The 55,837-nt window shown below is 61.1% G+C and carries 51 protein-coding genes, 1 pseudogene and 1 riboswitch (2 of these 53 running past the window's edge); of the genes and pseudogenes, 23 read left to right on the plus strand and 29 right to left on the minus strand.

The window, feature by feature from the left end; translation table 11 throughout:
- Together pbpG and nudI are read right to left on the minus strand one after the other, a co-directional pair.
- Positions 1-508, minus strand: the 5' portion of a protein-coding gene (gene pbpG, locus WCL58_RS02750) for a D-alanyl-D-alanine endopeptidase (protein WP_060439870.1). The gene continues 329 nt to the left of window position 1, outside the view; 508 of the gene's 837 nt are visible here — the first part of the coding sequence; it begins with the start codon at positions 506-508; its stop codon lies beyond the left edge, outside the window.
- Between the two features lie 93 nt (positions 509-601).
- The gene (nudI, locus tag WCL58_RS02755) at positions 602-1,027 is read right to left on the minus strand and encodes a nucleoside triphosphatase NudI (RefSeq protein WP_087762761.1); all 426 of its coding nucleotides are present in this window, start codon (positions 1,025-1,027) and stop codon (positions 602-604) included.
- A 229-nt stretch (positions 1,028-1,256) separates the two neighbouring features.
- Here nudI and WCL58_RS02760 point away from each other — a divergent pair, with 229 nt between their 5' ends.
- Positions 1,257-2,687, plus strand: coding sequence for an SH3 domain-containing protein (locus WCL58_RS02760; protein ID WP_336850435.1), 1,431 nt, complete (start codon positions 1,257-1,259; stop codon positions 2,685-2,687).
- Positions 2,688-2,752: 65 nt separating this feature from the next.
- Here the strand turns inward: WCL58_RS02760 and WCL58_RS02765 are convergent, their stop codons facing one another.
- Positions 2,753-3,505, minus strand: coding sequence for a hypothetical protein (locus WCL58_RS02765; protein ID WP_336850436.1), 753 nt, complete (start codon positions 3,503-3,505; stop codon positions 2,753-2,755).
- 257 nt (positions 3,506-3,762) lie between these two features.
- Here WCL58_RS02765 and WCL58_RS02770 point away from each other — a divergent pair, with 257 nt between their 5' ends.
- On the plus strand, positions 3,763-4,791 hold the full coding sequence (locus WCL58_RS02770; RefSeq protein ID WP_336850437.1) for a transporter: 1,029 nt from the start codon (positions 3,763-3,765) through the stop codon (positions 4,789-4,791).
- On the opposite strand, the gene WCL58_RS02775 is transcribed toward WCL58_RS02770, so the two are convergent.
- The 9 genes from WCL58_RS02775 to WCL58_RS02815 all read right to left on the minus strand — a co-directional run bounded on the left by WCL58_RS02775 (position 4,792) and on the right by WCL58_RS02815 (position 12,224).
- Complete coding sequence (locus tag WCL58_RS02775) at positions 4,792-5,325, minus strand: SRPBCC family protein (protein WP_336850438.1); 534 nt, start codon at positions 5,323-5,325, stop codon at positions 4,792-4,794.
- A 3-nt stretch (positions 5,326-5,328) separates the two neighbouring features.
- Positions 5,329-5,676 carry an ArsR/SmtB family transcription factor gene (locus WCL58_RS02780; RefSeq protein ID WP_004938187.1) on the minus strand — a complete coding sequence of 116 codons (348 nt, stop codon included), beginning with the start codon at positions 5,674-5,676 and terminating at the stop codon, positions 5,329-5,331.
- 82 nt (positions 5,677-5,758) lie between these two features.
- Positions 5,759-6,985, minus strand: coding sequence for a Zn-dependent hydrolase (locus tag WCL58_RS02785; RefSeq protein ID WP_180547266.1), 1,227 nt, complete (start codon positions 6,983-6,985; stop codon positions 5,759-5,761).
- Positions 6,982-7,473: an L-2-amino-thiazoline-4-carboxylic acid hydrolase gene (locus tag WCL58_RS02790; protein ID WP_060439876.1), complete on the minus strand. Its 492-nt coding sequence runs from the start codon at positions 7,471-7,473 to the stop codon at positions 6,982-6,984. Before WCL58_RS02790 ends, WCL58_RS02785 begins: the two co-directional genes overlap by 4 nt.
- A gap of 18 nt (positions 7,474-7,491) precedes the next feature.
- Positions 7,492-8,595, minus strand: coding sequence for a branched-chain amino acid ABC transporter substrate-binding protein (locus WCL58_RS02795; protein ID WP_369803927.1), 1,104 nt, complete (start codon positions 8,593-8,595; stop codon positions 7,492-7,494).
- Between the two features lie 82 nt (positions 8,596-8,677).
- Complete coding sequence (locus WCL58_RS02800) at positions 8,678-9,391, minus strand: ABC transporter ATP-binding protein (RefSeq protein WP_336850440.1); 714 nt, start codon at positions 9,389-9,391, stop codon at positions 8,678-8,680.
- Complete coding sequence (locus tag WCL58_RS02805; protein WP_060418738.1) at positions 9,384-10,154, minus strand: ABC transporter ATP-binding protein; 771 nt, start codon at positions 10,152-10,154, stop codon at positions 9,384-9,386. Before WCL58_RS02805 ends, WCL58_RS02800 begins: the two co-directional genes overlap by 8 nt.
- Positions 10,151-11,263: an ABC transporter permease subunit gene (locus WCL58_RS02810; RefSeq protein ID WP_060418741.1), complete on the minus strand. Its 1,113-nt coding sequence runs from the start codon at positions 11,261-11,263 to the stop codon at positions 10,151-10,153. The genes WCL58_RS02805 and WCL58_RS02810 overlap by 4 nt, the downstream gene beginning before the upstream one ends.
- A 10-nt stretch (positions 11,264-11,273) precedes the next feature.
- Positions 11,274-12,224 carry a branched-chain amino acid ABC transporter permease gene (locus WCL58_RS02815; RefSeq protein ID WP_159318064.1) on the minus strand — a complete coding sequence of 317 codons (951 nt, stop codon included), beginning with the start codon at positions 12,222-12,224 and terminating at the stop codon, positions 11,274-11,276.
- Positions 12,225-12,393: 169 nt separating this feature from the next.
- Between WCL58_RS02815 and WCL58_RS02820 the strand changes: the two genes are divergently transcribed.
- Positions 12,394-13,323 carry a LysR substrate-binding domain-containing protein gene (locus WCL58_RS02820; RefSeq protein WP_159318063.1) on the plus strand — a complete coding sequence of 310 codons (930 nt, stop codon included), beginning with the start codon at positions 12,394-12,396 and terminating at the stop codon, positions 13,321-13,323.
- On the opposite strand, the gene WCL58_RS02825 is transcribed toward WCL58_RS02820, so the two are convergent.
- Positions 13,320-14,639 (minus strand): ABC transporter ATP-binding protein, encoded by a 1,320-nt coding sequence (locus tag WCL58_RS02825; RefSeq protein WP_102984636.1) that lies wholly within the window; start codon positions 14,637-14,639, stop codon positions 13,320-13,322. The two genes, WCL58_RS02820 and WCL58_RS02825, sit on opposite strands and share 4 nt — an antisense overlap.
- 12 nt (positions 14,640-14,651) lie before the next feature.
- Complete coding sequence (locus tag WCL58_RS02830; RefSeq protein ID WP_336850443.1) at positions 14,652-16,391, minus strand: ABC transporter permease; 1,740 nt, start codon at positions 16,389-16,391, stop codon at positions 14,652-14,654.
- Positions 16,392-16,631: 240 nt separating this feature from the next.
- On the opposite strand from WCL58_RS02830, the gene WCL58_RS02835 reads away from it, so the two are divergent.
- Together WCL58_RS02835 and WCL58_RS02840 are read left to right on the plus strand one after the other, a co-directional pair.
- A complete protein-coding gene (locus tag WCL58_RS02835) occupies positions 16,632-18,512 on the plus strand; it encodes a potassium transporter Kup (protein WP_336850444.1) in 1,881 nt (626 codons plus the stop codon).
- A 94-nt stretch (positions 18,513-18,606) separates the two neighbouring features.
- Positions 18,607-18,909, plus strand: coding sequence for a cupin domain-containing protein (locus WCL58_RS02840; protein ID WP_047730662.1), 303 nt, complete (start codon positions 18,607-18,609; stop codon positions 18,907-18,909).
- On the opposite strand, the gene WCL58_RS02845 is transcribed toward WCL58_RS02840, so the two are convergent.
- A complete protein-coding gene (locus tag WCL58_RS02845) occupies positions 18,906-19,814 on the minus strand; it encodes an alpha/beta fold hydrolase (protein WP_336850446.1) in 909 nt (302 codons plus the stop codon). The genes WCL58_RS02840 and WCL58_RS02845 overlap by 4 nt on opposite strands.
- A 332-nt stretch (positions 19,815-20,146) precedes the next feature.
- On the opposite strand from WCL58_RS02845, the gene WCL58_RS02850 reads away from it, so the two are divergent.
- Entirely contained in the window at positions 20,147-21,052 is a 906-nt protein-coding gene (locus WCL58_RS02850; protein WP_336850447.1) for a LysR family transcriptional regulator, read from the plus strand.
- 69 nt (positions 21,053-21,121) lie between these two features.
- Here the strand turns inward: WCL58_RS02850 and WCL58_RS02855 are convergent, their stop codons facing one another.
- Positions 21,122-21,715 carry a TetR/AcrR family transcriptional regulator gene (locus WCL58_RS02855; protein ID WP_319857808.1) on the minus strand — a complete coding sequence of 198 codons (594 nt, stop codon included), beginning with the start codon at positions 21,713-21,715 and terminating at the stop codon, positions 21,122-21,124.
- A gap of 141 nt (positions 21,716-21,856) precedes the next feature.
- Here WCL58_RS02855 and WCL58_RS02860 point away from each other — a divergent pair, with 141 nt between their 5' ends.
- From WCL58_RS02860 to WCL58_RS02870, 3 genes are read left to right on the plus strand one after another with little or no spacing between them, the layout of a single operon-like run.
- Positions 21,857-22,912, plus strand: coding sequence for a sugar phosphate isomerase/epimerase family protein (locus WCL58_RS02860; protein WP_336850448.1), 1,056 nt, complete (start codon positions 21,857-21,859; stop codon positions 22,910-22,912).
- Between the two features lie 25 nt (positions 22,913-22,937).
- Positions 22,938-23,834 (plus strand): alpha/beta fold hydrolase, encoded by an 897-nt coding sequence (locus tag WCL58_RS02865; protein WP_193159121.1) that lies wholly within the window; start codon positions 22,938-22,940, stop codon positions 23,832-23,834.
- Positions 23,821-24,723, plus strand: coding sequence for an alpha/beta hydrolase (locus WCL58_RS02870; protein ID WP_060439885.1), 903 nt, complete (start codon positions 23,821-23,823; stop codon positions 24,721-24,723). Before WCL58_RS02865 ends, WCL58_RS02870 begins: the two co-directional genes overlap by 14 nt.
- A 48-nt stretch (positions 24,724-24,771) precedes the next feature.
- Here the strand turns inward: WCL58_RS02870 and WCL58_RS02875 are convergent, their stop codons facing one another.
- Positions 24,772-26,205, minus strand: coding sequence for an NAD-dependent succinate-semialdehyde dehydrogenase (locus WCL58_RS02875; RefSeq protein WP_060439886.1), 1,434 nt, complete (start codon positions 26,203-26,205; stop codon positions 24,772-24,774).
- A gap of 196 nt (positions 26,206-26,401) precedes the next feature.
- Between WCL58_RS02875 and WCL58_RS02880 the strand changes: the two genes are divergently transcribed.
- Complete coding sequence (locus WCL58_RS02880; RefSeq protein WP_100395754.1) at positions 26,402-27,229, plus strand: AraC family transcriptional regulator; 828 nt, start codon at positions 26,402-26,404, stop codon at positions 27,227-27,229.
- A gap of 98 nt (positions 27,230-27,327) precedes the next feature.
- Positions 27,328-28,296, plus strand: coding sequence for a DMT family transporter (locus WCL58_RS02885; RefSeq protein WP_060418765.1), 969 nt, complete (start codon positions 27,328-27,330; stop codon positions 28,294-28,296).
- 27 nt (positions 28,297-28,323) lie between these two features.
- Here the strand turns inward: WCL58_RS02885 and fusA are convergent, their stop codons facing one another.
- Positions 28,324-30,429, minus strand: a complete 2,106-nt coding sequence (gene fusA / locus WCL58_RS02890) for an elongation factor G (RefSeq protein WP_087762777.1) — start codon at positions 30,427-30,429, stop codon at positions 28,324-28,326.
- 239 nt (positions 30,430-30,668) lie between these two features.
- Positions 30,669-30,917: a glycine zipper domain-containing protein gene (locus WCL58_RS02895; protein ID WP_004938127.1), complete on the minus strand. Its 249-nt coding sequence runs from the start codon at positions 30,915-30,917 to the stop codon at positions 30,669-30,671.
- Positions 30,918-31,138: 221 nt separating this feature from the next.
- Here WCL58_RS02895 and WCL58_RS02900 point away from each other — a divergent pair, with 221 nt between their 5' ends.
- On the plus strand, positions 31,139-32,635 hold the full coding sequence (locus WCL58_RS02900; RefSeq protein WP_060439889.1) for an alpha/beta hydrolase: 1,497 nt from the start codon (positions 31,139-31,141) through the stop codon (positions 32,633-32,635).
- 45 nt (positions 32,636-32,680) lie between these two features.
- On the opposite strand, the pseudogene WCL58_RS02905 reads toward WCL58_RS02900, so the two are convergent.
- The 5 genes and pseudogenes from WCL58_RS02905 to WCL58_RS02925 all read right to left on the minus strand — a co-directional run bounded on the left by WCL58_RS02905 (position 32,681) and on the right by WCL58_RS02925 (position 37,956).
- Positions 32,681-33,226 (minus strand): annotated as a pseudogene (locus WCL58_RS02905) (cysteine hydrolase family protein).
- A 213-nt stretch (positions 33,227-33,439) separates the two neighbouring features.
- Entirely contained in the window at positions 33,440-34,477 is a 1,038-nt protein-coding gene (locus tag WCL58_RS02910) for an ABC transporter ATP-binding protein (RefSeq protein ID WP_060418771.1), read from the minus strand.
- Positions 34,474-36,057: an ABC transporter permease gene (locus WCL58_RS02915; RefSeq protein WP_336850450.1), complete on the minus strand. Its 1,584-nt coding sequence runs from the start codon at positions 36,055-36,057 to the stop codon at positions 34,474-34,476. The genes WCL58_RS02910 and WCL58_RS02915 overlap by 4 nt, the downstream gene beginning before the upstream one ends.
- A 33-nt stretch (positions 36,058-36,090) precedes the next feature.
- The gene (locus WCL58_RS02920; protein WP_060418774.1) at positions 36,091-37,107 is read right to left on the minus strand and encodes an iron ABC transporter substrate-binding protein; all 1,017 of its coding nucleotides are present in this window, start codon (positions 37,105-37,107) and stop codon (positions 36,091-36,093) included.
- Between the two features lie 273 nt (positions 37,108-37,380).
- A complete protein-coding gene (locus WCL58_RS02925; RefSeq protein ID WP_033643163.1) occupies positions 37,381-37,956 on the minus strand; it encodes a hypothetical protein in 576 nt (191 codons plus the stop codon).
- Between the two features lie 709 nt (positions 37,957-38,665).
- On the opposite strand from WCL58_RS02925, the gene WCL58_RS02930 reads away from it, so the two are divergent.
- From WCL58_RS02930 to WCL58_RS02955, 6 genes are all read left to right on the plus strand, one after another.
- Positions 38,666-38,935, plus strand: coding sequence for a hypothetical protein (locus WCL58_RS02930; RefSeq protein WP_033643162.1), 270 nt, complete (start codon positions 38,666-38,668; stop codon positions 38,933-38,935).
- 174 nt (positions 38,936-39,109) lie between these two features.
- Positions 39,110-40,729 (plus strand): ABC transporter substrate-binding protein, encoded by a 1,620-nt coding sequence (locus WCL58_RS02935; RefSeq protein WP_336850451.1) that lies wholly within the window; start codon positions 39,110-39,112, stop codon positions 40,727-40,729.
- A gap of 141 nt (positions 40,730-40,870) precedes the next feature.
- Positions 40,871-41,044: riboswitch (M-box (ykoK) riboswitch) on the plus strand.
- A 73-nt stretch (positions 41,045-41,117) separates the two neighbouring features.
- Positions 41,118-42,140, plus strand: a complete 1,023-nt coding sequence (locus tag WCL58_RS02940) for a magnesium transporter (RefSeq protein ID WP_049199101.1) — start codon at positions 41,118-41,120, stop codon at positions 42,138-42,140.
- Between the two features lie 144 nt (positions 42,141-42,284).
- Complete coding sequence (gene mgtS, locus WCL58_RS02945; protein ID WP_369803928.1) at positions 42,285-42,368, plus strand: protein MgtS; 84 nt, start codon at positions 42,285-42,287, stop codon at positions 42,366-42,368.
- A 109-nt stretch (positions 42,369-42,477) separates the two neighbouring features.
- Positions 42,478-42,657, plus strand: coding sequence for a hypothetical protein (locus tag WCL58_RS02950; protein WP_004938106.1), 180 nt, complete (start codon positions 42,478-42,480; stop codon positions 42,655-42,657).
- Between the two features lie 26 nt (positions 42,658-42,683).
- Positions 42,684-44,060, plus strand: a complete 1,377-nt coding sequence (locus WCL58_RS02955; protein ID WP_048234025.1) for a cation diffusion facilitator family transporter — start codon at positions 42,684-42,686, stop codon at positions 44,058-44,060.
- Here WCL58_RS02955 and WCL58_RS02960 read toward each other — a convergent pair.
- The 3 genes from WCL58_RS02960 to WCL58_RS02970 form a co-directional block, all read right to left on the minus strand.
- A complete protein-coding gene (locus WCL58_RS02960; protein WP_060418778.1) occupies positions 44,003-44,848 on the minus strand; it encodes an inositol monophosphatase family protein in 846 nt (281 codons plus the stop codon). The genes WCL58_RS02955 and WCL58_RS02960 overlap by 58 nt on opposite strands.
- Positions 44,849-44,914: 66 nt before the next feature.
- On the minus strand, positions 44,915-45,355 hold the full coding sequence (locus WCL58_RS02965) for a GNAT family N-acetyltransferase (protein ID WP_060439895.1): 441 nt from the start codon (positions 45,353-45,355) through the stop codon (positions 44,915-44,917).
- A 47-nt stretch (positions 45,356-45,402) separates the two neighbouring features.
- Positions 45,403-47,133 carry an ABC-F family ATP-binding cassette domain-containing protein gene (locus WCL58_RS02970; RefSeq protein WP_336850452.1) on the minus strand — a complete coding sequence of 577 codons (1,731 nt, stop codon included), beginning with the start codon at positions 47,131-47,133 and terminating at the stop codon, positions 45,403-45,405.
- Positions 47,134-47,583: 450 nt separating this feature from the next.
- Here WCL58_RS02970 and WCL58_RS02975 point away from each other — a divergent pair, with 450 nt between their 5' ends.
- Positions 47,584-50,013 (plus strand): DUF3772 domain-containing protein, encoded by a 2,430-nt coding sequence (locus WCL58_RS02975; RefSeq protein ID WP_336850453.1) that lies wholly within the window; start codon positions 47,584-47,586, stop codon positions 50,011-50,013.
- 43 nt (positions 50,014-50,056) lie between these two features.
- Here the strand turns inward: WCL58_RS02975 and WCL58_RS02980 are convergent, their stop codons facing one another.
- Complete coding sequence (locus tag WCL58_RS02980) at positions 50,057-50,224, minus strand: hypothetical protein (protein ID WP_164550866.1); 168 nt, start codon at positions 50,222-50,224, stop codon at positions 50,057-50,059.
- A 129-nt stretch (positions 50,225-50,353) separates the two neighbouring features.
- Between WCL58_RS02980 and WCL58_RS02985 the strand changes: the two genes are divergently transcribed.
- A complete protein-coding gene (locus WCL58_RS02985) occupies positions 50,354-51,169 on the plus strand; it encodes an alpha/beta fold hydrolase (RefSeq protein WP_102984646.1) in 816 nt (271 codons plus the stop codon).
- 55 nt (positions 51,170-51,224) lie between these two features.
- Positions 51,225-51,686, plus strand: coding sequence for a GNAT family N-acetyltransferase (locus WCL58_RS02990; RefSeq protein ID WP_060419689.1), 462 nt, complete (start codon positions 51,225-51,227; stop codon positions 51,684-51,686).
- A gap of 49 nt (positions 51,687-51,735) precedes the next feature.
- Here the strand turns inward: WCL58_RS02990 and WCL58_RS02995 are convergent, their stop codons facing one another.
- Positions 51,736-53,874, minus strand: coding sequence for a TonB-dependent siderophore receptor (locus WCL58_RS02995; RefSeq protein WP_369819275.1), 2,139 nt, complete (start codon positions 53,872-53,874; stop codon positions 51,736-51,738).
- Positions 53,875-54,261: 387 nt separating this feature from the next.
- Between WCL58_RS02995 and WCL58_RS03000 the strand changes: the two genes are divergently transcribed.
- Positions 54,262-55,704, plus strand: a complete 1,443-nt coding sequence (locus WCL58_RS03000; RefSeq protein ID WP_336850455.1) for a GGDEF domain-containing protein — start codon at positions 54,262-54,264, stop codon at positions 55,702-55,704.
- Between the two features lie 104 nt (positions 55,705-55,808).
- A protein-coding gene (locus WCL58_RS03005; RefSeq protein ID WP_038871540.1) for a DUF1428 domain-containing protein crosses the window boundary here: on the plus strand, positions 55,809-55,837 show its start. The gene runs 322 nt beyond the window's last position; only the first 29 of its 351 coding nucleotides appear in the window; it begins with the start codon at positions 55,809-55,811; its stop codon lies off the right edge, out of view.

A 55,837-nucleotide genomic window follows, 5' to 3' on the forward strand; every position in this document is an offset into this window, starting at 1 on the left:
GCGTCAGCCCGGTCGGATCGTAGAAGCGGGCGCGTTTCATGCCGATGGCGCGCGCTTTCTGGTTCATTTTCGCCACGAAGGCTTTGCGCCCGCCGGGATAGCTGCGGCTCAGCGCCGCAGCGGCGCGGTTCTCCGAAGACATCAGGGCGATGTGCAGCATGTCGCGGCGGCTGAGCACCGAGCCGATGGTCAGGCGCGAGTGGGTTTTCTTCAGCAGATCGCGATCGGCGGCGGTGACTTTGAGCGGGCTGCTCATCGGGCGTTTGCTGTCCAGGGCGACCATGGCGGTCATCAGTTTGGTGAGCGAGGCGATCGGCAGCACGCGGTTCGGCTGCTTTTGATAGAGCGTCTTTCCGGTGCGTTGATTGACGACCAGCACCGACTTGGCATTCAGTACCCGCGGCGGCGTGGCGGCATGCACGGGCGCCAAAACGAACAGCAGGCTGAACAGGAGGGCGGCGCCGAAGCGCCGGACGGGCAGACGGAGAAAAGCGAGAGATAAAAGCATAACGACGGCAATAATGACCCTAAGTGATTAAAAAATATCAAAAGAGTCTGCCCGGCAAATGTGAAGGAAATAGGGTGATATTCGCTCAAACTGTTACAGCAGCCCGCGTTGCCGCAGCGTGAAGCGGGTGGCCTCGTTCAGATCGTACTCCGCCAAGCGCTCGCGCGGCACCCAGGCGTAGTCGTCAAACTCGTCGTTGATCGTCACGTCGCGGTTGGCGGCATGGCAGTCGAAAATCAGGTAAATCATATAGATTTGCTCGCGGCTGCCGTCGGCGAAGGTTTTGATGCGCACGTCGTCGCGGAAGGTCCAGGGCGTGATACTGTCGAGGATCAGCGCGGCGCCCAGCTCTTCGCGCACTTCGCGCCGCAGCGCCTGTTCAATCTGCTCACCCGGCTCGACGCCGCCGCCGGACAGTGCCCACTGGCCGGGGAATACGCCCTTGTGGGCGGCCATCTTGCACAGCAGGAAGGCGTTATCGTTTTCAATCAGCGGGCAGACAATGATGCGTTGGCGCATGGAAGACTCCTGTCAAAAAACAAACCCGCAGGGTAGCAGATTTGGTGGAGCGGGGCAGCGAGGAAGGTCGCGTTCTACGCGGCGGCGGGAAATCCGATTGGCGCTTGCTATACCACCGGCTTTGTCTTCTTCAACGGGAAATCAATCGCCGATGTTAATAAGTATCAATTAGTATGATTTCTCTTCAGGATAAAGAACGGACTTTAACCTGTCACGGAGTGGATAACGCATGCTTAATGGAATAAAACCGCTGTGCCTGACTCTCTTGCTGTTGCTGTCGGCCTGCCACAGCGAGCCGGTCAGACCGCCACCTCACGACGCCACGGCGTCTGCTCCTATCGATCCAACCAAGTCGCTTTTTCCGTTGGACAATTATTCGCAGTCTGTCGATAAATGGCTGCCTCCCGGCCCGCAGCGGCAGGTTGCCGTGCTGGATCTCGCCGCCCAGCAACGTCATTTTTCTGCCCTCAAATCCCACTATTTTGGCATGGGGCCGAATGAGGAGTCCCCCTGGAATCCGCATTACATCGCTTCCGTCTTGAGCCGCGAAGCGGAAAGCCACCGTGATGCCGCAATGGAAAAATATCTTGGAAATGACAGCGTTTCCTGGGGGGAAAACTTCAGGGCTCACGCTGAGCGCTGGAAACAGCAAGTCAGGAATAATGCGTCTGTCGGCATTGACAAGGCTTATCATTCTTCGGCCAGAGGTATTGCGATTAGGGAAACGCTGGTCAGGATGTTGCCGACAGACGATCCGGCTTATGACGATCCGCGTCTGGCAGGGCAAGGTTATCCCTTTGATAATTTGCAGGACTCTTCTATCCGCCCCGGTACACCGGTATACGTTGTGGCGGAAAGCCGCGATAAACGCTGGAAATACGTCATATCGCCTACGGTGATCGGCTGGGTGCATAGCGAAGATATCGCGGCGGCGGATCGGCGGTTTGTCAGCGAATGGCTGGTGCTGGCAGGGAAAAATTTGGGGGCATTCATTCAGCAGCCGGTGTCGGTACAAGAGGGGGAGCTGTTTTATTTTACGGCGCGTCATGGCACGGTTCTGCCATTTTACCGCCATCGGCAGGGCGTTTTTAGCGTCGCCGTGCCGGTACGCCGGGAGGATGGTCGCGCGCAAATTCGCCGGATCGATTTAAAGGAGGGGGAGTTTGCCGCCATGCCGTGGCGAATGACGCCAGACCATCTTGCCACGCTGATGCGTTCGATGAGCGGCAGGCCCTACGGCTGGGGGAATGATAACTTCAATAATGACTGCTCTTCTGAACTGCGCAGCCTGTTGATGCCTTTCGGGGTGTTTCTTCCCAGGAATTCCGCCGCGCAGATAGAGGCGGCAAGCCGAGTGGTCGATCTCAGTCAGGCGAACACGGATGAGCGGCTGCGCTATCTCAAGGAGCATGGCAAGCCGTTCACCACGCTGGTCTACATTCCGGGCCATATCATGCTGTATATCGGCAATGCGGCGATTAACGGCCGGAGTGTCCCGATGACGTACCAAAATATCTGGGGCCTGCGCCCGGCAGATTCAAAAAGCCGCAGCATTATCGGCGGCGCAGTCTTTTTCCCGCTTCTGGCTACCTACCCGGAGGATCCTGAGCTGACCTCGCTGGCGGGCAAGGCGCAGTTCAAACTGGGTTTTATTGAGTAACGTCTGAATGCCTATCAAGTGGCCGCCTTGACGGTCTCTTGATAGGCGAGGGCAAGCGGGGCGTGTTAATTGCCTAGCCGGTTTTTGATGATTTTATTATGTTCATCCGTCAGGTTGGCGTAATTCCAAATAAACAATCCGCCAAGATTAAAATCCAGAACCTGATCGATAAAGTAATTTAAATTCCAGTCGGTCAATCCCCGGGTCGTCAGGGCCAGAATGCATTTTTTATTCTCGGCGCCGTTGACCAACGATTGTTTTAATGCCGGGATGACATTGGCGAGAATATCGTCATCGCTCCACATCGCTGCGGCATAGCAGTAATGAATAAAGCGATCGCACTGGCTTGACAGGATGATTTTTCTGACTTTCTCGTTGAGCTTTTTACCATTTTCCGTATTGGGATGATTGTAGGAATAGCCGGCAATAAAACCCAGGCTGGTCTCTTTTCGGGCCTCTTTTAGCCGTTTCATGGCTTCGATGACCCGTTCGGTGTTCATATTGCATTCGTCATCAAAATCGACGCCGTCCCAGCCCCGGTCTACCGTGGCTTCGACGATCCTCAACACTTCATCCTCATTTGCCGGCTTTTGCTGTGGGGAGCATCCGCCGCCGCCATAAACCCAGAGCGTCTTTCCTTTAAAACCGGGGAGAGTATCGGGTTTGTTTTGCTTTTCCGGGCTCCATCCTGGATGCGCTGATGTGCCCGTGGTCAATCCATCAAGGTTGGTGACCATGCCATACATCATGACATCGAACTCTTTGAGAGGTTGGCCAGTCAGAGACTGGCTCCATCCGCCTGTAATAAACGTATTCATTGTCGTTATCTCCTTATTGGTCGTGTTCCTTAAATAAATATGTCTTGCGTGATGGAGGGTACCAGTCTCTATATTCATGTTGCCATTGTGCGGTCGCTGAGCGGGCAAGGGATGAAAACGATGTTGAATGGCGATGACGTATTTATGACGAAAATATTAATCATCGGGAACGCTGAAAATCATTAACGCCGATAGATAAAGATTGCTATAACAGCGGGGACGATCTGGGTTAACGGCGAGAGGCAGGATAAGGCGTTATGGTGCAACGGTTAGCGGAAAAGATGCACAAGCTTGATTTCGATGATGAAGTGACCGGGCTGATCTACGGCCATGCGTTTCGTTCCGGTGAGCCACCGGCGCGCCTGAACTCGCAGCAGGTTTGCCAGGCCTACCAGGCGTTGCCGCCCGGCGACGGTTTTATCTGGCTGCACCTCAATCTCAACCACGCGGCGGCGGAGAAGTGGCTGAAAAATCATTTCGCCATTTCCGATTTTTTCTTTCACGAGATTCGTCACGGTTCCCATACCACGCGCATCGAGCGCCAGGGCGACGATCTGTTCGCCGTGCTCAACGACGTGATTTTCCACCCCGAGGACAGTAACCCGGAGACGGCGACGCTGTGGCTCTATTGCTGCCGTGGGCTGGTGGTCACCGTGCGTCACAAACCGGTGCGACTCATTGAACGGCTGCTCGGCCGCCTGACGGCGCTGCAGCTGGCCTCGTCCACTGAACTGCTGGCGCACCTGCTGGAAGAGCAGGAGGACGTGCTGGAACAGGTGGTGCGGCAGGCCAACCAGTATGTCGATACCATTGAGGATCGTCTGCTGACCCGCCGCGTCAAACGCAACCGCGCCGAGCTGGGACGTATGCGCCGCATGTTATTACGCTTTCAGCGCCTGTTGGCGCCCGAGCCGGCCGCGCTGTTTCGCCCGTTGAACCGGCCGCCGACCTGGCTGAGCCGCGAAGTGGTGCAGGATCTGCGGCAGTTTACCGAAGAGTTCACCGTGGTGTTGAACGATCTCGCCAGCCTGACCGAACGGATCCGGCTGCTGCAGGAGGAGCTGGGCGCCAAGCTGATGGAGCAGAACAACCGCACGCTCTACACGCTGACGGTGATTACCGTGCTGGCATTGCCGATCAATATCGTCGCCGGTTTCTTCGGCATGAACGTGGGGGGGATCCCGCTGGCCAGCAATCACCACGGTTTTATCCTACTGGTGTTGCTGGTCGGCAGTTTTACGCTGATCGCCGGTTATCTGGCGTTCAGGCGCAGGGACGAGACGTAATTACAGGCGGGCGCGGTACTCTTCTTCCAGCCGGGCATGGGTGCTCCAGAACGGCTGCGGCGCCCGATCGTGCAGGCGATCCAGCAGGATATCCAGATGGGTGTGCCAGCCGCCGGCGACGCTGAGCATCTCGTCGCGGTTGGCCAAGCGCCGGTGGGTGACCGTCAGCAGCACGGCGCTTCCCTGTTCCGTCAGTTCGAAAGTCACCTCGGAAGGACGGCCCTGATCCTGTTCGTCCCAGGTAAAGCTCAGCAGGCGCGGCGGAAACAGGCAGGTGATGTGGCCGCGGTTGCTGACGCAGCCGCCGTGCTGTTTGTACTTGGCCGGCGGTGGTTCGTGCTCGCCCGCCAAATCGGAGTTGCGAAACTCCAGCTCCAGCGGCGCGCCGTTTTCCAACTTCATGGCGCCGGCCGCCAGCCAGGTGGCGCGCTTGTCGGATTCGGTCAGGTAAGCCCACACCCGCTCGATGGGGCCGGGCAGCAGCCGCTGGATGCGCAGCGTGCCGGGTTCGATAATCATGCCGTAATCATTCATGGTTCACTCCTTGGGAGGAAGCTGTTCGGGCTGCAGCAGCGCCTGTTCGAGCGCATCCAGCCGTTCAGTCCAGAAATGTTCATAGGTTTGCAGCCAGTGCATGGCCTGCGCCATAGGCTCGGGTTCGAGCCGGCAGATATGGTTTCTTCCTTGCACGGTGCGTTGCACCAGGCCCGCATGTTCCAGTGCTTTCACGTGCTTGGAGGCGCCGGCGAACGACATTTGCAGCGGCGCGGCCAGTTCGCCGATGCTGCGTTCACCGCCGGCCAGCGCGCGTAACATCGAGCGGCGGGTCGGATCGGCCAGCGCATGAAAAATGGCGTCCAGCTGTGAGGAAGATAATTCAACCATATGGTTGAATATAGAACAGGCAGGCTAATATTCAACCGTTTTGTTGAATATTTTTTGCCCCGGCGAAAAACCGGGGCGAGGTTCAGGCGTCGGCGTGTGCCAGCAGCGCGTTCAGCAAGACGTCGGCACCGGCGGCGGCCCAGGCGGGGGTGATGTCTTCCCGTTCGTTGTGGCTGATGCCATCCACGCAGGGAATGAAAATCATGGCGGTCGGCGCGACGCGATTAAGGTAACAGGCATCGTGGCCGGCGCCGGAAATCATGTCGCGATGGCGATAGCCCAAGGCTTGTGCGGCGTGGCGTACGCTGTCGATGCAGCCCCGATCGAAAGCGATCGGAGGATACTGAAAGATGCGCTCGGCGCGAGCGGTCAGGCCGCCTCCGTTGACGTGGTTTACCGCCGCCAGCAGGCGCTGCTCCATCTGCTCCAGGGTTGCCTCCTCTGGATGACGGAATTCGACGCTGAAAAAGACCCGGCCCGGCACCACGTTGCGTGAATTGGGGGTGATTTGCGCCATGCCCACCGTGGCGCGCGCATCGGGCGCGAAATCCCAGCCGATACCGTTGACCGCCGTCACCAGCTCGGTGAAGCCCAGCAGGGCGTCGCGGCGGCGATCCATCGGCGTGGTGCCGGCATGGGCGCTGAAGCCGACGACTTCCAGTTCGTACCAGCGCTGCCCTTGTGCGGCGGTCACGACGCCGATGTCGAGGTGTTCCGCTTCCAGAATCGGCCCCTGTTCGATGTGCAGCTCGAAGGCGGCGTGGATCGGCATGCCGCCCACCGGGTGTTCGCCGGCGTAGCCGATGCGTTCCAGCGCCTCGCCGAGGCTGACGCCATGCTCGTCGCGGCGCGACAGGCCGTACTCGAGATCGAATACCCCGGCGAACACCCCGGAGGCGATCATCGCCGGCGCGAAGCGCGCGCCTTCTTCGTTGGTCCAGTTGATCACTTCAATCGCGCGTTCGGTGACGATCTGCCGATCGTTAAGGCTGCGAATAACCTCCAACCCGGCCAGCACGCCGTAGATGCCGTCGAAACGGCCACCCTGGGGCTGCGAGTCGCCGTGAGAACCGGTGACCACCGGCGCCAGCTCGGGCCGCGAACCTTCACGGCGCAGGAACATGTTGCCCATTCGATCGACGCGCACGCTGCAACCGGCCTCCAGCGCCCAGAGACGCAGCTGGTCGCGCGCCTGCCGGTCCTCTTCGCTGAGCGCCAGGCGGGTGACGCCGTTGTCGGCGATGGCGCCGAACTGCGCCATCGCGTGCAGGCTTTGCCACAGGCGCTCGCCGTTGACCCGATACGTCATTGTTCTTCTCCCGGCGTTTTGGCGGTGTAGCGGAAATCGCAGCAGGGGGCGCCGGACATAATGGTTTGGCTGCGCTGCAGCTCGACTTCCGGGGCATAGCCGACGATAAACTGGCTGTCGCGCGCGCAGGAGAGCAGGTGGCCGATTTCCCCCAGCCCCATCTCGTGATACATCTCGGCATAGCGGCAGCGGGTGACGTTATAGTCGAAGTGCTGTTCGTCCTGGTTGATCACCTCGACGCGCAGCGCATCGTCTTTTTCCCACAGGTACTGCAAGGCGGCGAAGCTGCGCAGATCCGCGCCGTTCGGCTCCTGTGCGGCGAACTGCTTGCCTGCCGCGATGGCGGCATTCTCGATGGCTTCGCCGATCACCGCCTGAGCGCGCACCTTGCCGATTTCACGCACCAGAATCTGGTAGATCGGTTTGATGATCTCCGCTTCGATCTTTCTGCGGGCCAAAATGCCCAATTCGTTGTTTGCACAGCTCATCGCCTTGCTCCTCTTGATTTATTGTGGTTTGGCGCCGCCCAACACGGTTTGCGGCTGCCATTTGCCGTCCACGACCCGGTACAGGGTGAAGCTCGGCTGTTGCAGGTTGCCCTGCGCATCGAAGGCAATGGCGCCGGTCACGCCCTGGTAATGTATGGCGCGCAGTTTCGGCAGGTAATCGGCCGGATTGGCCGAGCCGGCCTGTTCGATGGCGGCGATCAGCACCCGGGTGGCGTCGTAGGCGAAGGGCGCATGCAGTTCGATGTGGGTGTGGTAACGATCGCGGTAGGCTTGTTCAAACGCCTTGCCGCCCGGCATCTGTTCCAGCGGCAGCCCGGGCTCCAGTGCCACCACGCCTTCGCCTTCCCGCTGCGCCAGCGTCAGGAAGGTCTGGCTGACAAAGCCGCCGGCGCCCATCAGCTGCGCGTTCATGCCCAGCTGTTTCAGTTTGCGCGCCAGCGGCGCCGCCTGGGAGTCCACGCCGCCGAAGAAGATCAGATCGGCGTTTTTGCTGCGCACGGTGGTCAGCACGGCGCTGAAATCGACGGTCTTGTCGTCGACGTACTCGCGGGTGACCGGCTGCACGCCCTGGGCCTGCAGCGATTTGATGAACTCGTCCGCCAGGCCCTGGCCGAAGGCGGTGCGATCGTCGATCACCGCGATGCGCTGGGCTTTCAGCGTTTTCACCGCATACTGCCCGGCATAGTTGCCGCCGTCGTCGTCGTGGCCCATCACGCGGAAGCTGGTGTCAAAGCCTTGTTGCGTGTAGCCGTGGCCGGTGGCGACCGGCGCCACCTGGGCGATGCCGGCGTCGTGGTAGATGCGCGCCGCCGGGATGCTGGTGCCGGTGTTCCAGTGGCCGACCACGCCGGCGACGCCCTCGTCGACCAAACGCTGCGCGACGGCCACGGCGGTGCGCGGATCGGACTGATCGTCCTCGGACAGCAATTTGAAGGTGACCGGTTTGCCGTTCAGCGTCGGCTTTTGCGCGTTGGCGTCGGCGATCGCGAGGCGCGCGCCGTTTTCGAGATCTTTGCCGATGCGCGCGGAAGGGCCGGTCAGCGGCCCGGCCAGGCCGATCAACACGGTGTCGTCCGCCAGCGCCGGAAGGCTCAGGATCATCGTTACGCCGGCCAGCGCCAACGGCTTGATGCGAAAGTTCTGCTGCATGTCATACTCCTGGTGCGGTTAAAGGTAACAACGGTTATTCACCCAAATAGATCTGTTTGATTTTTTCATCGTCCAGCATCGCGGCGGAGCGGCCGCTGTGGCTCAGGCTGCCGCTGTCCAACACATAGGCGCGGTCGGTAGACTCCAGCGCCAGGCGGGCGTTTTGCTCGACCAGCAATAGCGTGACGCCGTCACGAGCCAACTGTTTGATGACCGAAAAAATGGCCTCCACCACAATCGGCGCCAGCCCCATCGACGGTTCGTCCAATATCAACAGGCGCGGGCGGCTGAGCAGCGCGCGGCCCATCGCCACCATCTGCTGCTCGCCGCCCGAAAGCAGCCCGGCCGGTTGATGCAGGCGTTCGTTCAGGCGTGGGAAGGTGGCGCATACCCGTTCGAAATCGTGCCGCACCGCCGGTTTGTCACGGCGCGCATAGGCGCCCAGCTGCAGGTTTTCTCGCACCGTCAGGCGGGTGAAAATGCCACGACCTTCCGGCACCATCACCAGCCCCTGTTGCAGCAAGCGGTGCGGCGGCACGCCGCGAATCGAACGGCCGTCGAACAGGATGTCGCCCTCGAACGGCTGCAGCCCGGTCAGCGCCCGCAGGCTGGAGGTCTTGCCCGCGCCATTGGCGCCGATCAGCGTGACCTGTTCGCCGGCGTTGACCATAAAATCGATGCCTTTGACCGCGTGAATGCCGCCATAAGACACTTTGAGTCGTTTAACGCTCAGCAGGGCTTCAGACATGCGCGCCGCCTCCCAGATAGGCCTGAATGACCGCCGGTTCACGCCGAACCTGCGCCGGTTCGCCTTCGGCAATCGCTTTGCCGTAATCCAGCACCGTCAGGCGATCGCACAAACCCATCACCAGCTTGACGTCGTGTTCGATCAACAGCAGCGTTTTGCCGCTGTCGCGAATGCGCAGCAGCAGCTCGCGCAGCGCCACTTTTTCTCCGGCGTTCATGCCGGCCGCCGGTTCGTCCAGCGCCAGCAGCCGGGGCTCGGTCGCCAGCGCGCGGGCGATCTCCAGACGGCGCTGGTGGCCGTAGGCGAGATCCCCGGCGCGGTAATGGGCAAATTGGCCGATGCCGACATACTCCAGCAGCGCATGGGATTTATCGCGTACCGCCTGTTCTTCCTCCCTGGCACGGCGGTGGCGGGCGATCGCCGCCCACAGGCCGTTGCGGGTGCGTACGTGGCAGCCGACCATCACGTTTTCCAGCACGCTCATTTCGTTGAACAGCCGCAGGTTCTGGAAGGTGCGGGCGATGCCGGCCTGCGCCACTTTATCGATCGCCTGGGGCTTATAGCGCTGGCCCTGCAGGCGAAATTCGCCCTCGTCGGCACGGTACAGGCCGGTGATCAGATTGAAGCAGGTGGTTTTACCGGCGCCGTTTGGCCCGATCAGGCCATAGATTTCCCCCTGGCGGATGCTCATGCTGACGTCATCCATCGCCGTCAGGCCGCCGAAGCGTTTGCTGACGTGGTGTAAAGCGAGCAAAGGCGTCATGCGGCATTCCCTCTTAGGTGGCGGGCCGGCCACAGGCCCGCCGGGCGATACAGCATCACCAGGATCAGCGCCAGGCCGTAAAACAGTTGGCGGATAATTTCCGGGTCGATCAGCACCTGGCCGAACAGCGCCTGCTGCAGCGGCCCCATGCTGCTACGCAGCAGCTCCGGCAGGGCGGCCAGCAGTAGCGCACCCAGGATCACGCCGGGGATGTGCCCCATGCCGCCGAGCACCACCATCGCCAGTACGGCGATCGACTCTTGCAGGGTGAACGATTCCGGCGACACGAAGCCCTGAAACGCGGCGAACAGCGCGCCGGCCACGCCGCCGAAGGTGGCGCCGATGGCAAAGGCCAGCAGCTTGAAGTTGCGGGTGTTGATGCCCATCGCCCGCGCGGCGTCCTCGTCTTCGCGGATCGCCGTCCACGCGCGGCCAATGCGCGAGTTTTGCAGCCGCAGGCTGATAAACAGGATCGCCAGCAGCAGCGCGGCGAACAGGTAGTAATAGAGGTACAGGCCGGAGAAACGCACGCCGAACCACTCATGCATGCCGGAAAACTTCAGCCCGAACAGGCTGACCGGGTCGATGCCGGAAATGCCTTTGGGGCCGTTGGTGAGGTTGACCGGGCGGTCGAGGTTGCGCATCAAAATACGCACGATCTCGCCGAAACCGAGCGTGACGATCGCCAGGTAGTCGCCGCGCAGCCGCAGCGTCGGCGCGCCGAGCAGAATGCCGCACGCCGCCGCCAGCAGCGCCGCCAGCGGGATCAGCCACAGCATCGACAGGTGCAGCCCATCGGGGAACCACTGCAGCAGCAGCGGGAACTGCTGTGTCAGATGCGGTGACGACAGCAGCGCGGCCAGATAGGCGCCAACGGCGTAAAAAGCGATAAAGCCCATGTCCAGCAATCCGGTCATGCCCACCACGATGTTCAGCCCGAGCGCCAGCATCAGGTACAGCAGCGCGAAGTCGACGACGCGCACCCAGTAGTTGCCGCCGGCGGCGCCCGCCACCCAGGGCGCCAGCAGCAGGGCGAGAATGAACAGCGTCAGCCCCAGCCTGGCGCGCCGAGGCGTGGCCAGAGGAAGCGAGGAAGTTAAAACGGTCATCGTGATGTCCTTATGCGCGCGTGGCGATGCGTTCGCCCAACAGCCCGGAGGGGCGGAAGACCAGCACGGCGATCAGCACCAGAAACGCGAATACGTCCTGGTAGTTGCTGCCGAATACGCCGCCGGTCAGCTCGCCGAGATAGCCGGTACCCAGCGATTCGAACAGCCCCAGCAGCAAACCGCCGAGCATCGCGCCGCGCAGGTTGCCGATGCCGCCGAGCACGGCGGCGGTAAAGGCTTTGATGCCGGGCAAAAAGCCCATCGAGAAACCGGCGTTGCCGTAGTTGCTGGCCATCATGATGCCGGCTACCGCCGCCAGCGCGCCGCCGAGCGCGAAGGTCAGAACGATGATGCGGTCAGGACTGATGCCCATCAGGCCGGCGACCTGCGGGTTTTCCGCCGTGGCGCGCATGGCGCGGCCGAAACGGCTGTGTTCGACCAGCAGCCAGAGGCCGGCCATGACCGCCACGGCCACCGCCAGCGTGACGATCGCGGTGCCGGTGATTACCGCCGGCGCATGTTCGGCGCTGCCTGCGGTCAGGGCGATAGGCGTCATCGGCAACAGCTGCGGAAACATCAGGGGATTGCGTGACCAGATCAGCATCGCCAGGGTTTGCAACAGCAGCGAGACGCCGATGCCGCTGATCAGCGGGGCCAGGCGCGGTGCATTGCGCAACCGGCGATAGGCCAGACGTTCGATCGCCATCGAGGTGATGGCGCAGACGGCCATGGCGAACAGGGCCGCCAGCAGCAGCGTGGCGTAGGGCGGTAAGGCGGGTAAATGATGCTGCAACACGCCGATCGCCGACAGCGCGCTGAGCGCCCCGACCATCAGCACGTCGCCATGCGCGAAGTTGATGATGCGCAGGATGCCGTACACCATGGTGTAGCCGAGCGCGATCAGCGCATAGATGCTGCCGAGCATCAAACCGTTGACGGTCTGCTGTACCAGCGTATCCATAGGGAGAGTCCGGAGATAATGAGTCAGGAGGCTCACAGTAGAGAATTTAAAAAAATTGTAAAATACGGAAAAATACTTTCTTATACAAAAAACGAGTGATTTTAATGCTTTGATTTTTATGTATATTAAATAGAACCTTCTCCCGGACTTTCCATAAAACAATCGATATATGAAAAAAACAGAACAGTACGATGAGCCGTTGCCGATGTTGCCGAACGATCCGCCGTTGCGCGCCGTGCGGGCGTTCGAGGCCATCGCGCGCCTGGGCAGCATCAGCGCGGCGGCGAAGGAGCTGATGATTTCGCCTTCGGCGGTCAGCCATCAGCTGAAAACGCTGGAGGCATTCTTGCAGATGCCGTTGACCGAAAGGCAGGGGCGCCATCTGGTGCTGCGCGGCGAGGGGCGGGAATATTACCGCTCGATCCGCTCGGCGTTTAACGTGCTGCGCCAGGCGACCGAACACGTGCGCGAGCAGTCCGCGTCGCGGCAGGTCACCATCAGCCTGATCCCGCTGTTCGGCATGGGCTGGTTCATTCCGCGGCTGCGCGGCTTTCTGCGGGAAAATCCGAATATCGACATCAATGTGGTTTACGCCAACCACCGCAATTACCTGAGCGACGCCGCCGATCTGTCGATCCGCTTCGGGGTTGGGCAGTGGACCGGCTATCGCAGCGAAAAGCTGATGTCCGGCCAAATGGTGCCGGTGTGCAGCCGGGCATTCAGTAAACTGCACGGTTTGCTCGATACGCCGGATCAGCTGGCGGCGCTGCCGCTGCTGCATGACGAGGAGCGTAATACCTGGATGCAATGGTTTCAGCTGGCCGGCGTTAAACGCCCGCTGCGCAGCATCGGGCCGATGTTCGAAGACGGGTTGCTGACGCTGGCGGCGGTGCAGGCGGGATTGGGGTGTGCATTGATGCGCGAGCCGTTAATCGCCCAGTACCTTGAAAGCGGCGAGTTGATCAAAATGTTCGATCTGCCGATCGACGACGGTCGGGATTATTACCTGTGCGCTCGCCTGGATAGCGAACTGTCGCAGGAGGGTGAAAACCTGCGGCAGTGGCTGCGCCGCGAAGCCGATGAGCGCCGGCTCGCTTAAAACTCGACGTCCTCCAGGCTGAAAAACGCCGTTTGATCGTTGTAGGAGAAGATTTCGCCGTAACGGCCCCAGTTGATCACCGTATCCAGCGTCTCTTTGGCGGCGCTGTCCGACAGCGAATCCTCCAGCTCCTGCTCGAAACGCACGCGCGGCGCGCGGTGCCCCGGCCGCTCGTCCAACACGTTTTTGATCAGCGCGGCCAGCGGCACATAGCGCAGCAGATGCTCCGCGAACAGCACTTTGCGCGCCTGAACGTCGCCGTCGGCGAAGGCGCGCGCCGGCGGCGTCAGGAAGATGTCGCCTTCACGCACGTCGGCGAAGCCCAGCGACTGCAGCACTTCGGCGATGGGGAACAGCTCATCGACCTCCAGATGCAGCGAGAGGGCGATCTCCGGCATGTCGGCACGGCCGAAATAGGGCGCGGCGGCCAGGGTTTCGATCAGGCCGGCGATCAGGTTGGTGGACACGTGCGGCAGCCGGGTGCCGAGCTTCAGCCCTTTCTTGACGTTGCCGTCGGTCGGGCGGGCGGTCATCTTGGCGTACACATCGTCCACCAGGTGGCGGAACTGCGGATCCAGCCGGTTGCGCGGGTGGCTGAACGGCACCTTGATTTCGGCGATCACCCGGCCGGGGTTGGAAGAGAGCAGCAGAATGCGATCGCACATGAAGACCGCTTCCTCGATGTTGTGCGTGACGATCAGCACCGATTTGATCGGCATTCGCCCCTCGGTCCACAGATCCAGCAGGTCGGTACGCAGCGTTTCGGCGGTCAACACATCCAGCGCCGAAAACGGCTCATCCATCAGCAGCAGCGTCGGATCCACCACCAGCGCGCGCGCAAAGCCTACGCGCTGGCGCATGCCGCCGGATAGCTCGCGCGGGTAGGCGTTTTCAAAGCCGTCCAGGCCGATAAGATCGATGGCCGCCAATGCCCGCTCGCGCCGTTCGGTAGGGGCGACGCCCAGCGCCTCGAGGCCGGCCTCAACGTTTTGCAGCACCGTCAGCCAGGGGAACAGCGCGAAGGTTTGAAACACCATGGCGACGCCTTTGGCGGGGCCGTTCAGCGGCTGCCCCAGGTAGTTCACCGTCCCGGCGGTGGGGGTAACCAGACCGGCGATGATGCGCAGCAGCGTCGATTTGCCCGAGCCGGAGCGGCCCAGCAACCCGACGATCTCGCCCGCCCGCAGCGACAGATTGACCCCGTCGAGGATCAGCAGCTCGCCATGTGCCTTGTCATAGCCATGGCTGACCGCGTTGACCGCTAAAATTTCCTCGCCGGGCGAGTGCGTCGCCTGCGTTGGGTGAAGGTCTGACATCTGAACGGCTCCTTAATCGATGCGGAAGCGGGATTCGGCGTAGGCGTAAAGCGGCCGCCACAGCAGACGGTTGAACAGCGTAACGAACAGTGACATCACGGCGATGCCCAAAATGATCTTGGGGAAATCGCCGGCGGCGGTGGTTTCGGCGATGTAGGCACCCAGCCCATGTGCCTTCACCTGGGTGCTGCCCCATTGCACGAACTCCGCCACGATGCTGGCGTTCCAGGCGCCGCCCGACGCGGTGATGGCGCCGGTGATGTAATAGGGGAAGATGCCCGGCAGCATCACCTGGCGCCACCATTGCCAACCGCGAATGTGAAAATTGGCGGCGGCCTCGCGGTAGTCGTTGGGCAACGCGGTGGCGCCGGCCACCACGTTGAACAGAATGTACCACTGGGTGCCCAACACGATCAGCGGCGACAGCCAGATATCGGGGTTCAGCCGGAAGTGGACGATGGTGATGACGAACACCGGGAACAGCAGGTTAGCCGGAAACGCGGCCAGTAACTGGGCGATCGGCTGGATCTTTCCGGCCAGCGTCGGGCGCAAGCCGATCAGCACGCCGAGCGGCACCCAGATCAGCGACGACAGGGCGATCAGCACCGCCACGCGCAGCAGCGTGATCAGCCCCAGCACCATCACATGGCCCACGTCATTGAGCGTCACGCCGGTCTGCACATAGAGAATGACGCGCCAGGCGATCGCCAGCGTCAGCAGGATGACGATGGCGCTCCAACACCGATCGATCGTGCGCGAACGCCGCTGCCGTTGGGCGCTATTGCCGCGGCGCAACGGCCGGGCGGGCAGGCTCAGTTTCAGGCGCGCGGTTTTGGCCAGCAGCGCGCCCAGCGGCGTCAGCAGCAGGTGGATCAGGCGCGTGCGGCGCATCAGGTTCAACAGCCAGGAAGTGGGGGCGCTCGCCGAGCGGGTAGTTTCCATGCGGAATTTGTCCGCCCATGCCACCAATGGCCGGAACAGCAGCTGATCGTAGGCCAGGATCACCACCGTCATGGTGAGCAGCACCCAACCTATCGCGGGCAGATCCTTGCTGAGGATGGCCTGCGCGAGATACGCGCCGATGCCCGGCAGCGTAAAGGTGTTGTTGCCGACGGTGATCGCTTCCGACGCCACGATAAAGAACCAGCCGCCGGACATCGACATCATCATGTTCCAGATCAGCCCCGGCATGGCGAACGGCGCGTCCAGCTTCCAGAAACGTTGCCACGGACTCAGATGGAAGCCGCGCGCCACTTCTTGCAGATCGCGCGGCACGGTGCGCAGCGACTGGTAGAAGCTGAAGGTCATATTCCACGCCTGGCTGGTGAAGATGGCGAACATCGCCGCCAGCTCGACCCCCAGCACCCGGCCGGGGAACAGCGCGATGAAAAAGGTGACGGTGAAAGAGATGTAGCCGAGTACCGGCACCGACTGCAGGATATCGAGGATCGGCACCAGCACCTTTTCGGCGCGCCGGCTCTTGGCCGCCAGAGTGCCGTAGACCAGCGAGAACGCCAGCGCGGCCACCATCGCCACCAGCATGCGCAGCGTGGTGCGCAGGGCGTATTCCGGCAGGTTGGCGGGATCGAGCGATATCGCCTGCGTTTTCAGCGTGACGATCGGTTGCAGGGTTTGATGCAGGCCGATGGCCATCATGGCGATCAGGCCGATGATCAGCGGAAAGGCGATGACGTCCCAGCCATTGGGCAGCAGGCGCCGGGCGGAAACATGGGTGTTGAGCCGGACGTTCATTTCACTTCTCCCACGGCGGGCGCAAACAAGAAAGTGACAATCGCATAAGGACTATAGACCATCCGGCTCGGCCGATTCTAAACCGTTGCTCACCGGCGGCGGTTTCTGTGCCGCAAACGGGCGATACTGTAACCCGTGAAGATGACGGTTAAGTTATGCTTATCGCTGCCGAGCGAGTGGCGCGGCGGCAATAAAGTGACAATAATTCCAACTCACTGTGCAAGGCTAAGGAGCAAGCAGATGTCTGTCGGCAATGATACGGAAACCTCGAACAAGACCGGCCTGGCGCCGTTGGCGCTGGGCGCTTTGGGCGTGGTGTTCGGCGATATCGGCACCAGCCCGTTGTACACCCTGAAAACCGTGCTGTTTCTCTCCGGCGATGCGCCGTCGGCGCCGGTGATCCTTGGCCTGCTGTCGCTGATTTTCTGGACGCTGGTGATCGTCACCTCGCTCAAATACGCCATGTTCGCCATGCGCATCGGCAACCGCGGCGAGGGCGGCATCATGGCGCTGATGTCGCTGCTGGTCAGCAGGCGGAAATCCCGGCCGCTGGTGCTGTTCGCCGGCCTGTTCGGCGCGGCGTTGATCTACGGCGACGGCGCCATCACGCCGGCCATCTCGGTGCTCTCCGCCCTAGAGGGGCTGAATATCGTGCTGCCGGCGTCGCAGCCCTACATTCTGCCGGCGGCGGTGGTGATTTTGCTCAGCCTGTTCGCCATTCAGCCGCTGGGTACCGCACGTATCGGCCGCGTGTTCGGGCCGATCATGGCGCTGTGGTTTCTGTCGATCGCCGCGCTGGGCGTGTGGGGCATCACCCAGCACCCGGCGGTGCTACTGGCGCTGAACCCGATGTACGGCATTCATTTCCTGTTCTCCAACGGGCTGACCAGTTTCCTGGTGCTGGGCGGCGTGTTTCTGTGCGTCACCGGCGCCGAAGCGCTGTACGCCGACATGGGGCACTTCGGCAAACGGCCGATTTGGCTGGCCTGGTTCGGCATCGTTTTTCCCAGCCTGTTGCTCAACTACGCCGGCCAGGCCGCGCTGATTTTGGCCGGCGCCGACGTCACGCAGAACATCTTCTTCCGCCTGTGCCCGCCTGCGCTGCTGATCCCGCTGGTGATCCTGGCCACGCTGGCGACGATCATCGCCAGCCAGGCGATCATCAGCGGCGCGTTTTCGATGACCCGCCAGGCAATCCAGCTGGGGTGGCTGCCGCGGCTGCGGGTTAAACAAACCACCGAGGAAAGCTACGGGCAGATCTACATCGGCGCCATCAACTGGCTGCTGATGGTGGTGACGCTGTTCCTGACGGTGTTCTTCAAATCCTCGGACAATCTGGCCGCCGCCTACGGCATCGCCGTTTCGTTGACCATGATCATGACCACCGGCTTGCTGTTCGTGGCGATGCGCGAGGTGTGGCGCTGGGGGCTGGCCGCCAGCCTGTTAGTGGCGGGGTGTTTCTTCGTGGTCGATCTGAGCTTCCTGACGGCCAACCTGACCAAGGTGTTGCAGGGCGGTTATATCCCGCTGCTGCTGGCCGCCGCGGTCTATACCGTGATGCTGATCTGGCATCGCGGGGTGCTGGCGGCCGTGCGCACCCTCGGTGAGACGACGGTGCCGATCGCGGATTTCCTGGCGAAAATCCAGCGTGAATCCGTGCCGCGGGTGCCGGGCACCGCGGTCTTTCTCACCCGCAGCCTGCAGGGCACGCCGCCGGTAATGAAATGGCACGTCAAACGCAACGGCTCGCTGCACGCCAACGTGCTGGCGCTGACCATTGCCATCGTCAATGAACCGCGGGTATCGAATGCCGAACGCCTGGTGATGCGCGAACTGGTGCCGGGGTTTTGGTGCGGCGTGGCCAGCTACGGCTTTATGGAGCGGCCGAACATCCCGCAGCTGCTGCAGCACGTCGAAGCGCAAAAATGCGGCCTGAACTTCGACGAGGCGACTTACTATCTCGGCCATGAAACCGTGGTGCGCCGCGAGGCGAGCGACCGGATGCCGTCCTGGCAGCGCAACCTGTTCGCGCTGATGGTGCGCAACGGCATGCACGTCACGGATTATTATTACCTGCCCAGCGATCAGGTGGTGGAGATCAGCCGCCGGGTGCCGGTATAGGCCGGGCGGGCATAAGCTACAACCCGGGATTCTTTCCACGCCGGCCGCAGTCGGCGTAGAGTGCCGCTACGTTCGATAACCACAGGGGGTACCGATGCTGTTCGATTTAAACCTGCAGGCGGCCGAACTGCCTGAGGCCTGGCGTTCTACCGTGCTGGGCCGCGTCGGTGCGGCCAATATCAAAGTGCTGCGCATGGATGAGCGCAGCATTGCGGATGAAGTGCATGATTACAGCGAAGGGCTGCTGGTGATCCGCGGGCAGCTGCGGCTGCAGGTGGCGGGGGAAACGATTGTGGTGCAGGCCGGCCAGCTGTATCAGGCCGCGGCCGGCGTGCCGCACCGCGTGTTGCCGGGCAGCGAAGGCACGCTGGTGATTTTCGATCTGCCCGAAGATTAAGCGTCGTTTTTGGGCTGCGGCGGCGTCAGAAATCTGACAACACCCTGCAGAAAGCGTTGTCTGCCGGCATTATCTCTATCGAGATGGACAAAATGTGTCGCTTCAGGAATGAGCAACTTTTCGGCTGAAGGGGCATTTTTCATGATGGCGTCTACATCTTCAGGCCGGCTCCAGAAATCCCGTCCTGAGCGAATAACCAACACGGGAACGGTGGTTAAGGCCGTTGCCGACCACTGTTTTCGGCCAATCGCCAGCTCAAAACTGTCAGCCATTGCGCCTGTCGGCGCTCTGAAACTGGGCGGCGTTCTGCGCTGCGAGGTGCTGTCCGATGCCAGTGCGGCATCAGCGTAAGCGCGTTTAACGGTTTCATCTCGCCACTGTGTTTTATCCGCCACGGGAATGCTGTTATCCCAGGCGACAAACAGACTGTCTCGCGTATTCAGGCTCCAGCCGCCAAATTTGGCGGCGTTGAAGTGTCCGTAGTTTTGAGGATCGTCCAGTGGCGACCCCCGTCCCAGCAGCGGGTGATGGACGGTTCCGCCATAAAGCGTGTTATAGAGCACCAGGCGCTCCACATTCTGCGGGTATTGGGCCGCGTAAGCTCCCGCCCAGTGTCCTCCCGTCGCCCATCCCAGGAGATTAACGCGATGGGCGCCGCTCCACGCCTGAATAGCCTGCACGGCGTGAGCGATATCGGTTACGGCATCCGCCGTGCGAATCAACGGCGCCGACTGGTTAGGGGGGTTATCCATCGCGGTCGGCCGGCTTGATAACCCATATCCCCGCAGATCGAGGATATACACCCGAAAGCCGGCTAATGCGAGATCTGCAGCCAATGAGCCGCCTTTGACGGGCAGATCAAAAGAGGCGAGGCCGGGAACCCGGGCACCGTGAATCAGCAGCACAGGCGGTTGCGGTATCTTACCCTCAGTTTTTAGGCTGACTTCCCTGATGTGGAGTTGCTCTCCGCCGGCAAGCAGAAAGCAGAATGTACCTGTCAGTTCGATTTATCGGCGCGGGGATTTCATTTTCTTCTGATGCCGCCAGTGAGGATGATGCCGATATCACAAGGAGGGCCAGCAACATATTGAGGCTTCGGTAAGTCAGTGATAACGATCTGAGTATGTTCATTGTTATTTCTGCTCCGCGAATATATACAGGAAGCATCTTCAGGTAGCCTTACGAGTGTGTCTAATACTATCGAGGGGCTTTCTTAATACGTTTAAGGTATCGCGATATGCTCACCCTGCGTCAGCTCCGCCAATTTCTTGTGGTTGCAGAAACAATGAATATCCGCAAAGCGGCCGAGCGTTTGCACATGGCTCAACCCCCTCTCACAAAAGCGATCCGTCAAATGGAAGAGGCTTTGGGCACCCGGCTTTTTGAGCGGAGCAATCGAATAACGGCATTGACCCCCGCAGGGAAAGTGTTGCAGACGGAAGCGGTTACGACGCTCATGCAGATGGAAAGGGCGATGTTGCTGACCCGACGTGCGGGTCAGGGAATGACAGGGACTTTGAGGATCGGTTTTGTAGCGACGGCCGTCCGACATTTGCTGCCCGAAATGATCGCCCGTTTTCACTTTTCTTTTCCGCAGGTGGTTCTTGAATTGAAAGAAATGACGACCGCGCGGCAGGTTGAGAGCCTTTTGGATGACTCGCTTGACGTTGGCATTGCGGTTTTACCTGTTCCTGAATACGCAATACAGAAACTGTCCTACCATCGATTTTTTAGCTGCCCGTTGATTGCCGTTTTGCCGAACAAACACCCTGCCGCCGCAAGCGGCGCGCTGTCGCTCTCTGCCCTGGCCGGGGAGCCGTGGATATTATTCCCGGAGCAGGAAGGGCCGGGTCTTTATCGTTCTATTATTGAGGCCTGCGAAAAGGAAGGATTTATTCCTGAGGTTGTTCAGCGAGCCGTGCAAATGGAAACGATCGTCGGCCTGGTTGCTTCGGGATTAGGGGTCAGTCTGGTCCCTGAATTTATGAGAAAAAGCGGCTGGGCAAATGTTTCTTTTTGCTCGCTGAGTGGGGAACAACTCCCGTATCAGGTTGCCCTGATCCACAAGCCGGAAAATACCAATCCTCACGTCGCGGATTTTGTCAGAAACGCAGTTCCTCCGCAGTCATACATTTCCACATAGAAAGCGAGACCGGGCAGAACCGCGTTAAAGTGGGCGCCAATGATGGCAGCGAAGGTGGCTGACTTGTGACTAAGCGCTTCCGCCCAGGGCGGTGAGGGCCACCTTTACCGCCGCCAACAGTCGCGCTTCAGTGACGCCGTCACGCGCCTGAATCGACAGGCCGTGCAGGAAGACGGCGAAAAAGTCCCCCAGGCTGTCGGCGTCGGTGCCGGCCGGCAGTTCGCCGGCTTGCACCGCCTGCCGCAGCCGTTCGACGATCTGCTGGGTGCGCTGCAACCGATGCTCAGCCAGCCAGGTTTTGAGCCCGTCGTTCTCCGCACTGACGCTGGCTGCGGAGGAGACCACCATGCAACCCTGCGGCAGATCCGGCCGGCTGTAGAGCCGCACGGCATCTTCCAACATACGTTGGATCGCCGGGCGAATGCCGCTTTCCTGCGCGAAGGCGCGATCGGCGAAGCCGCCTTCCTCGGTTTCATAACTGGCGATCGCCTCGCGGAACAGCTGCTCTTTGGAGCCGAACGCCTTGTAGATGCGCGCGGAAGCAATGCCCAATTCCGCCACCAGATCCGACATCGAGGTGCCTTCGTAGCCCTGTCGCCAGAATAAGTTTCGCGCCTTCAAGAGCGCCTGTTCGCGGTCGAACTCGCGCGGTCTGCCTGCCATTCGCTGCTCCAATTTACCTGTCATTCAGCGACATAGGATCGCTTAAATCGGCGGGAATACCAATGTCTTTATAAATTTCGCTTGCGGTCATCGCGCTTTGCTCCTATTTTTTTGTCAATCGACAACCAATAGGAGTTTACGATGAAAACCCTCAAAGGTCCAAGCCTGCATCTTGCGCAGTTCAGCGATGAGACAGCGCCGTTCAATAGCCTGCCCGCCATCGCCGAATGGGCGGCGCAGACCGGCTTTAGTGCGCTGCAGATCCCGGCCTGGGATCGGCGTTTATTCGACGTGGCCACCGCCGCGGAAAGCCAAACCTACTGCGATGATTTGACCGGCATGTTGGCGGAACAGGGGTTGGTGGTCAGCGAATTGACCAGCCATATCTTCGGCCAGCTGATGGCGGTACACCCGGCTTACGATGCGCTGTTTGACAGCTTCGCGCCGCCGGCGCTACAGGGCAATCCGCAGGCGCGCGGCGAGTGGGCGCGGCAGCAAATGCTGTTGGCGGTGAAGGCGTCGGCGCGGCTCGGGCTCAGCGAACTGGGCACCTTTTCCGGTTCGCTGGCCTGGCCCTATCTGTTTCCGTTCCCACAGCGTCCGAAAGGACTGATCGATACCGCGTTCGACGAACTCGCCAGGCGCTGGCTGCCGGTGCTTAACGCCTGCGACGAGCAGGGGATCAACCTGTGTTACGAAATTCACCCGAGCGAGGATCTGCACGACGGCGTGACGTTCGAGATGTTTCATGAGCGCGTCGGCCACCATCCGCGCTGCCGGGTGCTGTTCGATCCGAGCCATATGGTGCTGCAGCAGCTCAACTATCTGGAGTTTATCGATATCTATAAAGAGGTTATCGGCATGTTCCACGTCAAGGACGCCGAGTTCAATCCGACCGGTCGGCAGGGTATTTACGGCGGCTATCAATCCTGGATCGATCGCGCCGGCCGCTTTCGCTCGCTGGGCGACGGCCAGGTCGATTTCAACGGCATCTTTTCACGCCTGACGCAGTACGGTTATTCGGGCTGGGCGGCGCTGGAGTGGGAATGTTGCCTGAAAAACCCGCAGGAGGGCGCACGCGAAGGCGCAGCCTTCATTCGCGATCGCATTATCCACGTCACCGACAAAGTGTTCGACGACTTCGCCGGCGCGCCGGTCAACCCACAGCAGATCAATGCCTTGCTCGGCATTCGCTGAGCCTAATCCTTCAGGGAGTCACCCCATGCAATACCGACAGAACGAGGTCACGTTGGCGGATCTCGCGGCGGAACACGTCTATCTCCAGGTCAACGGCCGGCGCCTTCACTGCGTGGTGGCCGGTGAAGGGCGGCCGGTGCTGCTGATCCCCGGCTGGCCGCAAACCTGGTACACCTGGCGCCATGTGATGCAAGCGCTGGCGGCGGCCGGTTTTCAGGCGATCGCCGTCGACCCGCCGGGCATCGGCGATTCTGACAAGCCCGCTGGCGGCTACGACACCGGCAGCGTCGGTGCGACGTTGCACGCGATGATGGCGCAGCTGGGCCATGAACGTTACCAACTGGTTGGCCACGACATCGGCATGTGGATCGGTTACGCCATGGCGAGCGATTTCCCGCAGGCGGTGGAACGTCTGGTGCTGACGGAGGCGGTGATACCCGGGCTGGCGCCGCCGCCGCCGATCTTCGTCGCGCCGGAGGAGAACATCTTCCTGTGGCACTTCATGTTCAACCAACTGGCTGATTTGCCGGAGACCCTGACCCAGGGGCGTGAGCAGGAGTATCTTGGCTATATCTTTAACCGTTGGTCCTATCGGCGCGATCGGGTGGCGGCGCAGGTGTATATCACCGCCTATTCGGCGCCGGGCGGCCTGCGCGCCGGATTCGACTATTACCGGGCAATCCCGGAGACCGTGCGGCAGAACCGGCTGCGCGCCGCCACGCCCCTGATGATGCCGGTGTTGACGGTAGGGGCGGAGCACGCCACCGGTGATGCGCCGCTGACGACGCTGCGGGGCAATGCGCACGATCTGCGGGGCGAAACGGTCGCCGGCTGCGGGCATTTCATTACCGAGGAGTGCCATGAGGAATTTATTGCCCTGATTACGCCGTTCCTGGCAGGAGAACCCCATGCCGCTCGATGAACGCATCGCTGCCTTTTTGACGGCGTCGGCCGATGCGCCGCCCCCCGCGTCGCTGGCGGAAATGCGCGCGGCCACGGAAACCGGTTTACGCCGGCTGCAGGGCGAGGCGGAACCGAGCGGCGGCGTCAGGGACTATACGGTGGTCGCCGCCGATGGACACAGGATTGCGCTGCGTACTTATTTACCGGCAGGGGAAAACCGCGCAAACGCGCAGCCGGCGATGCTGTTCGCCCACGGCGGCGGCTGGTGCCTCGGTTCGCTGGCGCTGTACGATCGGCCTTGTCAGGCGCTGGCCAACGCCACCGGCCGGGTGATCCTGTCGGTCGACTACCGTCTGGCGCCGGAATACCCGTTTCCGCAGCCGCTGGAAGATGTGTACCAGGCGCTCTGCTGGGTGGCGCAACAGGCGCCGCAGTTGGGGATCGACGCGCAGCGCCTGGCGGTGGGCGGCGACAGCGCCGGGGGCAACCTGGCGGCCGCCGTCGCGCTGCTGGCGCGGGATCGCGGCGGCCCGCACATCGAGCGCCAGCTGCTGCTGTACCCGGCGCTCAGCCGCGAGATGACGACGACGAGCTATCGCGAGTTTGCCGAGGGGCACTTTCTGACGCGCGACGCGATGGTATTTTGTTGGCAGCAGTATCTGGCCCAGCGGCGCGATCCCGGCGCCGAGCCGCTGCACGCCGCCACGCTGCGCGGGTTACCGCCGGCCACCATCCTGAGCTGCGAATATGATCCGCTGCGCGATGAGGCCGAGCAGTATGCGCAGCGGCTGCGCGAGGCGGGCGTGCCGGTGCGCTGCGAACGGTTGCCGGGCATGGTGCATGCCTGCATTCACATGCTGGGGCTGACCCCGGCGGCGCGGCGGTTGTTCGAACTGGCTCGCGAGTAAAAAAAAGCCCCGCACTGCGGGGCTTTTGGCTATTCATCCGACGCGCGATTAACGGCCGGCGACGGTGACGAAGCGGGTTTCCAGGTAGGACTCGATCGCTTCGCTGCCGCCTTCGGTGCCGTGACCGGAGTCTTTCACGCCGCCAAACGGCGTTTCCGGCAGGCCGAAACCGATGTGGTTGATGCTCAGCATGCCGCTCTCCACGTCGCGCCCCAGCGCATTGACGGTGGCGATGTTGCGGCTGTAAGCGTAGGCGGCCAGCCCGTACGGCAGGCGGTTGGCTTCGGCGATCGCCTCGTCATAGGTGGCGAACGGGCGCAGCAGGGCGACCGGGCCAAACGGCTCTTCTGACATGGCGCGCGCGCTCAGCGGCACGTCGCGCAGCACCGTCGGCTCGAAGAAGTTGCCTTTGCCCGCCACGCGCTTGCCGCCGGTGCTGGCTTTTGCCCCGTGGGCGACGGCATCCTGCACCAGCGCCTCGATATTGTCGACGCTGCGGCCCAGCACCATCGGCCCCATGGTCACGCCGTCTTCCAGCCCGTTGCCGAGCTTGAGCTCACGCACGGCGGCGGTGAATTTCTCCACGAAGGCTTCATAAACGCCTTGCTGGATCAGGAAGCGGGTCGGAGCGATACAGACCTGGCCGGCGTTGCGGAACTTGGACTGCGCCAGCTCTTTGGCCGCCGCGTCGAGATCGGCGTCGTCGAAGATCAACACCGGCGCGTGGCCGCCCAGCTCCATGGTGGCCTTTTTCATATGCTGGCCGGCCAGCGCCGCCAGATGCTTGCCCACGCGGGTGGAGCCGGTGAAGGAGATCTTGCGAATGGTCGGATGCGGGATCAGGTATTCCGAGATTTCCGCCGGGGTGCCGTACACCAGCGCGATCACCCCGGCCGGGATCCCGGCGTCGGCGAAGGCTTTGATCAGCTCAGCCGGCGAGGCCGGCGTTTCTTCCGGGCCTTTGACGATGATGGAACACCCCGCCGCCAGCGCGGCGGACAGCTTGCGCACGATCTGGTTGATCGGGAAGTTCCACGGCGTGAAGGCGGCCACCGGGCCGACCGGCAGCTTGAGGGTTTGCTGTTGTACGTCGCGGGCGCGGGACGGAATGATCTGCCCGTAGGTGCGGGTGGCTTCGCCGGCGAACCAGTCGATGACGTCGGCGGCGTTGAGAATTTCGACTTTGGCCTGCGCCACCGGTTTGCCCTGTTCCTGCGTCATGACGGCGGCGATGGCGTTAGCGCGTTCGCGCAGCAGCGCCGCCGCTTTGCGCATCAGGTTGGCGCGCTGGTGCGCGGCGGTGTCGCGCCAGACGTTAAATCCGCGCTCGGTGGCGGCCAGCGCCAGATCGAGATCCTCTGTGGCGGCGTGCGCCACTTGACCGATTATCTCGTCGGTGGCGGGGTTGGTGACCGGCAGGGTTTTCCCGGCCAGCGCGTTGCGCCATTGTCCATCGATATACAGTTGAGTATCCGGATACATTGTTGCCTCTTGTTTGCGGAGTGTCAGGGGCCGATGAGCTTCGCGATGCGGCGCGCCTGAAAGGGACAGGGACCTTAACCCTACGCCGAATGGCGGCGATCGTCCAGGCGAGGGGCACGAAAGCGCCAGGGCGGCTACTCAACCGGCGATGTTTTGGCTATGCTGAGCAGATTGTCAGCACGGACGAGGAGGTCGGGTGCAAGGGGTACCACAACAGTTTCCGTTCGAGAAGGATTGCGCGCAGTTCCGGCATTTGTCGCATCTGCCGGGCGTCGAACTTTATCAGGCGCATATCGAACGCTATGCCTTCGAGCCGCATACCCACGACGCCTTCGCTATCGGCACCGTAGACACCGGAGCGGAGCGTTTCCGCTATCGCGGCGCGCAGCATCTGGCGGCGCCGGGCGCGCTGGTGCTGATGAACCCCGATGAGCTGCATACCGGCGAAGCCGAAACGCCGGGCGGCTGGTGTTACCGTATGCTCTATCTGGCGCCCGAGGCGCTGGAGCAGCTGTCCGGCGATAGGAGCCAGTGGTTCACCGATGCGGTGCGCCACGATCCGCGGGCGGCGCAGCGCCTGTCCACCATTCTCGCCACGCTGTGGCAAACCGACGATCCGCTCACGCTGGACGGCCTGCTGTTGGAGGCGGTCGAGCTGTTGCACCCGCACATTCGCACCGGGCAGCGGGAAAAAGCCGAGGCGGCGCACCGTTTCGAGGTGGTGAAAAGCTACCTGCACGACAACTTCGCCGAGGCGGTGACCCTCAATCAGCTGGCCGAGCTGGTGTCGCTCAGCCCGTACCATTTTCTGCGCAAGTTCAAGGCCGAATACCACGTTTCGCCGCAGCAGATGCTGATGGCGATCCGGCTGTCGCAGGCCAAACGCATGCTGGAGCGCGGCATGCCCGCCGCACAGGTGGCGGCGGCGGCGGGGCTGACCGATCAGGCACACCTGACGCGCGCCTTCGCCAATCGTTACGGCGTCACGCCAGTGCGTTTCCAGAAACAGGTGAAATTGGGCTAAAACAGCAACCTGCTACAATAATTCCTTCCCGCGTTTTCGCTACTCTGCCGCTGTCTTGTCGGGCGGGTTGGCCGCACCGGCCGTTTGTCGGAGTCGTTATGTTCATTGGCGTTGTGTTTGCCCTGGCCGCCGGGCTGATGTGGGGATTGATCTTCGTCGGCCCGCTGCTGGTGCCAGATTATCCCGCCGCGCTGCAGTCCACCGGGCGCTATCTGGCCTTCGGGCTGATCACCTTGCCGCTGGCGTGGTTCGATCGCCGCCGCCTGCGCAAGCTGCGGCGCCAGGATTGGCTGGAGGCGCTCAAGCTGACGGCCATCGGTAACCTGCTGTACTACCTGTGCCTGGCCAGCGCCATTCAGCGTACCGGCGCACCGGTATCGACCATGATCATCGGCACCTTGCCGGTGGTGATCGCCATCTGCGCCAATCTGTTTTACGGCCGCCACGACGGGCGGCTGGCCTGGGGCAAGCTGGCGCCGGCACTGCTGCTGATCGTCTGCGGGTTAGCGTGCGTGAACGTCGCCGAGCTGCGCGGCAACGCGCTGCCGATCGACGGCTGGCGTTATCTCAGCGGCCTGGGGCTGGCCGTGTTGGCGGTGGCGTGCTGGACCTGGTTCCCACTGCGCAACTCGCGCTGGCTGCGGGAGAACCCGACGCAGCGGCCGGCTACCTGGGCCACGGCGCAAGGGCTGGTGACGCTGCCGCTGGCGCTGCTGGGCTATCTGGCGGTCTGCGGCCAATTGGCGCTGAGCGAACCGGCGTTCGCCTTGCCGTTCGGCCCGCGCCCTGAGGTGTTTATCCCGCTGATGCTGGTCATCGGCGTGTTCTGCTCCTGGCTGGGGGCGCTATGCTGGAACGAAGCCAGCCAGCGCCTGCCGACGGTATTGGTGGGGCCGCTCATCGTGTTCGAAATTCTGGCGGGGTTGGCCTATACCTTTCTGCTGCGCCAGGCCTGGCCGCCGCTGCTGACGCTGGCCGGCATCGTCTGCCTGATCGCCGGCGTGGTGTACGCCATGCGCATCAAGCCGCAGCCGGTGGTGGTGGCGCTGGAGGACAAGCAGGGGTGACGCCCGCCGCGAAGGCGGGCGCGAGGGTTAACGCTTGCTGTGGTGAATGATCTCTTCGGCCACGTTGCGCGGCGCTTCGGCGTAGTGGCTGAATTCCATGGTGTAGGTGGCGCGGCCCTGCGACATCGAACGCAGGGTCGTCGAGTAGCCGAACATCTCGGACAGCGGCACCTTGGCACGAATTTCCTTGCCGCCGCCGCCCGGTATCTCTTCCATGCCCTGCACCAGGCCGCGGCGTGAGGAGAGGTCGCCCATCACGTTGCCGGCATAATCTTCCGGTGTTTCCACCTCCACCGACATGATCGGCTCAAGGATCACCGGATCCGCCAGGCGGCAGGCTTCCTTGAAGCCGAAAATCGCCGCCATGCGGAACGCCTGCTCCGACGAGTCGACGTCATGGTAAGAACCGAAGGTCAGGTGCACCTTGACGTCCACCACCTGATAACCGGCCAGCACGCCGTTGTTCAGCGCCTCGAGCACGCCTTTTTTCACCGCCGGGATAAATTCGCCGGGAATGACGCCGCCCTTGATCTCATCGAAGAATTCGAAGCCTTTGCCGGGTTCGTTGGGTTCGACGGTCAGCACCACGTGGCCGTATTGCCCTTTACCGCCGGACTGGCGCACGAACTTGCCTTCCACGTCGGTTACCCGTTTGCGGATGGTTTCGCGGTACGACACCTGCGGCTTGCCGGTGGTGGTCTCCACCCCGAACTCGCGGCGCATGCGATCGACGATGATCTCCAGGTGCAGCTCGCCCATGCCGTAGATGATGGTTTGGCCGGATTCTTCATCGGTGCGCACGCGGAACGACGGATCTTCCGAAGAGAGGCGCTGCAGCGCGATGCCCATTTTCTCCTGGTCGCCCTTGGTCTTCGGCTCGATCGCCTGGGCGATCACCGGCTCGGGGAAGGTCATGCGTTCCAGCGTGATGATGGCGCCGGGGTCGCACAGCGTATCGCCCGTGGTGACGTCCTTCAGGCCGACGCAGGCGGCGATGTCGCCGGCGTGCAGCTCGTCGATGTCCTTACGATCGTTGGCGTGCATCTGCACGATGCGGCCGATGCGTTCCTTTTTGCCCTTGATCGGATTGTAAACGCTGCTGCCTTTGGCCAGCACCCCGGAGTAGACGCGCACGAAGGTCAGCTGGCCGACGAACGGGTCGGTCATCAGCTTGAACGCCAGCGCCGAGAATTTTTCGTTGTCGTCGGCTTTGCGGGTGATGATTTCATCGTGTTCGCCGTGGCCCTCCATCGGCGGCACGTCAAGCGGCGAGGGCATCAGCTCGATCACCGCATCCAGCATGCGCTGCACCCCTTTGTTGCGGAACGCCGAGCCGCACAGCATCGGCTGGATTTCGCCGGCGACGGTGCGCACCCGCAGCCCGTGGACGATCTCCTCTTCGCTCAGCGGCACCTGGTTGAGGTATTTCTCCATCAGCTCTTCCGAGGCTTCGGCGGCGGCTTCAATCATGTTTTCACGCCACTCCTGCGCCGAATCGCGCAGCTCGGCCGGGATCTCTTCGAAACTGAAGTTCATGCCCTGCGAGGCCTCGTCCCACAGGATGGCCTTCATCCGCACCAGATCCACCACGCCGCTGAAGTGGTCTTCGGCGCCGATCGGAATGACGATCGGCACCGGGTTGGCTTTCAGGCGCTCGATCATCATTTTGCGCACGCGGAAAAAGTCCGCGCCGATGCGGTCCATTTTGTTGACGAACGCCAGCCGCGGCACCTTGTATTTGTTGGCCTGGCGCCAGACGGTTTCCGATTGCGGCTGCACGCCGCCCACCGAGTCATAGACCATCACGGCACCGTCCAGCACGCGCATCGAACGCTCCACCTCAATGGTGAAATCGACGTGCCCGGGGGTGTCGATGATATTGATGCGGTGCTGCGGATAATTATGCTGCATGCCGTTCCAAAAGCAGGTGGTGGCCGCCGAGGTGATGGTGATGCCGCGCTCCTGTTCCTGCGCCATCCAGTCCATGGTCGCCGCGCCGTCATGCACTTCACCCAGCTTGTGGCTGACCCCGGTGTAAAACAGAATCCGCTCGGTGGTGGTGGTCTTGCCGGCATCGATATGCGCGGAGATGCCGATGTTGCGGTAACGTTCGATAGGGGTGGTGCGAGCCATAATCAACCTTTCTTAGCCGCGTGAAGGAGAGCGGCTTAAACAGCATGGATAATGGTGATAATCCTCATAGGGTTATCTGCCGGATCGCAGAGCCTCGCTCTGGTCACAAACTAATCGTAGTTGAAGGCGTTGGTTTTTATAAGCGATGGCTGTGATAGATGAAAGTTTGCGCGCAGGGGGAGAAAAGGGCGAAAAAAAAGGCCCGTAACGGGCCTGTTGTCGAGCGGCGCGTTCGCCGCTTATTTGCGTCCCAGCAAGAAGCCGAAAACGATGCCGACCGCCGCCGCAACCGCCACGCCGGCCAGCGGGTTGGCTTCCACCTGGGTTCTTACGCTGTCCGCTGCGTCTCGGGCGGCATAGCTGGCCTGGGAGGCGTATTTGCGCGCCGCGCCGCGCACCTGATGCTCCGGTGAATCCACGGCTTTGCCGAACGCTTCTTCTACCGCGCCTGCGGCTTCATTGGCTTTGTCTTCCGCTTTACCAAACATGCTGCTCTCCTGATCCTTGTGGGTTAACGAATCCTAAGCCTAGCAGGTAGACGCCGTTTTTTGCAGCATTCTGTGCGTTATAAGAGCAATCCGAGCAGAGAAAAATCTTGCCGGGCGCGCGGTGACGGCTTCACCCGCGCGGCTTTTTGTGTTCTATTGGCTAGCTGTTTAACCGGGTATCGTTAACCTTTGACCGATTCGTTGAGTTGAAAGGACTCCCCATGTCAGTACTGCGTATTCTGGCGCTGCTCGCCGCGACCGCCGCCGCGTTGCCCGCCCAGGCCAAGCCTGTGCTCCACGGTGCCGCGACCGAGAACGGCATTCGTTGGCAATCATGTCTCAACAGCGGTTTTCAGCGCTGGTTCGATGAGCCGCCACCGCCGGGGCTGCGCTGCGGTTACCTTGAGGTGCCGTTAGCCTACGCCACGCCGCCCGCTCATGCGGCGCAGGCGGGCGAACAGACCGTGCGTTTGGCGCTGACCCTGCTGCCCGCAACCGGGCCGAAAAAGGGCAGCGTGGTGATGATCAGCGGCGGGCCGGGCCTGCCGGGCATCAATCCTTATTTGGGCAATGATGGTCACGTCGCCAGGCTGCGTAAATCCTACGATATCATCGGTTACGATCCGCGCGGCGTCGGCCAATCGACGCCGAAAATCTCCTGTCAGGTGGCCGAAGGCGACGAAACCCCGTCACCGGACGACAACGACGTGGCCGGTGCGGAGAACCAGACGCGCACCCTGATTGCCGCCTGCATCAAACAGACCGGCGCGGACGTGCTGCAACATATCGGCACCGACGAAGCGGTCAACGATCTGAACGCGATCCGCCACGCGCTGGGCGAACCGGGGCTGACGGCGGTGGCGTACTCTTACGGCACCAAGGTGGCGGCGCTGTATGCCGAACGTTTTCCGAAGAAAACGCGCGCGCTGGTGCTCGACGGGGTGGTGGATCTGGCGGAAGACGATTTCACCCAGCGGCTGAACCAGGAGCGGGGCTTCCAGCAAAGCTTCCTGCGCTTCGCCGCCTACTGCGGCAAAACCGACAGTTGCCAGCTGGGCGGCGGCGCCAATCAGGCGCTGCAGCGTTATCATGCCTTGCTGCGCAAGCTGCATGAGCAGCCGTTCGTCACCGCGGCGGGGTATGAAATCTCCGCCGATGACGTGCTGACGGTCACGCGTTCGCTGCTGCTGTGGCCGGAGCGCTGGCACGAGCTGGCGACCGTGCTGCGCCAGCTCGATGCCGGGATCGCCGGGCAGCAGGTTTCCGATCTGATCGACGAAAGCTATTCGCCGGATGCCGATGACGCGCTGAACGTCATCACCTGCGCCGACGTCGCCAACCCGACGGCCGATCCGCAGCTGTTGCGCCGGCAGCGGCAGGAGATCAATACCGCCGCTATGTATGCCCACTATCTGCCGCTGCACGAATACCCGCTGGAAATGTGCGATCTGTGGCCGTACCGCGGCAAAGATCGGCCGCACACGCCCGTGGCGTCTGCCGCGTTGCCGCCGCTGCTGTTCGTCGCGCAGCGCTACGATCCGACCACGCCGTACCGTAACGCGCAGGTGATGGCCGCCGCCTTTAAAAGCCCGCTGATCACCCGCGAACGCGACGGGCATACGCTGGTGCTGAACGGCATCGACAGCTGCGTTGACGAAAGCGTGGTGGATTATCTGCTGGCGCCGAAAAAGCCGCGCCACGACAAGACTTGCCGTTGAGGAGGCCGGGCGGAAGCCCGGCCTGACAGCCAAGTCGCCCGCGTTTTAGAATTTCACCTCTTCCGCCAATGCCAGCGTCACGAATGGCCCCGACAGGGTCTGGTTATGGTGACGGATAATGGCTTCGGCACCGAGTTCCGCCGTGTCTGAACAGCTATGGGCGTCGGCGGCCAACACCATGTCAAATCCCAACTCTGCGCCGCGCCGACACGCGGTGTCTACGCAGTATTGCGTTTTCATTCCCGAAATCACCAACCGACCGATGCCGGCTTGCTTAAGCCGCTCAGCCAGGCCAGTCTGGTAAAAACAGCTGGGATGGGTTTTATCGATGAACCAGTCGGTTTACGCATCGGTGTCGAGATCGGGGTGAACTTGCCATCGCGGACTGTTTGCGGCGATAGGCGAACCTGTCGGGCCGGTGTGGCGAATAAACACTACGAGCGCATTTGCCACGCGTGCGGCGCGAATCAACGCATTGGTCTTCGCCAGAAGGGTTTCGGCGGCGAACGGCGGATCGTCCGTCGAGGCGAACAGGCCGACTTGCATGTCGATAATCAGCAGGGCGCTGCGCGGTGCGGGGATAGTTGGCATAGGTCTTCTCCGTAATGAAATTGCCGGCGGGCACGGAGAAATAAAAAACCCCGGCCATGGCTGGCGGGGCTTGGATACGTCGTTAGCTGATGCGCACCCGTGCAGCCCGCCATTGCGTGGCGGTTGCGGTGGTGGTGAGGACGTGCGCGAAGCGTTTCATAGCGTTGATAATGCGCGGTGGTGAGGGGGACGTCAAGAGGCTCCCCCGAAATGTCAACCGGCGAAAATATGCGCCTGGCCCATCACGTTGAGAGTGACCTGAGAACCGGGCTGCAGGCCTTCGCGGCTGACGGTTTTGATCTCGATTTGCGCGCCGCCGGCGGCCATTTGCAGGTTGAGCGTAGAGACGAAGCCGGCGAAATCGATGCCGGTAATCACCGCCTGGCCGTGCTGCGCCGGATCTGACAAACCGATTTGAATCTGCTCCGGGCGCAGCATGATGCGCGCCGGGCCGCTGCGTTGCCGATCGTCGACGGCGATGCGCCCCAATGCGCAGTCGGCCCAACCGTGCGCCAGTTCGGCGGTCAACACCAGCGTTTCGCCAAGGAAGCTGGCGGTCGGCTCATCGACCGGCCGCAGATAGAGATCTTGCGGCGCGCCCACCTGCGCCAGCCGGCCGTTGCGCATCACCGCTACCTGATCGGCGAACGACAGCGCTTCGCTCTGATCGTGGGTGACCAGAATCGACGCCACCTTGGCCTCCGTCAGCAGTTCGGCGACCGCTTTGCGGGTGGCGGCGCGCAGGCCGGTATCCAGCGCCGAGAACGGTTCGTCCAGCAGCATCAGCCGGGGTTGCTGCGACAGGGCACGCGCCAGCGCGACCCGTTGCTGCTGCCCGCCGGACAACTCGTGCGGCCACAGCGCGGCCAGACGGCGATCCAGCGCCACCATCTCCATCAGCGCCTCGATGCGCCGCTGTTTCTCACGCTTGCTGCCTTTAAGGCCAAAACCGATGTTGCCGGCGACGGTAAAGTGCGGGAACAGCGCGCCATCCTGCGGGACGAAGCCGATGCCGCGCAGATGCGCCGGCACCCAGCCGCCGCCGTTGCCCATGGCTTGCCCCTGCAGCAGGATCTGGCCGCCGTCAGGAATTTCAAAGCCGGCGATGATGCGCAGCAGGGTGGTTTTGCCGGAGCCGGAAGGGCCGACGATCGCCGTGCGGCTGCCGGCGGCAACCTGCAGGTCGATGTGTTCCAGCACCCTGATGGCGTTATAAGATTTTTCGATACCGTGCAGTTCGAGCGTGCTCATAGTCCCGCCGTGCGTTTAGATTGAGAATAAAGAAGCCAGGTGAGCGGCAATGACAGCGCCACCATAATCAGCGCATAAGGCGCGGCGGCGACGTAGTCTATCTCGCTGGTCAGCGCCCAAAATCCGGTGGCCAGCGTACGGGTGCCGTTCGGCGCCAGCAACAGCGTGGCGGTCAGTTCATTGGCGATCGCCAGGAACACCAGCGCCGCGCCCGCCGCGGCACCCGGCGCCGCCAGCCGCAGCGTAGTGCTCCACAGCGCCTGCGCCGGCGATTTGCCGAGGCTACGCGCCACGTTTTCCAATTCCACCGGCGCCTGTGCGATGCCGGCGCGCAGGTTGATCAGCGCCCGCGGCATAAACATCAGCAAATACGCCAGCAACAGGGTGATTTCGGTTTGGTAAATCGGCCGGAAGCTGTGAATGGTGATGGTCACCAGGGCCAGCGCCACCACGATGCCGGGCAGCGAGCTGGTCACGTAGTTACAGCCTTCCAGTACGCGGTACAGCCGGGCCGGATAGCGTACCGACAGCCAGGCCATCGGAATGGCGCACAGCGTGATCAGCAACGCGCCGACGGCGGACAGCGACAGCGTTTGCCACAGCGCAGGCCACAGCTCGGCGTTGCGCCACACCTCGAATCCCCCCAGGCACAGCCAGCGGGCCAGGGTAATGAAAGGCACGCCCAGCGCCAGCGCGGTCAGCGAAATCGGCAGCAGCAGCGCCAGCGCGGCGAGCGGCAGCGAAAGGCGACGCGGCGTTTGGCTGCGGGCGCTGCCGGAACCGACGCGGGCATAGCGCGCGCGGCCGCGGCTGAGAGCCTCAAGCAGCAGTAACCCGAGGCAGCACAATACCAATACGCCGGCCAGCATGTTGGCCGCCGGGCCGTTGAAGGTCGACTGGAACTGATCGAAGATCGCGGTGGTGAAGGTATCGAAGCGTATCATGGCATACAGGCCATACTCCGCCAGCAGGTGCAATGCGATCAGCAGGGAACCGCCCCAGACCGCCAGCTTCAGCTGCGGCAGCACCACGCGGAAAAAGACCGCCAGCGGCCGGGAACCGAGCGAGGTGGCGACGTCTTCGATACCGGGATCCAGACGGCGCAGCACGGCGGCGGCCGGTAGGTAAATAAACGGGAAATAGGCGAGCACCGAGATGAAGACCCCGGCGCCCAGGCCGTGCATCGACGGCACCAGGCTGATCCAGGCATAGCTTTGCACAAAGGCCGGCACCGCCAGCGGCGCGGTGGCCAGTACCGCCCAGAGACGGCGGCCCGGCAGCGTGGTGCGCTCGGTCAACCAGGCCAGGGCCACGCCCAGCACGGCGCAGATCGGCAGCGTCAGCACCACCAACAGCAGGGTGTTCAACAGCAGTTCCGCCACGCGCGGGCGGAAAACCAGAGCGTTGACCGTTTGCCAGCCGGCTTCAAACGCCACGCCGATAACGAATCCCAGCGGCAACAGCGCCAGCAGCGACAGCAGCACGGCGCTGGCCACTACGATCGCCCCCGGCCGCTGATGACGGGGGACAACAGAATAACGCCGCGCGGTCTGCGCGGCGTGGGTACTCAGGTTTGACATAACGATCAAAAACTCTCGGTTTGCCGGCGGGCCTTACAGCAGGCCGGCTTCGGTCATCAGTTCGACCACTTTTTTACTGTTCAGCTGCGCGGCATCTACTTTCGGTGCGTCCAGATCTTTCAGCGGCACCAGTTTCGGGTTGGAGGCTGCGCCGACGCCGACGGCGTATTCGAAGGCGTTGTTGGTGCGCAGGATCTCCTGGCCCTGTTTGCCGGTGATCCACTTGATGAACGCCTGCGCCTGCTGCTGATGCTTGCTGGAAGCCAGCACGCCGCCGCCGGAGATGCTGACGAACGCGCCCGGATCCTGATGTTTGAAGTAGTACAGCTTGATGTTGTTGCTGTTCTCGCCGGTTTTAGCGCCATCCACGAACGGGTAGTAGTGATAGATCACGCCGCTGTCGACCTGGCCGGCATTGACCGCTTTCATCACCGTGCTGTTGCCCTTATAGGCGGTGAAATTGGTTTTCATCGCTTTCAGCCACTCCAGCGTCGCTTTCTCGCCTTTCAGCGCCAGCAGCGCGCTGACGATCGCCTGGAAATCGGCGCCCGACGGCGAGGCGGCCCAGCGGCCTTTCCATTCCGGCTTGGCCAGGTCCAGCAGCGACTTCGGCAGCTGTGCTTCGGTCAGTTTGGCCGGGTTGTAGACGAACACGGTAGAGCGGGCGGCGATGCCGGTCCAGCGGCCGTGGCTTGGGCGATACTGCGGTTCCACCTGGGCCAGCGTCGCGGCGTCCAGCGGGGCGAACAGCTTGGCGTTATCCACCAACACCATCGCCGGGGAGTTTTCCGTCAGGAACACGTCGGCAGGCGAGGCGCTGCCTTCCTGCACCAGCTGATTGCCCAGCTCGCTGTCGCCGCCGTTGCGCAGCGTGACCTTGATGCCGGTGTCTTTGGTAAACCCGTCGACCCAGGATTTGACCAGGTTTTCATGTTGGGCGTTGTAAATGACGATGCCCTGATCGGCCGAGGCCGCCTGAGCGCCGAAGGCCAGCATCATCGAGGAGGCGAGCAGGGCGACGGGGCCGAGAGATGAAATACGCAGCTTCATGCAGTTATCCTTTTAGCGTTCGAATGAGGAAAACGAATATCGCCTGGCAAGCGCAAGCAGGCCGATTTTAGCCAAGAACATCAATAATGATAGTGAAAACGATTCGTATTAAATTATTTTTGACGATCGCTCACAAAATGAATTGCCCTAAGGATAAGTTAAGTTTCGGCTGGAATAATCTGTTTTGATTGTCTGAATAGAATTGGGGCGCGTTACCTCACAGTGAGCGGCCACCTGCCATCGCAGGCAGCCGCCCGTCAGGCTTGCTTCTTGTCACGCCAGCACAAACTCACCGTTGCCAACGCCGAAGAACTGCCCGTTGATGCTGCTCGCCCACTGCGGCGGATGAACCAAAGAGGCCAGCACCCGGCCATTCTCCAGCAGCGTCAGGACGATCGAACCGGGGTTGATGGCCAATTGTAGGGTTAACGGAACGCCGATCAGATTTTCGGCATCGGGTACGGTGCCTTGCAAATAAATCGTCGGGATGTTGATGTTACCGTCTGAGCCAGTGCCGGTGGCCTGGCCGACAAAACGCACCGATGTACCGTTTGATGGGGCATTGGGACCAATATTGGCAGGCTGCGCGGAAATTTGCACGGTCTCCGCATGTGGCGCGCAGCCACACCCACAGCCACAGCCCTGGAAGCTGAAGTAGCCGCAGATATTTTGTTGGCACCCGCATCCACACAAGGATTGCGGATGCACTTGCTGGTTGAACGCCGGTTTCAATTGCGGATGTTGGTTGAGCAGCGCCTGACGGCTCTGCACTTCCGCGTTATAAGCGTCACGTGATTGTTTATTCAATGCGTTAGCCTGTTCAGGCGTAATATCTTGCAGTGAAGGCATATGTAAACCCCTATGATTTTTGCTGAGTTAGTCTGAAATGCATATCACGCTGAATCCGGTTAGCCACCAGACAGGTAATTGCATCTGAATGAAAATAGTTATTGCCGTCGGCAGAAAAACGGTATGGCAACCAAACCGTTACATCCTATCCTTTCGGCACGCGTTTATATATTTGGATTTGTCTTCTGGTAATTATCTCTTATTAAATCATTCGCCAGTTATTGGTTTGATAACCAACGGCGGCCTCGTGTTAGTCTCGAAGCCATTTAAAGGTAGTTAGGTGTCACAGAGATATCAAGTGGGTTTCCTACTGTTATTTTTACATTGAAAAGCAACTTATTTAGCATGTCCATTATTTTGATTTTAACCTTTTTCGTAACCGATTAATTAATATGGGGTAAGTGAGGGTGTTTTTTAATTAATTGATTTTTATGAAATTAAGTTGTAGTTATCTTTTTTTTGTGAATATTCTTAATATATTCATTGAGGTAACGGGTAAACGCGGGTTTGCATTTGACTTATATCAGTTCTTTGTCGAATCTGTAATGGTTATTAACCTGTTTCAATATTGACGGCTTGTTATCGACTGGCGATCTTTTTCTTCAGTCTTTTCATGTCGTTCTTCAGCGTTTCGCACAGGCATTAATAATACGGGCTGCCAACGCGAATTAAGAATTATATTCACCAAAAAATAGTGAGAGAGGTGTCTATGTCTAATGGACCGTTTTATACCAATCCGATCGTGGTTATCGATGTAGCTAATGATTGCGTGCATGTGGAGATGGCGATCGATGGAGGACTATACGAAAACGTATTTCCGTTATCGGTAGCGGCTAATGAACCCTATCCGAAATTGCTGGTGAATCTGGCGATCCAGGCGCAAGCGAGCGGTAAATCATTAATGGTGTGGGGGGAGCCCGGCCCAGAACCGGTTAAAGGCCTGCCGCTGTTTGGTATCACGACCGTGAACATCAAGTAGGGGACGGCAACGCGCATTGTGTTGAAAGCGGGAAGCGCGGTGAGGGATATTCCTTTGATAATGAAAGAAATTCAACACCGCTTTTGGTTATGACTCATAGCGATTAATGATTTAATTTATTCCACTGCCACATTGCATATTGAACGCGATAAAACACTAATCAGGGATATCGACGTGAAATATTCATTTAATGGCAAGAAATTGGCTGGTTTAATCCTCCTGGCTTTTAACGCGACGGCAGCTCAGGCTGCCGACGTACCGGCGGGCGCTAAACTGGCGCCGGTACAGGAATTGGTGCGCGCCAACGGGTATGAACCGGCGACGCTGGATCCGAACCTGGCCGAGAGCAATGTGGAGTTCTACATCTTCAACGATTTGTTCGAAGGTTTGCTGCGCGTCGGGAAAGACGGCGAAGCGATCCCGGCGCTGGCGCAGAAATGGGAGCATCAGGGCAACGTCTGGACCTTCCATCTGCGGCCGCAGGCCAAATGGTCGAACGGCGATCCGGTGACCGCCGACGATTTCGTCTACAGCTGGCGGCGCCTCACCGATCCGAAAACCGCGTCGCCGTACGGCAGCTATCTGGCTTCGGCCTACGTGCTGAATGCGGCGGCGATCAACGCCGGCAGCAAACCGCCGAGCGAGCTGGGCGTCAAGGCGCTGGACGCGCATACCCTGCAGGTGACGCTGTCGGAGCCCAACTCCTACCTGCTCAAGCAGCTGGTGCATTTCCCGGTCTTGCCGGTTAACCGCAAGGTGGTGGAACAGTACGGCAAGAACTGGACTCAACCGGCGCATTTTGTCGGCAACGGCGCATTCCGTCTCAGCCAGTGGGTGGTGAACGAAAAGGTGGTGGTGGAGCGTAACCCGCAGTATTGGGACAACGCCAACACCGTGCTCAACAAGGTGACGTTCTTGCCGATACAGGGCTTCCCGGAAGTGGCGCGTTTTCGCGCCGGCGAGGTTGAGTTGGGGTATACCACGCCGCCGGAGCTGTATCAGCAGCTGAAAAAAACGCTCGGCGAGCAACAGCTGGTGACCTATCCGCTGCTCTCCACCAGTTATTTCGCCTTCAACAACCGCCTGGCGCCGTTTAACGACCTGCGGGTGCGCCAGGCCCTGAATCTGGCGCTGGACAAAGAGATTATCGCCGGCAAGGTGCTGGGATACGGCCAACAGCCGGCCTGGACCTTTACCCCAACGGGGACGGGCGGCTATAGCCTGCAGCCCGGCGCGGCGGCCGGCTGGACGCCGGAACAACGGCACGCCCAGGCGAAGCAACTGCTGGCGCAGGCCGGTTTCAACGCCGAGAACCCGCTGCGGTTTACCGTGCTGTACAGCAATGACGCCACCATCAAGAAGATCGTCATCGCCGCCGCCGCCATGTGGAAAAAGAACCTAGGGGTAGAGGCCAGCTTGCAAAGCCAGGAGCGTAAAGTGACGCTGGATAATATCAACCGCGGGCAGTACGGCGTGGCCTTTACCCGCTGGCTGGCCGATTACAACGATCCATCCACCTTCCTGAACGTGTTCCGTTCCGACAGCAGCGAGAACAGCCCCAAATACCATAACCCGGACTATGACCGCATTCTGCATCAGGCGACGGCGGCGCAGACGCCGCAGCAGGTGCAGCAATATTTCCAGCAGGCCGAGGCGGTGCTGGCGGCCGATACGCCGGTGGCACCGGTGTACTACGAAGCCAATGCCACGCTCATTAAACCCTACGTGAAGGGGATCGATTTTACCCCTCAAGGTGCCTTGTACGATAAAAACGTCTATCTTCTCGAGCACTGAGAAATAAAAAACGGCTGATTTATATCAGCCGTTTTTATAGATTCGTGTTTAATAACATTATCCTAAATACTCCATAAACGACGGGCAATCTTTTCTTCCCGCTGAAGAAAACACCGCCTATACTGCGCCGGTAGTTTATATGCAGTATCTCGTTTGGCGAGGCTCCTATACAAACACAGGTTACTGATCTGACGACATCGAGAGATGCCCAAGGTTAAGACAGGCTTTATCGGATTAAGGTTCAGCCCAAAGTAACTTCCGAATAACAGTTCGGATACGTTGTATAGTGCTAAAACCTGGACGCGGAGATAGGCAGTCTGCACTCCCTCTGTGGTTACGCCCCTATGCGATTCGCTGTTGAAGTTCAAAACAGAAATAGGGACTGACAATGATCAAGTCACATCAACATTATTCTTCTCCGGCGCTGAGCGCGACTGAAACTCTCGACGAGACCTCGGTCGCCGGCTATATGAACGCCGATTTTATTACTGTTCCCGCGACGATGACGGTCAATCATGCCCGGGAATATTTACTTTCACAGCTAAAAACGGACGAAATTCCCACCCGAGTATTTATTACCGCGGACGATTATCATCTGCGCGGCACGCTGTCGGTGAAAAAACTGCTGCAGTGCGACGAGCAGGATAAAGCGGTCGGCGTGATGATGGACCACAGCTATTTTCAGGTTTCGCCCGACGACGATCGCAACGATGTGGCGCATCTGCTCGGCAAGGGCGGCCTGGACGTGGTGCCGGTCGTGGCGAACAACACGCTGGTCGGCGTGCTGGGGGAGCGAGAGATCGCTCGCCTGGTCGAGGATGAAAACACCGAAGACGCGCAGCGCCAGGGCGCGAGCCTGCCGCTGGACAAGCCTTATCTGGAGACCAGCCCGTGGGCGCTGTGGCGTAAACGTTCGGTGTGGCTACTGATGCTGTTCGTCGCCGAAGCTTACACCGGCAACGTGCTGAAGGCGTTTGAAGATCAGCTCGAAGCGGCGATCGCGTTGGCGTTCTTCATCCCGCTGCTGATCGGCACCGGCGGCAACAGCGGCACCCAGATCACCTCGACGCTGGTGCGCGCCATGGCGCTGGGTGAAGTCAGCCTGCGCAACCTGGGCGCAGTGATCCGCAAGGAAGTGACGACCTCGCTGCTGATCGCCGTCACCATTGGCCTGGCGGCCTGGGTACGCGCCTGGATCATGGGCGTCGGCATGGAGGTGACGTTGGTGGTCAGCCTGTCGCTGGTGGCAATCACCGTGTGGAGCGCGATTGTCTCGTCGATCATTCCGATGCTGTTGAAACGTCTCGGCATCGATCCGGCGGTGGTATCGGCGCCGTTTATCGCTACCTTTATCGACGGCACCGGCCTGATTATTTATTTCAAAATTGCCCAGCAGGTATTGGGTATTTAACCGCGCTCCGCCCGATGTTGCGGGCGGAGATGTAAAGCCTTAATGAGGAGGACGTTAAAAAACATGGATACCGACCAACCCCGATATTTAACGCAAGGGGCTTTTATCGATAACATTTAACCTGAGGACAAAATAATGGGAAACATGACTATTTTTATGGGATTCCTGGCAATGATCAGCTCACTGGGCCTGTTAGCGGCCTATATGAGCACCAAATGGGATGATTGATGAACGCAAAAGATCCGCCTAGATGCATCCTCCCCGTAACCGCTATTTATTATGGGGAGGATTTTTAGCGGCGCGCCGAACGCGCGGCCTGATACGGGAGTTGATAATAATGACGATTCTTATTCTGGGATTGCTCTACGCCATTTTAATGATCTCGGTGGGCGTTAATGAGATTTATTTTTATTCCACCGGAAAATCCAATTTTCTTACTAGCCTCATGCTGACATTTTCTGGCAGTATGCTGCTGATCGCCTTTGTCTGGCAATTATCCTCTAAAGTAAAAAAATAAATCACCGTCCGAATGTGAGCAGCATAATGCAGAATGAAAAACAGGCCGTGGCCAGAAACTCGATGATCGCCAGCGGGTTACTGGCTACGGGCAAGTTCGTCGCCGGTATTTTTACCGGCAGTATTGGCCTGATATCCGAAGGGATCCACTCTTTTACCGATTTTATCGCCACCAGCATCACCTGGCTGGCGGTGCGCATCAGCGATAAGCCCGCCGATGACGATCATCACTTCGGCCACGGCAAGGTGGAAAACCTGGCGGCGCTGTTCGAGGTGCTGCTGTTGCTGGGCGCCGCCGGCTGGATCGTTTATGAGGCCGGCAGCAGCCTGCTCGGGCAACCGCATGAGATCGTCGCCGCGCCGGTGGTGATTGCGGTGCTGCTCATTTCCATCTGCGTCGATTTCTTCCGCGTGCGGGCGCTCAACCGCGTCGCCAAAGCGACCGACAGCGCGGCGCTGGAAGCGGATGCGCTGCATTTCTTCTCCGATATGCTTTCGTCCGGCGTGGTGCTGCTGGGCATGGTGTTTGTGCTGCTGGGCTTTGGCCGCGCGGACGCCATCGCCGCGCTGATCGTCGCCGGCTTTATCTTTGTCGCCGCGATCAAACTGGGCAAACGCTCCTTCGACTCGTTGATGGATGCCGCGCCGGCCGGGGCTACTGAGGCGATCCGCGCCACGCTGGCAAGTTTTCCGGCGGTGCTGGCCTGCGACAGCGTGCGCATTCGCAACGCCGGTGCGGTGCTGTTCGTCGAAATCACGGTGGCGGTGTGCCGCACCTTGCCGCTGGAACGCATCGACGCGCTGAAGCGAGAGATCGTTGAGCGGCTGCGGGAGCAGTACGCCAGCGCGGAATTTACCGTCATCGCGGTGCCGCAGACCCGCAGCGATGAAGACATGGCGACGCGCATTCGGGCGATCGCCGCCAACCACGGTGCGCAGGTGCAGAATGTGACCTTGCAGCAGCTGCCGACGCGCATGGCGATCGGCATGGATTTGGCTGTGCCGGCCAACGCCAGCGTGGCGCAGGCGCATGACATTGCCACGGAAATCGAGGGGATCCTGCGCCAGGCGATCGGTGAAGACACCGAGATAGAGACGCACCTGGAGCCGCAGACGCCACATTGGCTGACCAGCGAGGATGTCGATGCGACGGAGCTGGCCGATATTCGCCGCATCCTGCAGTCGGCGCTGGAGCAGGGAGAGAGCGTGCAAGACGTACACAACGTCCGCGCGCGCAAGACCGACGGGGGCATCATCGTCAACTTCCACTGCCGGGTGTCGCCGGCGGTCACCATCGCCGCCGCGCACGATGCGGTCGATCGGGTCGAGCGCCGGCTGCGCTCGCTTTATCCTGCCATCACGCGCGCGATAGGGCACGTCGAGCCGATCAAGCCCGGCATTTGAATCAGCTCGACCAACTGCGGGTAGAGCGCCGCGTTGGCCAGCAGCAGCGGGTTGCCGCGCCGCAACCCGTCGTTGTGCATAAAGTCATTCGCCACGCCGCCGGCTTCGCGCGTCAGCACCCAGCCAGGCAGGCTGTCCCAGGCATTCATGTGCGGTTCGTAATAGCCCAGCAGCCGACCGGCGGCCACCTGGGCGGTCATCAACGCGCCGGAGCCGCTGCGCACAAACATCCCTCCCGCCTGCAGCAGGCGACAGAGAAAACCGCTGAATTCCGCCGCTGAAGCGCGCGGTGAAATCCCGACGCCCATCACGCCATCCGCGACGCTGCGCCCGGCATGCACGCCGATCGGTTCCCCGTTGAGAAAGGCGCCGTGGCCGCGACAGGCGCGGAACATCTCGCGGTGGTTGGGATCGTAGACCACGCCTATCGTCGGCTCGCCGTCGATCACCACGCCTATCGCGATACACCAGGTATGCAATCCGTTCAGGAAGCAGGCGGTGCCGTCAATCGGATCGACGACCCAAACGCAGGCGGCGTTTTCGCCGGTGCTGCCGCTTTCCTCGCCGAGAAACCCGTCCTGAGGAAAGCGGCGGCTGATCATGCGGCGGATCAGCGCTTCGACGCGGCGATCGGCCTCGCTGACCACGTCCTGCAGCCCCTGTTTGAAGTCGACAGCCAGAGTTTGCCGCCGTTGATAAAAGCTGAAAGCGAGATCGGCGGCGGCGCGGGCGATCTCACGCGCAAAGCGGTAGCGCGCCTCGATGTCCCGTGGGGAAAGTGAAGTCATGGCAGGCTCGATAGCAAAGAACGAATCGGGTTACCCTGCCATAAAAGGATGAAGGTAATGTGTCGCTCAGCGCGGCGGGGATGAAAAACGCAGCTGCATTATGGCATCGGGGGCCGATAGCGGTTCGGTCGTGGCCCCGGCCGGTATTACCGCGCGCCAAAACGCCAGCCCGCGCGGATTATCCGGGCTGACCGACAGCGACCAGCCGCCGGGATGTTGCGCGAACAAGGCGTGGGCGGCCCGTTGCCCCAGCCCGGTGCGCCGCCACTCGGGCTTGACGTAGAACTCCGCCATTTCGACGGTGGCGCTGTCCAGGCGCCGGACTAACGCGAAACCGGCCGTTTGCCGATCGCTCAAAATCAAATAGGGGTAGCGGCCGACCTCGCGCCAGTAGAGCGGCAGATAGGGGTAATCGCCATCGGCGCCCAGCTCGCGAAGGCAATCGGACAGCATGACCGCCAGCAGTGGCCGCTGCGCGTGTGTAGCCTGCTCAAGGGAAAATGCCATGTCGCACTCCGTCAAAAAACAGGCCGCCGGAGGGCGGCCTGTCAGGGTTAGCCCAGATTCAACCGGGCGGTAATGTCGGCAATCTCGCGGCGCCAGCGCGCCTGAAGCGCCGGTTTCTGGTGCTTCGGCTTGCGCGCCAGGTCATCCTCCAGTTTGCTTTCGAGGGCAAACAGGGCGGTCAGCAGCGCTTCTTCGCCTTCCAAGCGCTCATCTGGCATCGGGGCGTCTGCATCGGCCTTGCCCGCTGTCGGCAGTGCCGGCGCTTCGCCCGCCAGGCGCTGATACACCGGCGCCAGATCGTGCCACTCCTCCAGTTTTTGCTGGTCGATCAGCCAAAAGCGGTTGCAGCTCTGTTCGATCAGCATCCGGTCATGGGTGACCAATATGACGGCGCCGGCGAACTGGCGCAGCGTTTCCGCCAGCTCTTCTTTGCCTGCCATGTCCAGGTGGTTGGTGGGCTCGTCCAGCAGCAGCAGCGAATGGTTGGCCAGCGTCAGGCCGACGAACAGCAGCCGCGAACGCTCGCCGCCGCTCAGCGAACGGATCTGCTGATGGTGGCGCAGGTAAGGGAAACCGGCGCCGATCAGCGCCATTTTCCGCTGTTCCTCGGTCAGCGGCGCAAACTGCGCCAGCGCTTCGCTCAACGTGTCTTCATCGCGCAGCTGTTGCAGGCTCTGATCGTAATAGCCGATGCGCACGCGCGGGTGGAAGATCGCCGGGCGTTCCGCGGGGTGCTGATACGCCTGCCACAGCAAGCGCAGCAGCGACGATTTCCCGCAGCCGTTGCGCCCGACGATGGCGATGCGATCGCCGCTTTTGACGCGCAGATGCTCCAGGCTGAACAGCACCGGCGCATCCGGCGCCGGGCGCACGGTCCATTGCGGCAGCGCCAGCAGGCGATCGGCGTCCAGCGCCTCTCCCTGTAATCGCAGCCGCCACGGGCTACCGGCGGTCAGGGTGGTCTGTTCTTCCTTCAACCGATCGACGCGCTTTTCCATTTGCTTGGCTTTGCGCGCCAGATCTTCGTTGTCATAGACCTTGCCCCAGGTCGCCAGGCGTTTGGCGCTTTTTTCCACCCGGTCTATCTCTTTTTGCTCGGCCTGGCGCCGATGCTCGTCCGCAGCGTCCTGTTCCGCCAGTGCGGCGCGCGCAGCGGAGCAGGGCAAACGGAAGAACTGCAGCGTTTTATCGCGCAGGATCCAGGTACAGTTGGTCACCTGATCGAGCAGATAGCGATCGTGCGATACCAGCACGAAGCTGCCGCTCCAGCTGCGCAAGAACTGCTCCAGCCACAGCAGCGTGGGCAGATCCAGGTGGTTGCTGGGTTCGTCGAGCAGCAGCAGATCGGGCTGGCGGATCAGCGCGCGCGCCAGCAGCAGGCGGGTGTGCTGGCCGCCGCTGAGGGTGCCGGCGGTCAACGTCCAGCTCGTCGGTTCAAACCCCAGCTCGGCAAGCAGCGCTTCACAGCGCCAGCGTTCGCTGAGGTGTTGGCCCGCGGGCAATTGCGCCAGTACCGCATCCAGCAGGGTGCTGGCGTGCAGCTCAGGCGGCAGGTGTTGTTCGATGCGCGCCATCAGGCATTGGTGTGACAATGTCACCGTTCCGCTGTGGATGGGCAGGGCACCGCTGAGCAGTTGCAGCAGGGTGCTTTTGCCGCAGCCGTTGTCGCCGATCAAACCGATGCGATCGCCTTTTTTCAGGCTGAAGGAAATCTCGCTCAGCAGGACGCCGAACGCGTTGTCGTAACCGACAGATTGTGCAGACAGTAGTGTGCTCATTGCTTACTCAAGAGTTACAGGCATGACAATGCCTATCGTCAAACATCGCTGACGACAACCCGGTAAGCCGGAGGGAAGATCCTGGATTTTAGTAAGCTTCGCTCAAGCTGGGTTATCGCAGCACGATACCGGTAATGCTTGAGCGGCGACGATTACCAAAGAAGTGTGAGTGAAAAAACAATTCACACGTCAGCATAGTAAGTCTCCTTTTAGTGGTTGCAGGTTAATCGGTGGCAGGAGTATAGAGCGCTTTACGCTGCGCCGCCAGTGTAAAAGCGCCTGAATAATCAGCAGGCTAAGTCCGGTGGGCGCGCGTGGCACACAATGGGAATAATTACTGTATTTCGGCCGACATTAAGCAGCTATTATAATTAGCGTTTATGGTTAAGCGACGGTTCATCCGCCGCCTGTTCGTCTGTCTATCAGATAATGATGCTGAGCACTGAATTTATGTTAAAGCCTCGCCCGTTCCTGCTGTTGTTGTTATTGCTGTTGGGTTTGCAGCTGACGCCGCTCGCCGCCGTCGCCGCTACCCAGGATGATCCCGCCGCCGAAAGCGCGCCCGATCCCGCCACGCAGCTGAAAGCCGCGCAAAAGCAGTTGGACAGCATGAAGCAGCTGGTTTCCAAAGCGACCACCGATACCCAGCTCAGCAAACTGCGGCTGGCGACTGACGATCTGGTCGCCGGCATGGAAAGACTTGCCACCGATCTGCAGCCCGAGCAGGACAAACTGAAAGCGCAGCTGGACGTCCTGGGGCCGGCCCCGGCGGCCGGTGCACTGCCGGAAACCCCGGCGGTGGCCCAGCAGCGCAACGCGCTGAACAACAGCAAAAAGCAGCTGGATGACGCGGTGAAACGCGCGCAGGCCATCAAGAGCAGCGCCTTCGATCTGGGGCAGCAGATTGGCGATCTGCGCCGGGTGGCGTTTAAAACCCAGCTGGCGCTGAATACCGGCAGCATTTTGGGTATCAAATTCTGGGCGCCGGTGCTGCAGCCGTCAGAGGATGACGTACAGCGGCTGGATCAGTTCAACGCCGAGATGAAAGCGGCCTGGGACGCCAGTTGGCAGGACGAATGGCGGTACGGCACGCTGGCGTTGCTGGCGCTGGCAGTGATTGTCTGGTCCTGGGGGCGCTATTTCTCCGAGCGTTTCCTCGCCTGGGTCAGCATCCGTTTTCTGCCGGACGGGCGACTGCGCCGCAGCTTTATGGCGATCGTTACCGTGGCGGTGACGGTGATCACCACCTCCATCGCGCTGAACCTGCTGTATTACGTCTTTGTCCGCGTGCAGCCGCTGCCGGTGACGCTGGAGGATTTCGCGGAAGGTTTCAACCGTCTGGGGATTTTCTGCGCGCTGATCGCCGGGCTGGGGCGTGCGGCGTTGTCTCTGAATCGCCCGTCGTGGCGTCTGGCGTCCATGGATAACGACGTGGCCGCCGGGCTGCGTTACTTCTCGCCGCTGCTGGCCGGCCTGGCGCTGGCGTTCGGCACCGTGGAGCTGATCAACAACGTCGTCAGCGCTTCATTGGCCACCACCATTTTCGGCAACGGCCTGGTGGCGGGGTTGATCGGCATGGTACTGCTGGCGGCGCCGCTGCGCGGCCAGCGCATTCGTCGCCGTCTGGAACAGCAGGGCGCGCACCTGGAAAAACGCACGCTGGTCGGCGGGCTGGTGCACCTCGTCACCCTGGTCTGTTCGATGGTGATCCTGTTTTCCCTGCTTATCGGCTACATCGCCTTCGCCCGCTTCCTGACCTACCAGCTGATCTGGGTGGTGCTGGTGTTGATGGCGTTCTACTTTATGGTGCTGTTCGCCACCGATTTGTGCGCCGCGCTGTTTTCGCCGCAGACCGTCAGCGGCAAGATGCTGAAGAAAACGCTCAGCTTCAAGGATCGCCATCTGGAGCAGATGTCGATCATCACCACCGCGCTGGCCAAATGTTCCCTGTTGCTGTTGATGATCGTCGCGCTGTTCAACGGCTCATTCGGCAGCACCACGCCGGGCTCGCTGATGGAGAAAATCGTCTCCATCCTGACCGGTGAAGGGTTGCAGCGTTTCAACATCGTGCCCGGCAACCTGCTCAACGCCGTGATCTGTCTGGCGATCGGCATCTATATTTTGCGCGCGGTGCGGCGCTGGCTGGGGTCTGAACTGCTGCCGAAAACCATCTCGGACGTCGGCATTCGCGCCTCGCTGGTGACGCTGTTCAGCAATATCGGCTATGTGCTGGTGATTCTGATCACCTTGGCGGCGCTGGGCATCCAGTGGAGCAACCTGGCGTGGATCGTCAGCGCCCTGTCGGTTGGTATTGGTTTCGGTTTGCAGGAGATCGTGAAGAACTTTATTTCCGGCCTGATCCTGCTGACCGAACGCCCGGTGAAGGTGGGGGATATGATCGGCATCGGCGGCGTGGAAGGCGACGTGCGGCGCATCAACGTGCGCGCCACCGAAATCCAGCTCAGCGACCGTTCCACCATGATCGTACCGAACTCGCAGCTGATCTCGCAGAACGTGCGCAACGCCACCATGGGCAACGCGCAAGGGGTGGTGACTATCGCGCTGACGTTCCCGACCTCCATCGATCCGGAGCAGGTGCGCAATATCTTGCTTAGCGCCTATAACGAGTACGAAACCATTCTGGAAACGCCGGCGCCTTACGTGCGCTTCAGCCAGCTGGGGCCGGACGGCATTATCCTGAGCGTGACCGGCTACGTGCCGAGCCCGCGCATGGTCGGCGCCACCAAGAGCGAACTGCTGTTCAATATCCTCAAGCTGCTGCGCGCGCAGGAAGTGAGCCTGTCCAGCCCGCAGGAAGTGGTGTTTATGAAGCAGCAGGCGACGCGATATCAGGCCAACGAAGAGGAGCACTCCTCCTAGTCCCCCTAAGGCGGGCCTCTACGCGACGGCCCGCCGAACGCGGCTAATACATCGACGGCTCCACCGATTGCGAGCAGTCGCTGTTGGCGCTGGATTTGGTGCAGGTATAAGGCTCATTCGGCGATGCCGACGGCGCATTCGACGGGCCGCCGCCGCCGCCGATACACCCGCTCAGCATCAGCATCAAAAACACGAGAATTATTTTCTTCATCTCACCGTCCTCCATTGCGATTCCTCCCTTAAGTATATGTCGGGAAAGCGAACGGCACCGCTCACCGGGGCGATCTATACTCCTTTGATGCCTTGTTGGCGCACAACGTCGGCGAATGAGGAGGAAAAGATGCAAACCGACGACGAGTTGACCCGCTTTGCCGCGCAGGGCGCGCCGCCGTTGCCGCCCACGTCCAGGCAGGGGTTTGTCGAACATGACGGGGCGCGCATCTGGTATGCCGCCTATGGCGTGGCGCCGACGGTGATCCTGCTGCACGGCGGCCTGGGCCACAGCGGCAACTGGGGGTATCAGCTGCCGGCGCTGCTGGCCGCCGGGTATGGCGTGCTGGTCATCGACAGCCGCGGGCACGGGCGCAGCACGCACGACGCCCGGCCTTACCGTTACGATCGCATGGCCGATGATCTGTTGGCGGTGATGGACGCGTTGCGGATCCCGCACGCCGCGCTGGCGGGCTGGAGCGACGGCGCCTGCGTCGCGCTTATCGCCGCCCATCGGGCGCCGCAGCGGGTGGACGGCGTCTTTTTCTTCGGCTGCAATATGGATCCCAGCGGTGTTAAACCGCCGGCCGCCAACCCGATCGTCGAGCGCTGCTTCGCCCGCCACGTGCAGGACTATGCCGCGCTGTCGCCGACGCCGCAGGAGTTCGATGAATTTGTCGCCGCCGTGAGCCTGATGATGAGCAGCCAGCCGAACTACACCGCGCAGGAATTGGCGGCCATTCGTGTGCCGGTGACGATCGTTCACAGCGAACACGATGAGTTTATCCGCGCCGAGCATGCTGCCTACCTGAGCGGCAGCATTCCCGGCGCCCGTCTGGTGACGCTGCCGGGCGTCAGCCACTTCGCGCCGCTGCAGCGGCCGGCGGTGTTCAACCGCGCGCTGCTGGATTTTCTCGCCGATGTGATGCCGCCGCCTGCGCGCTGACGCTTACTGCTCTATGCTGGAGGCGGGGCATTTTGACATCATCGAAGAGGACATCATGAGCGAAAGCATCGTGGTCAGGCCGCTGGAAGCGCGGGATTACGCCGCCTGGCTGGCGCTGTGGCAAGGGTATAACGCATTTTACGGCCGTGAGGGGGCAACGGCGCTGCCGGACGAGGTGACGCAGACCACCTGGCGGCGTTTTTTCGACGCCTACGAACCGATGTTTGCGCTGGTCGCGGAGCATCAGGGCCAGGTGGTCGGGTTGACGCACTACCTCCTGCACCGCAGCACCACCCAGCTGCAGCCTAACTGTTATCTGCAGGATCTGTTCACTGCGGAGACGGTGCGCGGCAAAGGCGTAGCGAGAGCGCTGATCGCGGCGGTCTACGAGCGTGCGCAGCAGCTGGGGTTGCCGCGGGTTTATTGGAATACCCACGAAACCAACCAGACCGCCATGCGGCTGTATGACAAGGTGGCGGAGCGCCCCGGTTTCGTGATGTACCGCAAGGCGCTTTGACGCCGGGCGAAAAGAAAACGGGCGCCAAACGGCGCCCGGAGATGGGGGGTTAGAAATCGACCGTCGCCTGCAGGCTGAGGCTGCGCGGTTCGCCTTCAATCACGCGCAGGTTACCGGCGCTGGAGGCGTAGTATTCGCGGTTAAACAGGTTTTTCACATTCAGTTTCAGCTGAGTATGTTTGCCAAGCAGCTTGCTGTCCCAGGCGACAAAGGCATCCGCCACGGTGTAGGCCGGCATGGTGAAGCTGTTCTCCGGATCGCCGGCGCGGCGGCCGACATAGCGCGCACCGCCGCCCACGCGCACCTCGCCGGGCACCACCGGCAGCGTCATGCGGTGGCTGAGATACAGGCCGCCCATGTTGGTCGGGGCGTTGACCAGCCGGTTGCCGACGTTGGCCGGATTGAGGTTGTCTTCGACGATCTCGGTTTTGTCGTAGCTGTAGTTGGCGGTGAGATCCCAGTTGGGCGCCACTTCGCCGTTCAACTCCAGTTCGGCACCGGTGGATCGCGCCTTGGGAATGCTGCGGGTCACGCCGTTGATAAAGATCGACATATTGCTTTCATCAATACGATAGAGCGCCAGCGTGGCGTCGAACGCCGGGGCGATCTGCCATTTGCCGCCCACCTCATAGGTGGTGCCGGTTTCCGGCGTGGCGACGTTGCCGTTATCGTCGATGGCGGTGGACGGCGTGAAGGAACGGCTGTAGTTACCGTACAGAGACAGGTTCGGCGTCAGCTTATACACCAGCCCCGCCTGCGGCAAAAACTGATCGTCTTTGTCATTGAGCGTATTTTTCGGCTTCTGGAAACCGTTGCTGTTGTTCTGGTAATACGACTGATAGCGTGCGCCGAGCACCGCAATCCACCGGTCGGAGAGATGAATGCTGTCCTTGGCGTACAGGGAGCGGCTGAACAGCGTCGTGCGCAGGTTGCTCAATGCGTCGTTGTAGGTGGTGCTGTCGGTGACGGGCGCTTCGCCATACGCCGGATCGTACATGTTGAACGTCTTCGACACTTTGCCGCGATAGGAGTAGGCCTTGTAAGTCTGGTTCTTTTCGTAGTCCACGCCCAGCAGTAGGTCGTGTTGCATGCCGAACACCTCCGGCGAACCGGTCACATCCCAGGAATAATAATCGGTCTGGTGATTGAAGCCGCGGTTGGCGTCGGCGCGGCGCGAAACGATGCCGGTCGCGGTGTCGATCGCGGTGGCGCGCACTTCGTTGCTGTCGTAACGGCGTTGCAGCCAGGCGTAGTTGAGGCGGGTGGTCCAGATCGGATCCAGCGCATATTCATAATGGGCGTTCAGGCGTTTGTTCTTGCCCCAGGCGCGGTTGGCGTAGTCATCCAGCCGGCGGTTATAGGGCACATCGACCGGTTTGCCGTCGATAAACGCGGTGCCGCGATCGTAAGGAATGTCGTATTTGTACTCGCTGTAGGCGATGTTAAAGGAAGCCTGGTCGCCGAACCAGCTGAGTGAAGGAGCGATCAGCGTGTGTTCGTCGCTGCCGAAGTTACGCCAGTAATCCTCGTGCTGTCGCTCGGCGATCAGGCGGAAGGCGAAGCCGCCGCCCAGCGGGCCGGTCACATCGACGCTGCCGCTGCCGCCGCCGAAGCTGTTGGTGGCGCCGCTAATGCGGGTGTTCCAGTCATACTGCGGTTTTTTGCTGATCAGGTTGATGACGCCGCCGGGGCTGAGGATGCCATACAGCAGCGAAGCGGAACCTTTCAGCACCTCGACGCGATCGGTGGTGGCGTCCATGCTCAGCCCTTGGTTGCTGCGCACGCCGTCGATGAACACCGAACCGTCGGAGTTAACCCCAAAGCCGCGTTTGACGAAGCCATCCTCGGTGCCGCCGAGCGTGTTGCCCTGGGTGACGCCGCTGACGAATTTCATCGCGTCATTGACGCTTTTGACCTGGAAGTCGTCAATCACCTGTGAGGTGACGACGCTGACCGATTGCGGCAGTTCACCGATTGGCGTGGCGGTTTTGCTGCCGGTTGAGGCGGTATCGGCGCTATAGCTGCCGGCAGGCAGGGCGGTGGCGGTCACCGTGATGGCGTCTTCCTTTTTTGCGTCGGGCGCGGCGGCGATCGTCAGGGCGGGAAACAGGCCGGCGATCAGGGGCAGCGAGCGGAAAACGTGATTTTTTTTGTTTTTGTTGGGGCGGCGAAGAACTGACTGGTGCATATCATTCCATGGTAAATAATAAATAATAACGATTATCATTATAATTATCGTTTAATGGGTTTGGATAGAGGGCAAAGGAGAGATCCGCGCATTGCCCGATTTTATTTTGTCATCAAGGAAAAAGACGGCGGTTTTACCGGTAAAAATCCGACGAATTGACCATAATGATCAAGACGGCCGGGATGCCTTGGCAGTTTCTGCGCCAGATAGGCGAGTGTCGTCAATATATTGATACACAAATATATTTTTCCTTGATGAATAAACAGGTGTCCGGACCGGCAAAACTGGCAATAATAGGCGGGTCGGCCGTTTATCTTCTCCTCATCGTCGACGGTTGTGACACGCAAAGACTGTCACCTTACGCTAGCGGAAGTCTCTGGATCCAAGATGCAAACCACCTCGTTGTCCGATACCCGGAAAATCTGGCCCGCGCTCAGCATTTTTTTGCTGGTGTTCGCGCTGTGTCTGCTGGGCATCGTGAGCCGGCCCGGCAGTTTTCTGGCGATATTCTGGCCGGCTAACGCCGTGCTGCTGGCCGTTTTGGTGCGCCGCCCGCAGTGGGCGACGCGCGCCGGCTGGGGGATGGCGGTGCTGGGCTACCTGGCGGCGGATCTGTTGACCGGCAGTGCGTTGGAGAAAGCGCTGCTGCTGAACGCCGCCAATCTGGCCGGCGTGGTGGTGGGCTATCTGCTGTTCATGCGGCTGTCGCCGCCGGCGCGCATGTTGCAACGCGGCGCGTCCAGCATGTATCTGTTCGGTATCTGCCTGGCCGCCGCCGCCGCTACCGGCTTGGTGGGGGCCGTTGCCTCGCAGTGGTTGTTCGGCAGGCCCTATTTGACCTCCCTGGCGCTGTGGTTCTCATCTGAATTCACCAACTACGTCACGCTGATGCCGTTCATTCTGGTGTTTCCCGCCGATTGGCGACATCGCCTGCGCGCGGCCTGCGCCATGTTGATACAGCGCAGCCAATGGCCGCAGGCGGGGGGGAAACTGGCGGTGTTGGCGCTGCTGGCGCTGGCGGCGGTCTGCAGCGTGCTGATCGGCGGCCCCGGCGCGGTGATCTTCCCGATGCCGGTGCTGCTGTGGCTGGCGATGTCCTTTTCGTTGTTCAGCACCATGATCGCGGTGCTGGTTTACGTGCTGTGGTGCCATCTGGCGATCGATTTCGGGTTGCTTAGCACCACGCTCGACATGAAGGTGCTGCAGAACGCGGTATCCATGCGCCTGGGCATCGCGCTGCTGGCGTTGGGGCCGATCGCCGTCGCCAGCATGAACTATGCGCGCAACGCGTTGTTACGCACGCTGGAGCACGTGGCGAATCACGATGCGTTGACCCACGTGCTGACGCGCAATGCGTTTATGCAGCGCGGCGAGCGGGTGATCGATCAGAAAGGGGAGCTGGTGTGCGTCATGATGCTCGACATCGACTATTTCAAATCGATCAATGACCGTTTCGGCCACGCCGGTGGCGATCAGGCGCTGATGGCGTTTACCCGTGCGATCGCCGCCGATCTGAACGTCAACGATCTGTTCGGCCGCATGGGCGGCGAAGAGTTCGCCATCGTCTCGACGCTCGGCCAGCCGCAGCAGGGGTTGCAGCTGGCCGAACGGCTGCGGCAACGCATTGAGGCGGAATCGATCACCATGCCGGCCGGCTATCCGCTGCAGATCACCGTCAGCATCGGCATGGTGACCTGCCCTGGCGGTTCCGGCCATAGCCTGGCCGACCTGCTCAAACTGGCGGATCTGGCGGTATACAAAGCGAAAAATGCCGGCCGTAACCGGGTCGCCACGCCGGAATCTTACCCGCCGAACGATCCTGGCCGCTGAACTTCCGATCCGGGCCGCGCGCCCGCCGTCTAAACTGGTAGGGGGCACGGGCAACGTCGCCCGTGCTGAACCGACTGTCCTTAATCAGACAAGAGGATACCAGGATGAAATACGTAGACGGGTTTGTGGTGGC

Source organism: Serratia sp. TMDUHS_CL (assembly GCF_037137105.1).
Lineage (GTDB): Bacteria > Pseudomonadota > Gammaproteobacteria > Enterobacterales > Enterobacteriaceae > Serratia > Serratia nevei.

Excerpts from the sequence above, each read along its gene's own strand:
- WCL58_RS02810 (WP_060418741.1), bottom strand. The coding sequence starts at position 11,263 with ATGACCGTTTTAACTTCCTCGCTTCCTCTGGCCACGCCTCGGCGCGCC.
- WCL58_RS02900 (WP_060439889.1), top strand. The coding sequence starts at position 31,139 with ATGTCAGTACTGCGTATTCTGGCGCTGCTCGCCGCGACCGCCGCCGCG.
- WCL58_RS02885 (WP_060418765.1), top strand. The coding sequence starts at position 27,328 with ATGTTCATTGGCGTTGTGTTTGCCCTGGCCGCCGGGCTGATGTGGGGA.
- WCL58_RS02775 (WP_336850438.1), bottom strand. The coding sequence starts at position 5,325 with ATGAATGATTACGGCATGATTATCGAACCCGGCACGCTGCGCATCCAG.
- WCL58_RS03000 (WP_336850455.1), top strand. The coding sequence starts at position 54,262 with ATGCAAACCACCTCGTTGTCCGATACCCGGAAAATCTGGCCCGCGCTC.
- WCL58_RS02815 (WP_159318064.1), bottom strand. The coding sequence starts at position 12,224 with ATGGATACGCTGGTACAGCAGACCGTCAACGGTTTGATGCTCGGCAGC.
- WCL58_RS02835 (WP_336850444.1), top strand. The coding sequence starts at position 16,632 with ATGTCTGTCGGCAATGATACGGAAACCTCGAACAAGACCGGCCTGGCG.
- WCL58_RS02770 (WP_336850437.1), top strand. The coding sequence starts at position 3,763 with ATGGTGCAACGGTTAGCGGAAAAGATGCACAAGCTTGATTTCGATGAT.
- WCL58_RS02910 (WP_060418771.1), bottom strand. The coding sequence starts at position 34,477 with ATGAGCACGCTCGAACTGCACGGTATCGAAAAATCTTATAACGCCATC.
- WCL58_RS02790 (WP_060439876.1), bottom strand. The coding sequence starts at position 7,473 with ATGAGCTGTGCAAACAACGAATTGGGCATTTTGGCCCGCAGAAAGATC.
- WCL58_RS02920 (WP_060418774.1), bottom strand. The coding sequence starts at position 37,107 with ATGAAGCTGCGTATTTCATCTCTCGGCCCCGTCGCCCTGCTCGCCTCC.
- WCL58_RS02850 (WP_336850447.1), top strand. The coding sequence starts at position 20,147 with ATGCTCACCCTGCGTCAGCTCCGCCAATTTCTTGTGGTTGCAGAAACA.
- WCL58_RS02955 (WP_048234025.1), top strand. The coding sequence starts at position 42,684 with ATGCAGAATGAAAAACAGGCCGTGGCCAGAAACTCGATGATCGCCAGC.
- WCL58_RS02925 (WP_033643163.1), bottom strand. The coding sequence starts at position 37,956 with ATGCCTTCACTGCAAGATATTACGCCTGAACAGGCTAACGCATTGAAT.
- WCL58_RS02975 (WP_336850453.1), top strand. The coding sequence starts at position 47,584 with ATGTTAAAGCCTCGCCCGTTCCTGCTGTTGTTGTTATTGCTGTTGGGT.
- WCL58_RS02820 (WP_159318063.1), top strand. The coding sequence starts at position 12,394 with ATGAAAAAAACAGAACAGTACGATGAGCCGTTGCCGATGTTGCCGAAC.
- WCL58_RS02760 (WP_336850435.1), top strand. The coding sequence starts at position 1,257 with ATGCTTAATGGAATAAAACCGCTGTGCCTGACTCTCTTGCTGTTGCTG.
- WCL58_RS02980 (WP_164550866.1), bottom strand. The coding sequence starts at position 50,224 with ATGAAGAAAATAATTCTCGTGTTTTTGATGCTGATGCTGAGCGGGTGT.
- WCL58_RS02875 (WP_060439886.1), bottom strand. The coding sequence starts at position 26,205 with ATGTATCCGGATACTCAACTGTATATCGATGGACAATGGCGCAACGCG.
- WCL58_RS02970 (WP_336850452.1), bottom strand. The coding sequence starts at position 47,133 with ATGAGCACACTACTGTCTGCACAATCTGTCGGTTACGACAACGCGTTC.
- WCL58_RS02895 (WP_004938127.1), bottom strand. The coding sequence starts at position 30,917 with ATGTTTGGTAAAGCGGAAGACAAAGCCAATGAAGCCGCAGGCGCGGTA.
- WCL58_RS02870 (WP_060439885.1), top strand. The coding sequence starts at position 23,821 with ATGCCGCTCGATGAACGCATCGCTGCCTTTTTGACGGCGTCGGCCGAT.
- WCL58_RS02765 (WP_336850436.1), bottom strand. The coding sequence starts at position 3,505 with ATGAATACGTTTATTACAGGCGGATGGAGCCAGTCTCTGACTGGCCAA.
- WCL58_RS02930 (WP_033643162.1), top strand. The coding sequence starts at position 38,666 with ATGTCTAATGGACCGTTTTATACCAATCCGATCGTGGTTATCGATGTA.
- WCL58_RS02960 (WP_060418778.1), bottom strand. The coding sequence starts at position 44,848 with ATGACTTCACTTTCCCCACGGGACATCGAGGCGCGCTACCGCTTTGCG.
- WCL58_RS02825 (WP_102984636.1), bottom strand. The coding sequence starts at position 14,639 with ATGTCAGACCTTCACCCAACGCAGGCGACGCACTCGCCCGGCGAGGAA.
- nudI (WP_087762761.1), bottom strand. The coding sequence starts at position 1,027 with ATGCGCCAACGCATCATTGTCTGCCCGCTGATTGAAAACGATAACGCC.
- WCL58_RS02915 (WP_336850450.1), bottom strand. The coding sequence starts at position 36,057 with ATGTCAAACCTGAGTACCCACGCCGCGCAGACCGCGCGGCGTTATTCT.
- WCL58_RS02865 (WP_193159121.1), top strand. The coding sequence starts at position 22,938 with ATGCAATACCGACAGAACGAGGTCACGTTGGCGGATCTCGCGGCGGAA.
- WCL58_RS02995 (WP_369819275.1), bottom strand. The coding sequence starts at position 53,874 with ATGCACCAGTCAGTTCTTCGCCGCCCCAACAAAAACAAAAAAAATCAC.
- WCL58_RS02990 (WP_060419689.1), top strand. The coding sequence starts at position 51,225 with ATGAGCGAAAGCATCGTGGTCAGGCCGCTGGAAGCGCGGGATTACGCC.
- WCL58_RS02855 (WP_319857808.1), bottom strand. The coding sequence starts at position 21,715 with ATGGCAGGCAGACCGCGCGAGTTCGACCGCGAACAGGCGCTCTTGAAG.
- WCL58_RS02950 (WP_004938106.1), top strand. The coding sequence starts at position 42,478 with ATGACGATTCTTATTCTGGGATTGCTCTACGCCATTTTAATGATCTCG.
- WCL58_RS02780 (WP_004938187.1), bottom strand. The coding sequence starts at position 5,676 with ATGGTTGAATTATCTTCCTCACAGCTGGACGCCATTTTTCATGCGCTG.
- WCL58_RS02795 (WP_369803927.1), bottom strand. The coding sequence starts at position 8,595 with ATGATCCTGAGCCTTCCGGCGCTGGCGGACGACACCGTGTTGATCGGC.
- WCL58_RS02860 (WP_336850448.1), top strand. The coding sequence starts at position 21,857 with ATGAAAACCCTCAAAGGTCCAAGCCTGCATCTTGCGCAGTTCAGCGAT.
- fusA (WP_087762777.1), bottom strand. The coding sequence starts at position 30,429 with ATGGCTCGCACCACCCCTATCGAACGTTACCGCAACATCGGCATCTCC.
- WCL58_RS02805 (WP_060418738.1), bottom strand. The coding sequence starts at position 10,154 with ATGACGCCTTTGCTCGCTTTACACCACGTCAGCAAACGCTTCGGCGGC.
- WCL58_RS02965 (WP_060439895.1), bottom strand. The coding sequence starts at position 45,355 with ATGGCATTTTCCCTTGAGCAGGCTACACACGCGCAGCGGCCACTGCTG.
- WCL58_RS02830 (WP_336850443.1), bottom strand. The coding sequence starts at position 16,391 with ATGAACGTCCGGCTCAACACCCATGTTTCCGCCCGGCGCCTGCTGCCC.
- WCL58_RS02985 (WP_102984646.1), top strand. The coding sequence starts at position 50,354 with ATGCAAACCGACGACGAGTTGACCCGCTTTGCCGCGCAGGGCGCGCCG.
- WCL58_RS02800 (WP_336850440.1), bottom strand. The coding sequence starts at position 9,391 with ATGTCTGAAGCCCTGCTGAGCGTTAAACGACTCAAAGTGTCTTATGGC.
- WCL58_RS02940 (WP_049199101.1), top strand. The coding sequence starts at position 41,118 with ATGATCAAGTCACATCAACATTATTCTTCTCCGGCGCTGAGCGCGACT.
- mgtS (WP_369803928.1), top strand. The coding sequence starts at position 42,285 with ATGACTATTTTTATGGGATTCCTGGCAATGATCAGCTCACTGGGCCTG.
- WCL58_RS02785 (WP_180547266.1), bottom strand. The coding sequence starts at position 6,985 with ATGACGTATCGGGTCAACGGCGAGCGCCTGTGGCAAAGCCTGCACGCG.
- WCL58_RS02840 (WP_047730662.1), top strand. The coding sequence starts at position 18,607 with ATGCTGTTCGATTTAAACCTGCAGGCGGCCGAACTGCCTGAGGCCTGG.